The organism is Microbispora sp. CA-102843, from assembly GCF_050936215.1.
In the GTDB taxonomy this organism is placed as follows: Bacteria; Actinomycetota; Actinomycetes; order Streptosporangiales; family Streptosporangiaceae; genus Microbispora.
Genome location: NZ_JBNJNF010000001.1, coordinates 613,345 through 667,515 on the forward strand (window position 1 = coordinate 613,345; position 54,171 = coordinate 667,515).

Sequence of the window (54,171 nt, forward strand, 5' to 3'; positions counted from 1 at the left end):
CGGCCTCGAGCAGGCGGGAGGCCTCCCAGCCCGCTCCCGCGTACTCGGCCATGACGATCTTCTTCTGCTGCGCCACGTCGCGGTGGTCGAACTCCAGCCCCGGGGCCCGGAAGACGCACATCACCCCGGCGGTCGCCCCGTCCCTGGCGCCCGCGGCCGCCACCCCGCGGCCGGGTTCGTTGTAGAGCAGCGTGTCGTGGCCGAGCCCCAGGTGGTCGGGTGTGCTGAAGATCGCGACGTGGTAGCCGGACGGCCGCACGAACCGCGACTCGGGGCCGAAGGCCAGCCGCCGCACGTTCGAGTGCAGGCCGTCCGCGCCGATCACGAGGTCGAACGTCCGGGGCGCCCCGCGCTCGAAGGTCACCTCCACCCCGTCCGGGGTCTCGGTCATGGACGCGATGGAGTCGCCGAAGACGTACTCCACGTCGTCCCTGGTCCGGTCGTACAGCACGCGGGCGAGGTCACCGCGCAGGATCTCCACCTCGCCTCCGGTGAACTCCGCGGGCAGCGCGACGACCTGTTCGCCGCGCCAGTCGACCACCCGCAGCGGCCCGGGATCGGTGCGCAGGCGGCGGATCTCGTCCAGGACGCCCATCCGCCGCAGCACGCTCATGTGCACCGCCCCCCGGAAGTCGACCGCCTGGCCGCCCTCACGCAGGGCGGGGGCCCGCTCGACCACCGTGGGGGCGAAGCCGTGCCTACGCAGCCAGTAGGCGACGGCGGGCCCGGCGATGCTCGCGCCGGAGATCAGAACCGACGGGGTCTTCATGCGCGCTCCTCTGCATCGGAGGCCGCGGTGTCGCGGCCACGGGAAGAGCGTCGCCCCCGGCGCTGACGGCCCGCCCACCGGCGGCTGACCGGCCGCCACCGGCGCCGACCGGCTCACATGTTGATCATGTGTCCCGCCAGGCCGTGGATCGCCTCCTTCACCGCCTCGCCGAGAGTCGGGTGGGCGTGGACGTTGCGCGCCACCTCGTGCACGGTGAGGTCCCACTGCTGGGCCAGGGTCAGCTCGGGCAGCAGCTCGGTCACTTCGGGCCCGATGAGGTGGGCGCCGAGGATCTCGCCGTACTTCGCGTCGCTGAGGACCTTGACGAAGCCGTTGGGGTCGCCCAGGCCGTGCGCCTTGCCGTTGGCCGTGAACGGGAACTTGACCACCTTCACGTCGAAGCCCTGCTCGCGCGCCTGGGCCTCGGTGTAGCCGAAGCTCGCGATCTGCGGCTGGCAGTAGGTGGCCCGCGGGATCATCACGTAGTCGAGCTCCATCGTCTCCGCGCCCGCGATCGTCTCGGCGGCCACGATGCCCATCGACTCGGCGGCGTGGGCCAGCATGAGCTTCGCCGTGACGTCCCCGATGGCGAAGATGTGCGGCACGTTCGTGCGGCAGCGGCCGTCCACGGCGATCGCGCCGCGCTCGGTCAGCCGTACGCCGGTGTGCTCAAGGCCGTATCCCTCGACGCGCGGCTGGAAGCCGATGGCCTGCAGCACCTTGTCGGCCTCCAGCACGGAGGTCTCGCCGTTCCTGGAGACCGTGACCCGCACCTTCTCGCCGCTGTCGTCGATCGACTCGACCCGGGTGGAGGTCAGCACCTCGATGCCGAGCCGCCGGTAGCGCCGCGCCAGCTCCGCGGACACCTCCTGGTCCTCCAGCGGGACCATCCGGTCGAGGAACTCGACGATCGTGACCTTCACGCCGTAGTTGTGCAGCACATAAGCGAACTCGACGCCGATCGCCCCGGCGCCCGCGATGATCACGCTCCCCGGCAGCGTCTCGCTGAGGATCTGCTCCTCGTACGTCACCACGTGCTCGGACAGGGACGTCCCCGGCAGCAGGCGGGTCGTCGCCCCGGCCGCGATGATGCAGTGGTCGAACGTCACCGTGCGCACCGAGCCGTCCGCGCCGCGCACCTCAATGGCGTCCGGGCCGGTGAAGGTGCCCCGGCCGTCATACTCGGTGACGCCGTTCTTCTTCATCAGGTAGTGGACGCCCTTGACCCGCCCGTCCGCGACCTGCCGGCTGCGGCGGAAGGCCGCGCCGTAGTCGAGGGTGATCGGGCCGTCCGTCTGGATGCCGAACGTCTTGGTCTCGTTCGTCAGGATGTGGGCGAGTTCGGCGTTGCGCAGCAGCGCCTTGGAAGGGATACAGCCCACGTTGAGGCAGACTCCGCCCCAGTAGCGCTCCTCGACGACCGCCGTGCTGAGCCCGAGCTGGGCCGAACGGACCGCGGCGGTGTAGCCGCCGGGCCCGGCGCCGAGGACCACGACATCGTAATGATCGGTCATGAACCGGACCCTACGCCGCCGCGTGTCCCCGCCCGGGGAGGGGGTGCCCACCAGGTCTGGCAGGGTGACCGGCCGCCGCACGGCCTCGCCTGGTGAGACGGAGGATGGACCGGACCGCGGCGGGTAGGGGCCCCCTACGTCGACAGTGGGAGGAGTGACGGACCATGACCGAGTTCGAGCGGTCCCGCAGGATGCCCGCGCCGGCCGACCAGGTGTTCCGCCAGGCGTGCGACATCGGCAAACTCGATCTCTGGATGCCCCGGGACCTGCATGTACGCGCGGAGGAGCCGCCCGCGGTCACCGTCCACGAGGACGAGACGGGACAGGACGAACGCGCGCTGCTGCGGTCCGAGCAGGACCAGTTGCGGATGGAGTGGGGCACCCGCGATGTGGACCGGTACGCCGGATGGCTGCAGGTCGCCGGCATCGACGACGACAGCAGCGACGTGACGGTCCACCTGTCCTTCTTCGACGAGCGGCACGCGCCCCCGGCCGAGGCGGTGGAGCAGGCGCTGGACGACAGCCTCGAACGGCTGGCCGAGCAGGTGCGCCAGGCGGCCTGACCCCTGGCGCGGCCGGCCTCCGGGCCAGCCTGACCTTCTGCCCGGCCTGCCCGGGCTAATCCGCCTTCCCGCCGGCCTCCGGGCCGTCCGCGTTCTCCGGGTGGCCCGGGCCGGCGGACGGGGTGGACGGCAGGGGCGGGGTGAACGCGGAGGCCCGGGCGCCGGCCAGGCCGAGGACCTGGCGCATCCACGCCTCCAGACCCGTCTGATCCGGCGGCGTCAGAGGCTCCTGCCCGTCCTGCCTGCCGTGCTCCCCGCGCCCCCGCCCGGGAGTCGCCGCGGTCACGCCGTCACCTCAGGAGGGCGGGGGCCAGCAGCCGCAGGTGCTCGATCTGCGTGCCGGCCGAGTCCGCGAGCGGCTGGACGCACACGTGGTCGGCCCCCGCGTCGTGGTGGGCGCGTACCCGCTCGGCGATCGTCTCCGGCTCGCCCCAGACCACGATCGCGTCGATGAGCCGGTCGCTTCCCCCGCCCGCGAAGTCGTCGTCGGAGAAGCCCAGTTCCCGCAGGTTGTTGGTGTAGTTGGGCAGGGCGAGATACATGGCGGCGTACTCGCGGGCGATCTCCCGTGCGCGGTCCGCGTCCGTCTCGACCACCACGGCCTGCTCCGGGGCGAGGACCGGGCCCGGGCCGAGGATCTCGCGGGCCTTCGCGGTGTGCTCGGGCGGCACGAAGTAGGTGTGCGCGCCCTGCGCGCGCCGCGCCGCCAGTTCGAGCATCCGGCGCCGGAGCGCCGCGAGCACCCGGGGCGGCGTCTCCGCCTGCGGCACCGCGATCGAGGCCCGGTCCATCCCGTCGAGATAGTCCCGCATGTACTCGAGCGGCGCGGAGTAGTCGTGGCCGCGAGGGGCGACCAGCGGCTTGTGGCTGACGCCGAGGCCGAGCACGAACCGCCGGTCCCACGCCTCCGCGAGGGTCGCGGCGCCGTTGGCGGCGGCGACGGGGTCGCGGCCGTAGACGTTGGCGATGCCCGTGGCCACGTGCAGCCGCCCGGTGGCCGACAGCAACAGCGCGGCGTGCGTGAACGCCTCCCGCCCGGCCGGGGTCTCGCCGATCCACAGCGCCGGGTATCCAAGCTCCTCGATCTCCGCCGCGGCCTTCCTGGCCTTTGCCGCCGGGATCGCCGCCAGAGAGGACAGCCACACTCCCGTACGGCCGAGGCGGCGCCTCAGCTCGGCCGGTTCCACGGCGGGCGGTTGCATGCGCTCGGCCATCCGGACGCTCCTTGTCTGTCACGCGAGATCGGGCGAAGGGGGCGGTTCGCCAGGGACGTCACCCCCGCGGGGCCGGACGGCTGCGCCGGCGGGCGTCGCAGCCTCAGCATCGCATCGCACGCGCCGGTGACCTCGGCACCTCCCCGCGATCGGTTCGCGTGTCGGGGCGCAGCGCCGCGCCCGTACGGCTTACTCCGATTTCCCCGAATCTGGCGGTTCATCCGCATAGGTCGCTGATTCGCCCCGAGGGCGGGGAGAGGTCCGTGAGGCGGAACCCACGAAACGGCAAAGGCCTGTCCCGGATCTTCGCGTCCGGGCGGCGGGGGCACTGTCGCCGCGTGTCTCCTGGGAGCCGACTCGCTCACTTCCCAGGAGGCCGAACATGAGGAAACTGCTGTATGCCGGCGCGGTCGCGATCAGCCTGCTGGCCGCCGGATGCGGCGGTGCCGGCGACGACGCCAGCCGCGTCGCCAACGACCAGCTCAACGAGTCGCAGACGTCCGAGCCCTCCGAGTACCCCTCGGGGACGACGCCGTCCGCCACCGGATACTCGGCGTCGCCGACCTCTCCCGTCCAGGCGTCCCCCACGGGGCCCGCGCGCATCGACGCGGCGCCCACCTCGCTCGGCAGCGTGCTGGCCGGTGTGGGCGGCCGCACGGTGTACCTGTTCACCAAGGACAAGGGCGGCGCCTCCGCCTGCACCCAGGCGTGCGCCGCCGCATGGCCGCCCGTGCTCACCGCCGGCGCGCCCCAGGCCGGTACGGGCGTGCACGCGAACCTGCTCGGAACGATCCACCGGGAGGACGGCACCACGCAGGTGACCTACAACAAGCACCCGCTCTACTACTACGCGAAGGACCAGAAGGCCGGGGACGTGCTCGGCCAGGACCTGAAGGACTTCGGCGGCGAGTGGTACGCCGTCACCCCCGAGGGCAAGAAGGCCAAGCGCTAGCTCCGGAGCGCGGTCATGCTGTGCAGCAGCCGGGCGAGCAGGGCCGACAACTGCTCCCGCTCGTCCGGCGACAGCAGCGCCAGGAGCGACTCCAACCCCCGCATGTGGTCCTCGACGCTGCGATCGAGCACCACGATGCGCGACGGCAGGATCGCCGAGTCGTGGCTGCACAGCCGCGACCAATACGAGGTCGACGCGTTCTGGGGCGAATGACCCCGTTCCCCGTCCGTTCCTGATCCGCCTTCCCCTGCGGGAGGGCGGATTCGTCATGTTCTCCCCAGCCCGGTCGGCCAACCCCGGGGATCACCTGGCTACAAGTGCTCGGAGCCCACTAGGCTTAGGGGCACTCCGCCCTGTGTCCGCGGCCGCTTGATCGTTTGAAAGTGGGCTCGCGATGACATCGGACGCGTCCTCCGTTCTCGAGAACGTCCTCACCGGCATGGCCGACCTGTTCGGGGTCGACGGCGCCGCGTTGATGCTGCTCGACGGCCAGGACCGCCTCCGCGCGATCGGGGCGACCGACGACGACGGCGTACTGCTGGAGTCCGCCCAGGAGTCCGTGGGCGACGGTCCCGCCATCGAGAGCGCCGCCAGCGGCGGCCTCGTCGCGATCCACGATCTGCACGCCGCGAGGCCCATGGGGTTCCCGCACGTGGCCGTCCACGCCCCGCCGGTCCGGGCCGTCCTCTCCATACCGCTCATCGAGGATCGCGTACTCATCGGGGTCCTGGACTTCTACGCCCGGGACGGGCGGGTCTGGGACCGCACGGAGGCGGAGGCGGGTTCCCGTCTCGGCGAGCTGATGGTCATCGTTCTTCAGGTCCTGGCAGAGAGCAGGACTGATCGGGCCCCCTCCGGGCAGTTGTGATGGCCGAATCGGCACCTCGCCCCCAGGCCACGGCGGCGCGAGGTGAGGTTCACGAGAGGATACGGAATGACCCATATCGATCCTGAGGCTCTTGTCGCCAGCCTGCGACGTCTGCAGAAGGACAGGGCGGCGACCGGGATCGTGCACCACCTTGAGCGCATCGTCCAAGTGGTCGACCGGCTTTTCGGATACTCCGGCGCCGGCCTGATGTTCGCCGAGGAGGACCGCACACTCCGCTACCTCTTCGCCACCGACGAGCGAGGCCGCAGCCTCGAACGTGCTCAGGCGGTGACGGGCCAGGGCCCGTGTGTGGCGGCGTACGCGGGCGACACCGCGGTGACGACGGTCGACGTGCGGGCCGACCGGCGGTGGCCGGCCCTGCGTGAACTGCTGCACCCCGAGGTGCGCGGGGTGGCGGGAGTGCCGATCCGGCTCGGCGGCGTGCCCGTCGGCACCCTGAACGTCTACCAGGACGCGCCGCACGAGTGGCAGGAGAGCGACACCCAGGCCCTCCACGCGTACGCCCACGTGATCGAGCAGGTCCTCGTGGCGTCGATGGAGGCGGACGAGAAGGCCGTGCTCGCCGACCAGCTCCAGTACGCACTGGACTACCGGGTCGTGATCGAGCGGGCCATCGGCTATCTCATGGGCAAGCACGATCTGACGGCCTCGCAGGCGTTCACCGGACTGCGCAAGCAGGCCAGGGACAGCAGGCGGAAGGTATCCGAGCTCGCGGCCGAGCTGCTGGGCGAGCAGGGCCAGAGGAATGTTGCGAATCCAGACCACGTCGTTTGAGACCGGCATCCGGATGGCCCTGAACGGCGACCTCGACGTGTCGGGGGTGCCGGAGCTCCGTGCCTGCCTGCGGCAGGTGCTGGGGACCTACCGGCCCGGGCACGTCGAGGTCGACCTGGCCGGGGTCGGCTTCCTCGACTGCGCGGGCGCGCGGAGCCTCCTGTGGACCGACGCGAGCGTGCGGGAGTGGGGCGGCGGCGCGACCTTCGTCCGCCCCTCCCGGCAGGTGCTGCGGCTGCTGGGGCTGCTGGGCTTCGACTCCGGGCTGTCCATCCGTACGGCGTCGCACGTGCCGCTGCCCCAGCCCACGGCCGAGGCCCGTCCCCGGCCCAACTGACCGGACGTACGGTTATGAAGCCCGGCGGGCTGAGGCGGGCCGTGACCGGGCGATAGTCTTGCCGTGATGTATCGACTCGTGTTCACGCAGGTCCTGAGCCGCCTCGACGCGGAGGCCGTCCACCACGCCACGATCAGGCTGCTCCGCCTGCTCGGGATGTTCCCGCCCCTCGTGCGGCTGCTGCATCGGCTGCTCGCGCCGAGGGCGGAGTCGCTGCGCGTCCAGGCGTTCGGCGTCCACTTCGCCTCGCCGTTCGGGCTCGCCGCCGGGTTCGACAAGGACGCCGGATGTGCCGAGCCGCTGTCGGCGCTCGGGTTCGGGTACGTCGAGGTCGGCACGATCACCGCGCAGGCGCAGCCCGGCAACCCCCGGCCGCGGCTGTTCCGCCTGCCCGAGAGCCGGGCGATCATCAACCGGATGGGCTTCAACAACGCCGGGGCGGCGGCCGCCGCCAAGCGGCTGCGCAGGGTGCGGCACATCCCGGCCGTGGTCGGCGTCAACATCGGCAAGACCAAGGTCGTGCCCGAGTCCGAGGCCGTGCGCGACTACGTGGACAGCGCCCGCAGGCTCGCGCCGCTCGCCGACTACCTCGTGGTCAACGTGAGCTCGCCCAACACCCCGGGCCTGCGCGACCTGCAGGCCGTCGACCGCCTGCGCCCGCTGCTGTCGGCGGTGAAGGAGGCGGCGGGCCGCACCCCGCTCCTCGTGAAGATCGCGCCGGACCTGGCTGACGAGGACGTGGACGCCGTGGCCGAGCTGGCCGCCGAGCTCGGACTGGCGGGCGTCATCGCGACCAACACCACGATCAGCCGTGAGGGCGTCGCGAGCACCGAGGCGGGTGGCCTGTCCGGACAGCCGCTCAAGGCCCGCTCGCTCGAGGTGCTGCGCCGCCTGCGCCAGAAGGCCGGCGACCGGCTCACGCTCGTGTCCGTCGGCGGAGTGGAGGACGTCGACGACGTCTGGGAGCGGCTGCTGGCCGGCGCCACCCTCGTGCAGGGATACACCGGCCTGATCTACGAGGGCCCCCTGTGGCCGTCGCGGATCAACCGCCAGCTCGCCCGCCGGTTGCGGCGGCACGGCTACGACTCGGTCCGCGAGATCGTCGGCCGCACCGCATGAATCCCCTTCTCCCGGAAATGGAGAGCGCCATGAGCGTCAAGACCTACACCGTGCAGGGCATGACCTGCGGCCACTGCGTGAGCTCGGTCAAGGAGGAGGTCGGCGAGGTCCCCGGCGTCACCGGTGTCGAGGTCGATCTCGACAGCGGCCGCCTCGACGTCTCCGGCGAGGTCGCCGACGACGCCGTGCGCAAGGCCGTCGAGGAGGCCGGCTACACGCTCGTGTGAACCCCCGGCGCCGCGTCCATCGGGCACGCCGAGGCCATCCCCGCAGCGGCCCGGCGCGGTGTCTCCCGCCCGCCTGCAGCCACTCTTCCGCGCTCGGCCGGAGGCTGAACCGCTCGGACGTGCTCACGCCGGCCGCCCGCCGGGGTCCTTGCCCGGAAAAAGGCGGATTACGATCATGCGCTCCGAAAGTACGAGATCATGCATGGGCGGAGTCTCGCAGCCCGCCCCGACGAACCTGCTAAGCGAGCGACCCCCCATGAGCGCCATCTACGATCAGGCCGACGGCGAGCGGATCGCCGTGGCCGACAGCGGTGATTCCGTGAGCATCATCAACCGCTCCGGGAGGATCGTCGTCGCCAAGAAGGACGTCCGCCGGCTCGCCGAGCGGGTCCTCGCCGCGGCGGGCAGGGTGGCCGTCGTCCTGTTCCCGCCGGCCCTCCGGAAGGACACGCTGTCGGTCTCCGGCCCGTCCGGACGGTGGAAGGTCCGCGTCTCGCCGAAGAATGGCGCTCGCGTCCTCGTCGAGGTCGATCCGCAGGGTCTCGGGCCGGCCGAGGCGTACGAACTCGCCGCCGCCGTCGCGGTGGCCGGGCGCCACATCGGCGACGCCGCACAGGCCGACCTGCGCCTGACCGCGAGGATCCGCGAGGTGATCGACACCTACCAGGGCCTCGACGCGGAGAAGATCGCGGCCGCCATCGTCGCCGAGGTCCTCGACGGAGCGTGACACCACAACACCTTCACCGGCATCTGGGGACCCGCGGAGATGCGTGGTGACGCCGGGGAAAAGCCGGTTGCCCCACGCGACGGAGCCCGCCGAGGATGTCGGCTGTGGGAGACGGGCATGTGCGCGGACTGGAGCTGTCACGGCGGTTCTACCTGGAGGCGGTGGCACCGCTGCTGGCGCGGCGATTCGGCGGCCTCACGCACACGGCGGCCCTCGTCGGTCCGGGCTCGGAGGTGCTCGGGTACGACACCGAGCGGTCCACCGACCACGACTGGGGCCCGCGGCTGCAGCTCTTCCTGAGCCCTGAGGACGCCGCCGTCCACGGCGAGGCCGTGGACGCCGCGCTCGCCGGGAGCCTGCCGCCGCGGTTCCTCGGCTATCCCACGAACTTCGGCCCGTCCGGGGCCGACGGCACCCGGCATATGGAGCCGACGGACGGGCCGCTCCGGCACGGAGTGGTGGTGGCCGATCTGGCCACATGGCTCACCGCGCACCTCGGGTTCGACCCGATCGAGGGCGTCGGCCTGTCCGACTGGCTGGCGACGCCCACCCAGACCCTCGCGGAGATCACGGCGGGAGAGGTCTTCCACGACGGCCTGGGCCTGCTCCTGCCGGTCCGCCGGCGCCTCGCCTGGTATCCCGACGACGTCTGGCGCTACGTCCTGGCCTGTCAGTGGCGGCGGATATGCCAGGAGGAGGCGTTCGTGGGCCGCGGCGGCGAGGCCGGCGACGAACTGGGCTCGGCCGTCACCTGCGCCCGCCTGGCGCGGGACCTCATCCGGCTCGCCCTGCTCATGCACCGCCGCTACCCGCCGTACGGCAAGTGGCTGGGCAGCGCCTTCGCCGCCCTGCCGTGCGGCTCCGATCTGGCACGCGTGCTCAGGGCGGCCGTGTCGGCCACCGGCTGGCGGGACCGCGAGCGCCACCTCGCCACCGCCTACGAGGCTCTCGCGGCCCTGCACAACGCCCTCGGCCTCACCGCGCCCGTCGATCCGCGCACTCGCCCGTACCACAACCGGCCCTACCGGGTGCTGCGCGCCGAGCGCTTCGCCGAGGCGCTGCTGGAGACCATCACCGACCCGGAGGTGCGGCGACTGCCTCTCACCGGTGCGGTGGACCAGTACGTCGACAGCGCCGACGTGCTGTGCGACCGCCGGCGCGTGCGGCGCGTCACCGACGCGGTGCGGGGCTAGGTCGTGTCTGAAGGGACACGACCTACATGCTGGGCCGGGTGGAGTCGGCCGACAGGCTGAGCTCGTGGAGGTGGCGCATCACGTCGTGCACGGCGACGGCGCCCGGGCGGTGGCGACGCCATCCGGTGCCGCCCCGCTGCCAGGGCCGGGGCCCGGACAGCGGGCGATACTCCACGCCGAACGCGTCCAGCCGCGCCAGGTGGGCGTCGAGGCGGCGGAGGAAGTCCTCAGACCCGGCCGGGCCGCCGGTCCACGCGACCTCGGCCGCCGCGCAGCCACGGGGCCAGGCGCGGTAGTCGAGCGTCCGGCCGTCCGGGATGCGCTCGCTCCACAGCTGGAACTGGACGCCGATCACCCGGGCGCGCTCCTCCTCCGGCCACTCGGACGGCGCGGGCGCGAAGGCCGCCACGTCGGCCACGGTGGTCGCGTCCCCCAGGCCGGCCGGCTCCTCGGGGGAGGCCGCCTCGGCGTAGTCGAAGTACATCGGGAAGACCGGCGTCGCCACCACGTCGTGCCCCGCCGCCGCGGCCCGGCGCGCGACGTGCTCGCCGCGCCACGGCATCACGATCGTGTCGGGCCTCAGCCTGCCGCTGACGAACGCCTCGTCCCACACCACCGTGCGGCTGCCGCGTTCGGCCAGCGCGTCGGCGAGCCGACGCAGGAACCACGCGTGCAGGTCACCCGTGCTCTCCAGCCCAAGTGAGGCCTGGTACGCCGAGATCTCGGCCGACGCCGCCCAGTCGTCGAGCACGCACTCGTCGCCGCCGATGTGGAAGTACGGCACCTCGCCCAGGGCATCGGCGATCTCGGCGAACACGGTGGTCAGGAAGTCGACGGTCGCCGGAAGCGGGGACAGGATCGCCGACGAGATGCCCCACCGGTCCAGCACCTCGTAGCGCTCCTCCGGCCGGGACGCCAGCTCGGGATAGGCGGCCAGTACGGCGGAGGCGTGCCCCGGTACGTCGATCTCGGGCACGACGGTGACCGCCCGCGCCCGGGCGTATGCCGCGATCTCCGCCAGGTCGGCGAGCGTGTAGTGGCCGCCGTGAGGGACGCCGTCGAAGGCGAGTTCCTCCCCCTTGTGGCTGGTGATCGTCCGCGGGCGGTGCGAGCCCACCTCGTGCAGCAGCGGGAACGCCCTGCTCTCCACCCGCCAGCCCTGGTCGTCGGCCAGGTGGAGGTGCAGCCGGTTCAGCTTGTGCAGCGCCATCAGGTCGATCATCCGCAGCACCTCCCGCTTCGGCAGGAAGCTGCGGGCCACGTCGAGGTGAGCGCCGCGCCAGGAGAACCCCGGCGCGTCCTCCACACGCCCGCAGGGGATCGTCCAGGACGTCCCGGGCGCGAGGGCCGACCGGAACGCCTCGGCCGGCAGGAGCTGCCGCAGCGTCTGCCCGGCGTAGAAGGCGCCTGCCCGGTCTCCGGCCGCGATGCGCACGCCGTCGCCCGCGACCGTCAGCGCGTACGCCTCCGGCCCGAGCCGGGGGTCCTCCTCCACCCGGACGGCCGCCGTGGCGGCGTCGCCGGGCCTCAGGTCGAGCACGGGGAGCGCGAGCCGTACGGCGTCGATGAGCGGGGCCGGGCCCGACACGGCGGAGCCGGGCGCGATCTCGGCCGATCCCGAGCCCGTCTCTACGAGCCTCGGCGGGGGAAGGAGATGGTTCATGCCGCCGATGATGCCAAACCTCACCGACACCCCGGCCACCCCGTCCACAGCCCCCTGAGAGTCACTGAGAGCCCCCGAGAGTCACTGAGAGCCGCCTCACCGCCGGAGGCCCGGTCAGCGGGCGGCGGCGAGATACGCCTCAAGGCCCTTCGCCAGGGAGTCCGCGATGCGCTGGCGGAACGCCGCGTCCTTGAACTTGGCGGCCTCTCCGGCGTTGCGCATGTTGCCGCACTCGATGAAGATCTTCGGCACCGTCGACAGGTTGAGCCCGCCGAGGTCGCTGCGGAAGTTCAGCGCCTTGCTGCCGATGTAGGTCGAGTACGGCAGGCCGGTGCCGCTGTGGAAGGCGTCACGGACCGCGACGCCCAGCTTCCTGGAGTCGCCGACCACCGGGTCGACCGGCCCGCCGATCTTCTTCGGCATGATGATGTGGAACCCGTGGGCGCTCGGCGCGGCCCCGTCGGCGTGGATGGAGATCGCCGCGTCCGCCTGGGCGCTGTTCCCGATGGCGGCCCGCTGGTTGATGCACGGCCCGGTGCCCTTGTTGTCGGGGCGGGTGAGCTTGACCGTCGCCCCCTGGGCCCGCAGCAGCCGTACGAGCCGGGTGGACACGTCCCAGGTGAAGGCCGCCTCGCTGTAGCCGTCGTTCGTCGAGGTGCCGGTGGTGTCGCAGGCCTTCTTCTGGTTGGAGATGTTGACCTGCCTGTTGATGACCTCCGGGTGCTTCCAGTTGCCCCCGTTGTGACCCGGGTCGATCACGATGACCTGCCCGGTCAGCGGTCTGGCCTGCGTCTCGGAGGCGGTCGCCGTACGCGTGGTCGGGGCGGCCGTCTCGGAGGACGCCGTGCCGGCCGCCTGGTCCTGGGTCGCGGCCGACCGCCCGAGCTTGTGCGAGGCGGCGGGGGTGGACGCCCCCGTGTCGGAGACCTCAGCGCCGCCGCAGGCGACGGCTCCGACCCCGCATAGGGCCAGGGCTGCGGCGGCGAGTGGTCGTCTGATCACGGTCGAAGTCCCTTCCCGGAGGTGTGGTCTCCCCAACCTAACCGGAACGGAGTCGTGATCAGACCGTTACGCCGGAAACCTGCCCACCCACGCCGGCTCGGGGACCTCCTGCCGGTGCAGGAGAGCGGCCAGCTCACGGGCGTCCTCGGCGTCGAGGCCCAGCACCACGCGGGGCCGTCCCCAGGGATGGTCGATCGAGTGGGCGACGTAGCTCGCCACCGACTCGGCGACGTCCTCGCTGTCGAGCCCCCGGCTCTCCCTCCAGTGCGCCCAGGCACGCTCCAGTTCGCCGGCGGCTCGCTGGGCGCAGGAGACCAACTCAGGATCACGCATGAATCCCCCCGATTCCCGGTCGCCGGTCCGCGGGCAGCCCTTCCGCGACCCGCCGGGGGCCGGCGCCACGGCTGAAGTCAACACCGGCCGCGAGGGGACACGTCGGTGATTGACCTAGCCTTGGGCACCACTTGGAGCGGGCCCGGTGCTGCGCCGTACGACGAGTTGCGGGCTCACCTGCCGCAGCCGGGCGATTTTGCCCGGTTCGGTGATGCGGTCGCTCAGCAGCGCCGCCGCCGAGCGGCCCATGGCCCGCCGGGGCTGGTCCACGCTGGTCAGCGAGATGTGCGTGACGGAGGCGAGATGCGTGTTGTCGTATCCGACGACCGACAGGTCCTCGGGCACTCGCAGCCCCAGCTCGCTCGCCGCGGTCAGCACGCCCATGGCCACGATGTCGTTCGCCGCGAAGATCGCCGTCGGCCGGGGGTCGCGCTTCAGCAGCGCCAGAGCCGCGCGCCGGCCGCCCTCCTCGCTGAAGTCGCCGTGCTCGACCATGATGTACGGCGCCAGCGCGTGGCGGCGCATGGCCACCAGGTAGCCCTCGCAGCGGCAGCGGGCGGCCGACGACGGGGCGCCCTCGATGTGGGCGATGCGCCGGTGGCCCAGCTCCACGAGGTGGTCCACGGCGAAGCGGGCGCCGAGCTGGTCGTCGTCGACGACGATGTCCACGCCCTCGAGTTCGACGTCGCGCTCGCCGACCACCACGGTCGGCGTGTAGGCCGCGGCCTCGGCCAGCGTGTCGCTGGACGGCGCGACCCCGAGCAGGACCAGGCCGTCCACCCGCAGCTCCAGGAACGCCTCGACGGCCTCGTCCTCGAACGCCGGGTCCCAGCGGCCGCTGCCGATCAGCAGCCGCAGCCCGTCGCCGTGCAGGCTCTCCTGCAGGCCGTCGAGGAACTCGGCGTAGAAGGGATTGTGCAGGTCGGCCACGAGCGCGCCCACCAGGTGGGTGCGCCCCTCGACCAGACTGCGGGCGACCGCGTTGGGGCGGTAGCCGAGCTCCCGGGCGGCCTGGAGGACCGCCTCCCTGCGGTGCTCGCTCACGTGCGGGGAGCCCCGCAGCACGAGAGACACCAGCGACTTGGAGACTCCTGCCCGCTCGGCCACGTTGCGGATCGTCGGGCGTGGCCGCGGGCTGAACCCATCGGACAGTCCGCCGGTGGGGATCGCGACCCCGACGTCTTTCCGGGCAGTGGTCTGCATGGACGGTCCTGACATGGTTCTCCCCACGATGCGTGGACGTGCACCTGACACACCAAACGATCGAGTTGCCCAGAGGGTACGGGTTGATCGCGGTAAGACAGGATCCTTCCTCTAATCGGGCGTTGGGAAGGTTAGCCGCACCATGGGTAGGACCGCGGAGCCGGGAGGGGGTTCGAGGGGAACCCTTGATTCGGCCGGTCCCCCTCACAGGGAGTCGATTCGCTAGGGTGCGGGGTGTGGGTGCCACACGCCAAGCGGAAGACGGCGCACGGCCGGCGCGCCGCAGGCTCAGCGTGGACCGGCGGCGTGAAGAGCTCATCGCCGCCGCGCTCGAGCTGTTCAGCAGGCACGACGCCGAGGACGTCTCGATCGACGACGTGGCGGCTTCCGCGGGCGCGTCGAGGGCGCTCGTCTACCACTACTTCGGCGGCAAGCAGGAGCTCTACGTGGCGGCCCTGCGCAGCGCGGCGGCCGAACTGCAGGCTCGGTTACAGGCGCAGGGCGAGGGCGGGCCGCTGGAGCAGCTCAGCTCGGGCCTGACGCGTTACTTCGACTTCGTCGAGGAGCACGCGGCCGGCTTCGCCGCGTTGCTCAGGGGAGGCCCGGCCAACCGCGCCGGGGAGATCGGCGAGATCGTCGACGGGGTGCGGCAGCGCATGCTGCGGATGATCGTTCATCAGATGGGGGTCGACGCGCCAGGTCCGGCGTTGCGCGTCACGCTGAGGTCGTGGGTCGCCTCGGTGGAGACGGCCGGCCTCGACTGGCTGGAGCACCGCGACATGGAGCGGGCCGAACTGGAGCGCCTCCTGGTGGACCAGATGGTCGCGCTCCTGCGGGCGGCGGGTGGTCACGATCCCGGGGTGCGGGCGCTGCTGGAGACCCTGCTGCCCGTGCACCCGACATCTGCGAACTGTGAGGCCGTTCCCTGAGCCCTCACCGCGTTCGCGAGTCACATCGAGGCGCGAAGACCGGGGCGTACGTATGGGGAGACGGGGGAACCGCCGGGGCGAACGGACCGGGCGTTCACGCGGGGAGGCGCCGGGCGGGCGGCGCCGACCCCAGATCCCTCCCATGACCCGTAGCGGTCACGGGAGCTTGGTGGACGCGCTCACATCCCCGACGCGAGCGCGCCGTCGTTCCCCCCGTGGCGTGACGGCCACGTCCTATTCGGACCGCTGCTGCGGAATCCCCGCGAGCAGTGCCCGGACCTCGGTCTCCCGGTACCGCCGGTGACCGCCGAGGGTGCGGATGGACGTCAACTTGCCCGCCTTCGCCCACCGGGTGACGGTCTTGGGGTCGACCCGGAACATCGTGGCGACCTCCGCCGGGGTGAGCAGTGGCTCGGCCTCGGGTGTACGAGCTGACATTTGTGCGGCCTCTCCTCCGTGTGGACCGCCGGCAGCGATCCTGCGACTTGTCTGGCGCAAGTACCCCTCCCGCCAATCCTTGCCCCGTCGCGTCGGCCAGAGCGGCGCCTCGCGGCGTCGTCGCCTCACCCGCGAGAGCTCCTCGCAGGCTCGGACCTTCCGCGAGGCCCGGAGTCGTCGCCGACAGCGCTGTGTCGGCTCCTCCTCCGTCTTGCGATGCACCACTCTGGACACCGCTTCGTTCGGGCAAATCTTGTCGGTCGCGGCACTGTCACGGATGTCCTTCAATGATCCAAAAACGTGCGGTTTCTAGGACCATTTACGGCATCACCCGATGTGACCATACAGCCACGTAGCGCGATTGGCGAGCCCTCTGGGCACAACGTCTCGACCACGGGTTGATGTCACGCTCGGTGATTCTAGCGACACGTTTCGTGGTATCGCAGTGAAAACGGCAAACTACTCAGTTCGTAGATGTGAGATCGACTATGTCATGACCAGAATCGGCAGGTCAGGGCATGTTCATGACCGTCAGTTTGCCGATTCCAGGGCGCGAATCGACCTCCAGCGGAGGATCACCCGCTGATACATCGCGAAGGCAAGTTCTTCCTGACCGTTGTCCAAACCCGCGAGGGCCGTCGCCACCTCGGCGACGGACTGGTCGCCCTGGAGTGTCCGGTCGTCCATCAGATGGACGAGGCCGCCGTAGTCGAGCTCCACCAGCGAGTGGGGGTGGAACTCCTCCAGCCAGCGGCCCACCTCCTCGACGTCGGTGAGGGCCGCCACCTGCCCGACGTGCCTGCGGATCACCACCAGCGCCCGGGCCACCCGGCGCCGGGCCTGCGCCATCGAGGTGACGTACAGCATGTTCCTGGGCGGCGCGGCGGTGGTCTGCGCGCCCGGCTCGGCCGGCTGCTCCGAGCCCAGTACGAGCCAGCGCTCGGCCGAGTCGAACGGCACGAACCACGCGATCGGCACATGCCAGGTGCCCGTGCGGATGTGGGTGCGCAGGGACTGCTCTCCCCGCTTGAACCGGTCGAAGTCGTCGGCGGTCTGCTCCGCGATGGCCTGGGGCACGAACCGGGAGGCGAGCTTGACCGGGACGCTCCCGCGGAACGACGCGAACGCCAGCCACGACCGCAGCCTGCTCTGCCAGGGGCAGACGTACAGCGTCTCCTCGACCCGGCGCAGGTACGCGTTGGGACTCTCCCGCTCGGGCGCCGGCAGCGGCGGGACCGGCAGCAGACGCCGGACCGCCTCGCCGTGTTCGACCTCGAGCGCGCCCGCCCGGCGCGGCCGGTCGCGCGACTCGGCGTACCGGGCCCACCGAGCCTGATCCTGAGGGGCGAAAGCGGTCAGCGGCTCGTACACACGGAGATAGGCGGCGTAGGGGAGCACACCAGAATCGTGCCACGTCGGCGGACACATGTGCAGCACCGTCCCGGCTTTTCATGATCGTTTTGTGGGTGTATCGGATAAGCTGAGGCTCGATCGCCGCAACGAGGCGGCGTACACGATCAGGAGTCACCACCGTGACCGACGTTTTCGGGCTGTCCCACAAGGATTCCGGCTCCGGCGACGACGCGAACCCCGTCCAGCCGGTGCGGCATGAACAGGTCGTCTTCTGCTCCGACGAGCGCAGTGGCCTGTACGCGATCATCGCGATCTACAGCACCGCCCTCGGACCGGGGCTCGGCGGCACCCGGTTCTATCCCTATGAGAGCGAGCAGGCCGCGCTCGCCGACGTGCTCAACCTCTCCCGGGCCATGGCCTACAAGAACGCGCTGGCCGGGCTCGACCTCGGCGGCGCGAAGGCCGTCATCATCGGCGACCCCGCGATCGACAAGAGCGAGGCTCTCCTGCGGGCCTACGGCAGGTTCGTCCAGTCGCTCGGCGGGCGCTACTACACGGCCTGCGACGTGGGCACCTACAGCGAGGACATGGACGTGGTGGCGCGCGAGTGCTCCTACGTCACCGGCCGCACCCAGGCGCACGGCGGCGCCGGGGACTCCTCCATCCTCACCGCCTTCGGCGTGTTCCAGGGCATGCGGGCCGCCGCCGACCACGTGTACGGCGCCTCCTCCCTGAGCGGCAGGCGGGTCGGGGTCGAGGGGGTCGGCAAGGTCGGCCACCGCCTGGTCGACCACCTGATCGAGGACGGGGCCGAGGTCGTGATCTGCGACGTCGACGAGCAGGCCGTCGAGCGGGTGCGGCAGCGCCACCCCGCCGTCGAGGTCGTGTCCGACGCCGCCACGCTCGCGGGCTCCGACATCGACGTGTACGCGCCCTGCGCCCTCGGCGGCGCGCTGGACGACGAGACCGTCCCCCGGCTCAAGGCGAAGATCGTCTGTGGTGGGGCCAACAACCAGCTCGCCCATCCCGGCGTCGAGAAGCAGCTCGCCGAGCGGGGCGTCCTGTACGCCCCGGACTACGTCGTGAACTCCGGCGGGGTCATCCAGGTGGCCGACGAGATCGAGGGCTTCGACATGGACCGGGCCCGCGCCCGGGCGGCGAAGATCTTCGACACCACCTTGAAGATCTTCCGCTCCGCCGAGGAGGAAGGCGTCCCTCCCGCCGTCGCAGCGGATAGGCTGGCCGAGCGGAGAATGTCGGAAATCGGTCGGCTAAGGGGTATTTGGCTCCGGCGCTGACCGCCGCCGCTCGTACGACGTACCGAGCGGCGCACAAACCAGGTACGGTAATAGGCGAACGAGAGACTGACGCCTGAAGTCAGGTGGCGTCGGTGCGCGGTGCGTTAGTGACGAGGGGTCGGGCACGGCCCCGCATGAGGGGGTCGAGCCAATGGGGCGCGGCCGAGCCAAGGCCAAGCAGGTCAAGGTCGCCCGTCAGCTGAAGTACAACAGCGGCGGTACGGATCTTGAGCGCCTGCGCGCGGAGCTCGGAGTCGTGGACGCCGACGATTCCGGCCACAGTGACGAGCATGACCCTTACGACGAGTTGGCTGATCGCTACGCCGATTACGCGGCCGTCGACGACGACGACGGCGACGATGATCGCCGTGGGCGCCGTTGACCCGGTTCTGATCGCCAGGTGAGAGACCCGGCGGGGACGTTCCCGCCGGGTTCTCTCAATGTCCGGGAGTCGCCCTCCCCCCTACCTCGCCTCCGGTACGGAGACGGGTGCGGGGAGTCGGCCGGTCGCACGGTTGCGGTCGGCCACATATGCAGCCGGACACGGTCACAGCCGGTCGGCGTCATCGACGTGTCTCCTCATCGTCGAGCCGGCCAGGCCGGGACCGCCGGGCCGCGGACTCCGCGAGCCCGATCGGCCCTTGCTGTCACCGGGACCGCCGTCCCCGGGACCGTCGTGTCGCCACGGGCTGTTGCCCGGGTGCTCGCAGCGGCGAACCAGGGAGAGGCCGTCGGCCGCCGCGGCCGTCACGCCACGATCTCCATTCGGCGACCGTTCATCCGGCCGGGCGGCCCGAACCTCACCGATGGAACCGGGCCTGTCCCTCGCCCGCGACGATCTCGCCCAGCACCCAGGCGGGCAGGCCGCGACCGGCCAGCAGGGCGAGTGCCTTGTCGGCCTCCGCCGCCGGGACGATCGCGCACATGCCCACGCCGAGGTTGAACGTCTTGTCCATCTCCTCCTGGGGCACGCCGCCGTGCCCGGCCAGCACCTCGAAGATCGCGGGCGGCGTCCAGGAGCTCCGGTCGAGAAGGGCGTCCACCGTGCCCGGCAGTGACCTGGCCAGGTTGGCCGCCAGCCCGCCGCCGGTGATGTGGGCCAGGGCGTGCACCTCGGTCTCCCGGATGAGCGCCAGGCAGTCGAGCGAATAGATGCGGGTGGGCTCAAGCAGCGCCTCGCCGAGCGTACGGCCCAGCTCGGGCAGCTCCTGCTCCAGGCCCAGCCCGGCGGTCTTGATCACATGCCTGACCAGCGAGTAGCCGTTGGAGTGGACGCCGCTGGAGGCCAGCCCGAGCACCACGTCCCCCGGCACGACCCGGTCGGGACCGAGCATCTCGTCCGCCTCGACGACTCCGGTGCCGGCGCCCGCGAGGTCGTACTCGTCGGGGCCCATCGCCCCCGGGTGCTCGGCGGTCTCCCCGCCCACCAGCGCGCAGCCCGCGAGCCGGCACCCCTCGGCCACGCCGCCCACGATGTCGGCGATCCGCTCGGGCACGACCTTGCCGCACGCGATGTAGTCGGTCATGAACAGCGGCTCGGCCCCGCAGACCACGAGGTCGTCCACGACCATGCCCACGAGGTCGATCCCGATCGTGTCGTGCTTGCCGAGCTGCTGGGCCAGCATGACCTTGGTGCCCACGCCGTCGGTGGACGTGGCCAGCAGCGGCCTGCGGTAGCGCAGGAACGCCGAGGCGTCGAAGAGCCCGGCGAAGCCGCTGGCGTCGTCCACGACCTCAGGCCGCCGGGAGCGCGCCACCCGCGACTTCATCAGCTCGACCGCGCGGTCGCCGGCCTCGATGTCGACGCCTGCGTCGGCGTAGCTGGTCATCGCTGAGCCTCCAGCACGAACTTGCCCACCCTGTCGTCCTCGATCGGAATGGGGTACTCACCGGTGAAGCAGGCGCGGCAGAGCCGGTCGGCCGGCAACGTCGTCGCCCGGGTGAGCCCCTCCAGGGAGATGTACCCGAGGGAGTCGGCGCCGAGCGAGGAGCGGATCTCCTCGACCGACAGCGACCCGGCGATCAGCTCCGCGCGGGTGGCGAAGTCGATGCCGTAGAAGCACGGCCAGGCGACCGGGGGCGAGGAGATCCGGACGTGGACCTCGGCGGCCCCGGCCTCGCGCAGCATCTTCACGATGGCCCGCTGGGTGTTGCCGCGGACGATCGAGTCGTCCACGACCACCAGCCGCTTGCCCTCGATGACCTCGCGCAGCGGGTTGAGCTTGAGGCGGATGCCGAGCTGGCGGATGGTCTGCGACGGCTGGATGAACGTCCGGCCGACGTAGGAGTTCTTCACCAGGCCCTGGCCGTACGGGATGCCGCTCTGCTCGGCGTAGCCGATGGCGGCGGGGGTGCCGGACTCGGGCGTGGGGATCACGAGGTCGGCGTCCACCGGGTGCTCGCGGGCCAGCACGCGGCCGACCTCGACCCGGGTGGACTGCACGCCGCGCCCGGCGATCGTGGTGTCGGGCCGGGCGAGGTAGACGTACTCGAACAGGCAGCCCTTGGGCTCGGCCGGCGCGAAGCGACGCGAGCGGACCCCGCGCTCGTCGATGGCCAGCAGTTCGCCGGGCTCGATCTCGCGGATGAACGACGCGCCGACGATGTCGAGGGCGGCGGTCTCGGACGCGACCACCCAGCCGCGCTCCAGCCGGCCCAGCACGAGCGGGCGGATGCCCTGCGGGTCGCGGGCGGCGAACAGCGTCGTCTCGTTCATCCAGACGAGCGAGTAGGCGCCCTTGACCTCCGGGAGCAGCTCGGCCGCCACGTCCTCGACCGGGCGCGAGGAGTCCTGCGCCAGGAGTGCGGTGAGCACCTCGGTGTCGGTCGTCGCACGGGTGGAGCCCGGCGCGAGCCGCTCGGCGAGGAAGGCGGTGTTGATCAGGTTGCCGTTGTGGGCGAGCGCCAGCCCGCCGCCGGCGGTGGAGTTCAGCGTGGGCTGCGCGTTCTCCCAGACGCTCGATCCGGTGGTGGAGTAACGGCAGTGCCCGATGGACAGGTGCCCCCGCAGGGTGCCGAGAATCGACTCGTCGAAGACCTGGGCCACCAGACCCATGTCCTTGTAGACGAGGATGCGGCTGCCCTCGCTGACCGCGATGCCCGCAGATTCCTGCCCGCGGTGCTGCAGCGCGTAGAGGCCGTAGTAGGTGAGTTTGGAGACGTCCTCCCCGGGCGCCCATACGCCGAAGACGCCACAGGCGTCCTTCGGAGCGCGGTCCTGGGGGTCGAGGTCATGGCCCAGCCGGCCGTCGCCCTTCAACACGTACTTGAGTCTATTTGGGCGTTGGCGCTGCTCAAACCCGGGCATGCCCGTCAGGCGCCGGAAGCATCACCCGCCCTTTGCCGTGTCGCCCCTGCTCACAGGGGGAATTCGGGGGAGCCTGGGCTTTCGGACAGGCCCCAAGAATCGGATATAGCCCGAAATCGGTACAGGAGGGATGATCGTGGCGACACCCGACGACCCCGGGCGCCCGCGGGAGCCGTACGGCCCGGGGACTCCGGAGGAGCGGGAGCCGTCGGCCGGGGTGCCGGAAGGACCCGCAGGCCCGCCCTATGGGGGACCGCACCAGCCCCCCTACGGAGGCCCGCCCTATGGTCAGCCTCCCTACGGCCAGCCGCCGTACGGGGGGCCGCTGCCGCCGCCCCCGGGGCCTGGCGGACCTCCCGGTGGGCCCTGGGGGCCGCAGCCGGGCGGCGGGCTCGGGACGGCCGCGCTGGTGCTCGGGATCTGCTCGATCGTCCTGCTGCTGATCTGCGGCGTCGGCACGCTCGTGGCGGTCGTCGGGCTCATCCTCGGTATCGTGGCGCTCGCCAGGAACTCCAACCGGCGCAGGGCGGCCGGGGGAGTGGTGCTGAGCACGCTGACCCTGCTGCTCGCCCTGATCATGAGCGTGGCGCTCTACAACTGGTTCCATGAGAGGCATGTCGACGAGTGCTTCGACCGCCGGCTCTACCCCACGCAGGAGGACGCGCAGCGCTGCGTGCAGAACAAGCTCTCCGGGTTCCGGTGACCCGGACGGGGGGTCACCAGAGCGGCAGCAGCGCGGACAGGTCGGCCCGTGAGCCGCTGGCCGCGATCTTCCCGGCGTCGGCGGCGTCGGCCCAGGCCAGCCGGCCGGTGGCCATTTCGAGCCAGGTGCGTGGGTCGGTCTCGATGACGTTGGGCGGGGTGCCCCGCGTGTGCCGGGGCCCCTCCACGCACTGCACCGCGGCGTGCGGGGGGACCCGCACCTCCACCGACCGTCCCGGCGCCCGCGCGGCCAGGTCCTCCAGCAGGTGCCGTACGGCGGCGCGGGCGGCGGCCCTCAGCGGCGTGAGCCCGGCCTCGTAGGCGTCGAGCACGGCCAGCACGCACGCGTTGCCGGCCGCGCTCTCGGGGCCGTCGAACGGCGGCCGTCCGAGATCGGCGAGCTGGGCGTCGAGCGCCTCTCTGATCTTCCCTGGGTCGAGTCTGCGTGCCGGCACCGGCCCATTGTCCCGGATTCCGCCCCCTCTCGATGTGGCGGGAAATGATGGGCGGTCTCCGTACATGAGAGGGGTGTCCGTAGTAGCACCCGAACAAGGGAAACGATCATGGGGATCGCCCGTGGATGACGAACCGTCGGCCCGGTTCGAGGCCGTCTACCGGGAGACGTACGGCCGGCTCACGGCGTACGCCGCGCGCCGCTGCGACTCGCCCCAGGACGCGGCCGACGTGGTGGCCGAGGTCTACACCGTCGCCTGGCGGCGGATGGACGACTTACCGGAGGGGGACGAGGCCGTCCTGTGGCTGTACGGCGTCGCCCGCAACGTGGTGGCCAACCACCGCAGGGGCGAGGTCCGCCGCCAGGCCCGCAGCGCCCAGCTCGACGCCGAGCTGGCCGACCTGTACGCGGACTCCCCCGAGAGCGGGGTCGAGCTGGCCGCGATCAGCGAGGCGTTCCTGAGCCTGTCGGACGACGACCGGGAGTTGCTGTCGCTGGTCGCCTGGGAGGGGCTGGGCCGCGAGGAGATCGCCACGGCGCTCGGCCTGTCGCGCAACGCCGTACGCATCCGGCTCCACCGCGCCCGAAGGCGCTTTTCCCGCGCGCTCGCCGAGGCGGGCGTCCATCTCACGTCACAGAGTCGGCTGGCGCCGGCGGGGAGGTCGCTGTGAAGGACATCGAAGAGATGATCGGGCCGCTGGCCCGGGTCGAGCCCGGCACGCCGGGTGGCCGCCCGTCCGGCGCGGGGGCGCGGGCGTTGCTGGCCTCGATCACGGCCGAGCCGCCCGGCGGCGGCGCGACCGCGCCTGCGCGTGCCGGGCGGCGCGGCCCGAAGCGACTGGCTCTGGGCCTGGCGGTCGCCGCCGTGGCCGCCGCGGCCATCGTCGTCGGCCCGAGCCTGCTCGACGATGGAGTCCTCGTCACACCTTCCTACGCCGTGACCAAGGACTCCGACGGGGTCGTGTGGGTCAAGGTCCGCGACTTCCGCGATGTCGCGGGGCTGACGAAGCAGCTGCGTGACCTGGGGGTCCCCGCCATCGTCGACTACGCGCCTCTGGGAAAGATGTGCCGGGAGCCGCGCGCCACCTATGTGAAGGACATCCCCCAGGGCCTCTACTACCCGCCGACGAACATTCCGGGCGAGAAGGAGGGCTGGCAGATGCGCATCGACACCCGGCTGTTCAAGCCCGGCCAGACCTTCGTCTGGACCCTCACGGCCCTGCCCGGCGGCGAAAGCAGCACCAGCACGATCCTCATGAACGACCCGGTGAAGCCGTGCGTGCTCGTGCCCGACGACACCCCCAAGATGAAGACGATCGAGTCGCAGCTCTTCGCCTATCGCACGGCGACGACGAAGGGCCGCTCGCTCGCCGGATACCGGGTGGACGGGAAGACGGTGGGCGAGGTCGTGCCGGAGATCGAGAAGCGCGGGCTGAAGGTCACCTATGCGCTCATCGAGCCGAACCCCCGGAACCTCGGCGGCTATGCCATCGATCCGCACGAACAGGACATCCCCGTCGGGAAGGACTGGACCGTCTGGGAGGCGGAGGAGTCCATCCGGAAGCCCAAACTGATCCGCCTGCTCGTGACCAAGGAGCACCTCGACTGGAACCCGGTCTACGACGGCGGTTCGCGCGACGACGTGATCAAGGAATAGAACCTCCGTACGGCTCCGCGGTGTGCGGAGCCGTACGAGGACTCAGGCAATCGGCTCGGCCTCGTGACCGGCCGGGAGCGGGTCCTGGCCGAGGATTCGGGCGCCGTTGGCGGCGGAGGCGCGGACCGCGGCGAATCCGGAGTCGATCATCTCGCGCTCGTACGAACGCAGTTCCGCGATCAGGGGACGGCCACTGGCGAGAGCGGCGGCCAGGCTCGCGGCGTCCCCGAGGGCGAGGTTGGCCCCGGCTCCTCCCGCCGGGCTCATCGCGTGGGCCGCGTCGCCGAGCAGCGTGACACGGGTGGTGTCCCAGGGGGCGATCGGGACGCTGGTGCGCAGTGCGAGCGGAAAGACCTCGTGCCAGTCGGCGAGCATCTGCCGAACGCGGGGATGCCAGCCGTACGTCATCTCCGTGACCAGGGATTTGAGCTGCCGCTGGGTCATGAGGTGCGGCTCCGGCGGCAGTTCCTCGGCGCGGGTGCCGAAGGAGAAGGTGGCGTAGTCGCGGGTGAGGGCGATGCCCACCACACGGTGGCGGGGCCCGGTGACGGCGCTGAACACGTGGTCCAGGTCCTCGGCCGACTCTCGCGGGATCTTGCCGTAGATCTGGGTGAGGCCGGTGCCGACGACGCGGGCGTGCGGCAGGTACTGCCGGCGGACCGCGGAGCCGACACCGTCGGCGCCCACCAGCACCTCGCCGGTGGCCGTGGTGCCGTCGTCGAAGCGCGCGGTCACATACCCGTCCTCCGACTGGAAGGCGGTGAGGCGCCTGCCATAGCTGATCAGCCCCTTCACGTCGGCCAGCAGGGTGTCACGCAGCTCCTGCCGGTCGACCGACAGGTGCCGGCCGCCGAAATCGTGCTCCTCCAGCACGCGCAGTGCCGGGTCGAAACGGACGAACCGCGGCTTGGGCGTGTGGGCGGCGGACAGGAACGCGGCCCAGCGTTCGGGCGCGAGCACGGATGCCAGCGCGTCGATGCCCACGTCGCCGAGATGGAGACGGTATCCCTGCCCGCGAACCACGGGCGAGACGTCGCGTTCGTGGACGGCCACGTCGATGCCGGTCCCGCGCAGTCCGTTGGCCAGGGCCAGGCCGCCGAGACCGGCTCCGATGACGATCACTCTCATCGCGGCTCACCGCCGAAGTCGGCCGCGCGCTCGGTGGCCCACGCCGACAGCGGCGTGGCCGGAGTGCCGGTGATGCCGGGCACGGTGGCGGTGACGGCGGGCGACGGGGAGGCGATCATCGTGGCGTATCCGTCGAGCAGCTCGTCCACGAAGCCGTCGGGGAAGCCGGGATCGGCCAGCAGCCTGGCGCGTTCCTCCTCCCGCGTCAGCTCGTGCCAGCGCAGCGGCCGGGCGACCGCGGTGGGCTGCAACTCGGGGACCACGCCCGGGCGTGCGCCGCCGCCCGTCATGAAGACGACCCGGCGGGTGTGGCGCTTGAGCGCGTCGACGAGGGGCCGGGCGGGTTCGGCCGAATGGAACGGCCACATCAGGAACGCCGCCTCGACACCGTCAAGGGCGCCGGGCGCGTCCAGGTCCGGAGTGACGACCTCGACGCCCGTGGGGAGGCCGGCGGTTCGCGGGCGGCGGCTGGTCGCCCGTACGGCGGCGCCCGCCCTGGCGAGCCGCTCCACGACTCGCCGGCCGACGTTTCCCGTGCCGCCGAAAACCAGGTAAGTGCTCATGCGCCCACGATCGCTTCGAACCGGCAGCGTCCGCAGGCCAGCGGCATTTCGGCGGCGGAAAATCGCATGAGACCATGAAATATGGCAAAAAGCGGCGAGCTGGATGGCGTCGACCGTGCTCTCGTGCACGCGCTCCAGATCGACGGCCGGGCTTCCTTCCGTCGGATCGCCGAGATCGTCGGCACCTCCGAGCACACCATCGCGCGCCGCTACCGCGGGCTGCGCGCTCAGGGGCTCCTGCGGGTGGTCGGCATGCTCGACGGCACCCGCTTCGGGCAGACCTCCTGGGCGGTGCGCCTGGTCTGCACGCCGGACGCCGCCGGGCCGGTGGCCGAGGCGCTGGCCCGGCGCGAGGACACCGTCTGGGTGCGCCTGCTGTCCGGCGGCACCGAGATCGCCTGCGGGGTCCAGGCCGGCGGGGAGGGCGACGACCTGTTGCTGAAGAAGCTGCCCAGGACTCCGCGTGTCGTGTCGATGTCGGCGCACGCCACGCTGCACATGTTCGCCGGATGGCGCAGCCGGACAGCCGTGCTCTCGGACGAGCAGGCCGCGCGCCTGCGCCCGGATCGTGCGGACGAGCACGAGATCAGCCTGGGCGGCGAGGACCGTGCCCTGCTGCGGGTGCTGGCCCGGGACGGCCGGGCCGGCTTCGGCGAACTGGCGGCGGCGGCCGGGTGCTCGCAGACCACGGCGCGCCGCCGGCTGGAGCAGCTGCGCGCCGGCGGCGCGCTGCGCTTCGACGTCGAGATCCCCGCCCGGGCGCTCGGCTACCACGCCGAGGCATGGTTGTGGATGAAGGTCGAGCCACGGGCGCTGACCGCGGTCGGCGCGGCCATGGCCGGGCACGCCGAGGCCGACGTGGTGGCCGCCACCACCGGCCCGACCAATCTGATGGCAGGGGTGACCTGCCGTAACACCCAGGCCCTCTACCGCTACCTGACAGAGCGGGTGGCGACGCTGGACGGAGTGCGCGAGGTGGAGACCGCCCCGGTGATCCGCACCGTCAAGCGGGTCGGCACCCTGCTGCCCTGAACTCCTCGGTGATCCGGCGGAGTCAGGCGACCGGCTCGGCCACCGCGGGCTCGGTGGGCTCGGCGGAGGCGACGGCGGCCCGGTTGCGGCGCAGGGAGTAGACGCTGACCGGGACGCCGACCAGCACGATCGCCGCCGCGATCACCAGCGTGAACCGGTACGCCTCAAGGAAGGCGTGCAGCGGAGGGCCGGCGACCGCGCTCTGCCTGGCGCTGAGGATCGCGCCCAGGATCGTGATGCCGAGCAGGCCGAAGACCTCACGGGAGACGTTGAGCACGCCCGAGGCCACGCCGGCCCTCGCGGGGGGCATCGCGTTCAGCACCACGTTGGTCAGCGGGACGAGCAGGCCGGCGCCCGCGCCGTACAGCAGGAACCAGGGGAGCAGGTCGCCGTAGTGGGAGCCCTCGCCCGCACTCGACAGCCCGCCGATGGCCACCGCCATCAGGCCGAGGCCGACGGCGACCGTGCCCGCGCTGCCGAAACGCTCGGCGATCCGCGGTGAGACGCTCGCGATCACCGCCATGAGCAGCGCCATGGGCACGAAGCCCGCGCCCGCCGCCGTGGGGGAGAACCCGAGCGCGCTCTGGAGGTAGAGCGCGGTGAAGAAGTAGATGCCGAAGACGCCGAACGACCACAGGCCCATCGACAGCAGGCCGCCGCTGAAGACCCGATCCCGGAACAGCGTGAGGTCGATCATCGGCTGCGCCGCACGGGACTCGACGACCAGGAACGAGACGGCGGCCACCGCGAAGACCGCGAACGCGCCGAGGATCGGTGCGGAGGTCCACCCACGCGACTCGCCCTCGATGAGCGCGTAGGTGAGAGCGAACAGCGCCACGGCCGAGGTGGCCAGGCCCGGCAGGTCGAGAGCCGCCCGCCCGGCCGCGGCCCGCTCGACCCTGATCGAACGCAGGCCGATCACGGCCGCGATCACGCCGATCGGCAGGTTGATCAGGAAGATCCAGCCCCAGTCGGCGTTCTCGCTGAGGAATCCGCCGGTGAGCGGGCCGATCGCGAGGGCCAGGGCGCCGACCGCGCTCCAGATGCCGACGGCCGTCGCCCGCTCGCGCGGGTCCGGGAAGATCCGCGGCAGCAGGGCCAGCGCCGACGGCGTCACCAGCGCCGCGCCGAGTCCCTGCACCGCCCGCGCCGCGATCAGCGTTTCCTGGCTCCCGGCGAGGCCCGCCGCCACCGACGCGAGCGTGAAGACCGCCAGGCCGCCGAAGAACGCCGTCCGGGGGCCGAAGACGTCCGCCAGGCGTCCGCCGGCGAGCAGCAGACCCGCGAACGCCAGGATGTACGCGCTCACGATCCACTCCAGGCCGGAGATCGTCAGCGCCAGGTCCCGCTGGATCGTCGGCAGTGCCACGTTGACCACGTTGTTGTCCAAATAGGTCATGAAAGTCGCGAGCGCCACCGCGACGAGCGCCCACCATCGTCCGGACATCTGTCCCCCTCTTGTACGTGGTACATGTACGGCGTACATGTACGGTGCATAGGAGACCTTGTACGGCGTATAGTTGTCAAGTGCCGATGAGGTAGGGAGGCTGCGGACCATGGCGAACGCGGAGCGGCTGAGCCGCCGGAGTCTGGTCGAGAAGGCCGTGGAGCTGGCCGACGCCGAGAGCCTGGAGGCGGTCACGGTGCGGCGGCTCGCCCAGGAGCTCGGCGTCACGCCGATGGCCCTCTACTGGCACGTCAAGAACAAGGACCAGTTGCTCATCTGCCTCGCCGACCACCTGCTCGCCGAGGTCACGCCCGAGTTCGACCCCGCCGCGCCGTGGCAGGACCGGCTGCGGGCCATGGTCGAGGCGCTGATCCGGGTGATGCGCCGGCACCGGTACATGCCCGGTCTGTTCGGGATGGTCCTGAAAGAGGACGTGCCGAGCTTCACGCGGGCGACCAACACCGCGCTGGAACTGCTGGCTCAGGCCGGGTTCCCGCTGGACGAGGGTTACTTCGTCTCCTCGTACCTGCTGCACGGCGCGATGGCCCTGGTGGACGACGAGCCGGGGTGCCCACGCGTCATGACGCCGGAGGAGGCGGCCGAGTGGCGCCGGCAGAAGCGGCTGACCCTGGAACGGCTCCCGGCCGACGAGTTCCCCCGCATCCTGGAGTACGCCAAGACCATGGAGCAGGAGCCCGACGTGGAGGCGTACTACGCCTTCGGGCTCGATCTCCTGATGTCCGGGGTCGAGGCCATGGCCGCGAAGAAGACGCCGAGCAGCGCGACGCAGAACAGCACGAGGTAGGTGCTGCGGAACCCGGCCATGAGCGGCCGCAGCGCGACCGGGGACACCTGTGACAGCGTCCCCGCGTAGACCTGGTCGCGCAGCGCCGGCGCTACCGAGGCGGTCAGAATGCTCAGCGTCGTCGCCACGCTGAGCACGACGCCGACGTTCATGACCATCAGGCGGAAGCCGTTCACCACTCCGCGGCTCTCCTCCGGCAGCGCGCTCATGACCTGCGTCGTGTTGCCGGTGAGGAAGGCGCCGCTGCCGCACCCGCAGACGAAGAGCCCGATCCCGATCACCCAGTAGGGCGTGGCCGGGCCGGCCGAGAGCGTGAGCACGAGCAGCCCCGACGCCGTGAGCACGCACCCGCCCACCGACAGCGCGTACGGGCTCACCCTGCGGCCCAGTGCGCCCGGCAGGGGAGAGGCGACGGTCATGCCCACGGGGACCGGCAGCACGCCCAGGCCGGCGGCCAGCGCGTCGGCCCCACGCGCGGCCTGGAAGTAGAGCCCGGCGAGCAGGATCAGCGACGAGCGCGCCAGCGCGTTGGCGAACGACGCCAGATTGGCGCACAGCAGCATGCGGCCGCCGAAGAGCGTGAGGTTCAGCACCGGGTTGCGCGCCCTGCGCTCCAGCGCGAACAGCGCGGGGCCGCCCGCAGGGCGATGAGCACCCCGACGTCCGGCGCGATCCCGGCGAGCAGCGACGCGCCCGTGAACAGGGCGAACCCGACGAGGTAGACCTCCCGTCTGCCGAGCAGGTCCGCGACGCGACCGAACAACACCAGAGTCGATGTGCTGATCAGCAGGTGCGCGAGCAGGATCCAGCTCGACGCCAGCGGCCCGGCGTCGAAGTGCCGTACGACCGCGGGGAGGGCGACGTTCAGCGTGCTGGAGCTGAGCCCGATGAGCACGAGACCGAGCCCGGTGACGGAGCAGACCCTCCAGGCGTACCGGAGGGCCTCCGCATGGTCGGAAGAGCCGGGCTCTCCGGGGGCGTCGGCCACGCCGTCGATTCTGACGTACGCCGTACGTCTGAATTGTCCCGGAACCACTCAGCGGACGGGAAAGAGCGGCCGGTGCCCCTGACGTCGCCTTCCTCATGGAACAGGGCTTTTTGACCGTAGGTGCTTACTCGTAGCGGAGATGCACATACGTGATGTTTGGGATGGCAACCCGAGCATCTGCTGGCACGTGAATCACGTGGGCTCTGTTTCACGCACTTCGTGTGCCTCGGCAAGGGAAGTCCCGTGGCTATCAAGTTGCCGGGCGGACGCACCATCGGCCTGATGACGGCTGGTGCTCCGGCTGGGTCGGTCCTTGTCCTGGGTGGCGCGGCCACTGCCTCGTCGGCGAGCGACGCGCCAAGGGCGAGCCCGGCAAGGACGGCGCCCCCGGCAAGGACGGCGCTCCGGGCCGCGACGGCATCGCGAGCATCTCCGCCAAGCAGAAGGAGTTCAACTTCGGCATCGGTGGCGGATCGGTCCAGCTGACCTGCGACAACGGTTACGCCACGGGTGGTGGGTTCACCGGCACGAAGATCATCGGCGAGAGCACCGCCAACGGCCCGATCCTCGCCGGTGGCAAGCCCACCGGCTGGCAGGTCGGCGGCACCTCGACCGGGGGTACCGCGTACGTGATCTGCGCCGGTGTCGGCGGCGGCGGCAGCGGTCTCGCCAGAGAAGACGAGCCTGCCGGCGGCAAGGGCCGGGACAAGTAGCTCGGCGAGGGACGGCGGGCCGACCCGGCGAGGGTTCCCGTCTGCGGCGCCGCCGGAGAGGGGTGAGGTGGTGGGGTCCCTGAGGGCTCCACCACGCTCGCGTCCCCGGCCGGTTTCTTGACTGCTCGGACTCACCGGTAGCGGAGATACACATACGTGATGTTTGGCATGACAACCCGCATATCTCCCAGCGCGTGATTCACATGTACAACTTCTGCGTTTCACGCACTTCGTGTGCCTCAGAAAGGGAAGTCCCGTGGCTATCAAGTTGCCGGGCGGACGCACCATCGGCCTGATGACGGCTGGTGCTCTGGCTGGATCGGTCCTTGTCCTGGGTGGCGCGGCCACTGCCTCGTCGGCGAGTGACGCCGCCTTCTACGCGTGTGTGAACAAGAGCACGCGGTATATGCGCCTGGTCAATGCCACGACGACGTGCAAGCCGACCGAGACGAAGGTGTCGTGGAACAAGACCGGTCCGCAGGGTCCGCAGGGTGCGGTGGGCATCGGCGGCACCGGCGCGAAGGGCGACACCGGTGAGCAGGGCCCGCGCGGTCCCCAGGGCCTGCGCGGTCCCCAGGGCTTGCGCGGTCCCGCCGGTCCGCAGGGCGTCAAGGGCGACACCGGTGCCGCAGGCGCCAAGGGTGAGCCCGGCAAGGACGGCGCCCCCGGTAAGGACGGCAAGGAAGGCGACCGTGGTCCCGCCGGTCCCGCAGGCGCCAAGGGCGACACCGGTCCGCGCGGCCTGCAGGGCGAGAAGGGCGACCGTGGTCCCGCCGGTCCGCAGGGTGAGAAGGGCGAGCGCGGCCTGCCGGGCAAGGAGGGCGACCGGGGTCCCGCCGGTGCGCAGGGCCCCAAGGGCGCCGACGGCAAGGACGGCACCCCCGGCAAGGACGGCACCCCCGGCAAGGACGGCAAGAGCGCCTGCGACATTTGGAAGGAGCGCACCTGCACCTCCAAGGACGAGGCCGACTTCCTCAAGTGGGTCAAGGGCCAGGGCGGCAGCGGCGGCGACGCGCCCGCCCTTAGCTCGCGGATGGCGAGCCAGATCATCTCCGGAAGCAGCGGGACCGTCTCCTGTGGGGCGGACGAGAGGGTTACCGGCGGCGGCTTCAAGATCAACTCAAGTAAGACCGTCACGGGCAGCTATATGAGCGGCAACGGCTGGACCGTCGAGCTGACGGGCAACGGCAACGGGAACGGCCTCGTCTACGCCGTCTGCACGAAGATCTCGTAAGGCTCTCGCGGAGCGTGCTGGTGGAGTCCGTGGGGGCTCCACCGGACGCGCCACCCATGCTTGCCGTACGCGATGAGGCGTTGGCGTACGGCACTGCGAAGGCCCTTCCGGAGGGGTTACCGGAAGGGCCTTCGTCGCTTACGGGGGCTGTCGCCGGCTCCGGAGCCCAAGGTTTCCGATCATGACCGAGCCCCCCTACCTGTAGGCCGCCCGGGCGCCTACGACACCGCCGCCATGGACTACGCCGATCACCTCCGGCACCAGTTGAACGAGAAGCCGTTCGAGCGCGCGATGCTCGCCGCGTACGCCGAACTGGTGCGGGCGTCGGGCGTTCCCGGGCCGGTGGCCGACGTCGGCTGCGGGCCCCGGGCGGGCACCTGCTGCTCGCCTTCCAGGTCGGTGACGAGCCCTTCCGCGCGGCGGAGGCGTTCGGCCGGCGGGTCGCGCTCGACTTCCACCGCCTCATCGCCCGCAAACCAGCGCCTCCCCAGCCACGAGCGGTCAGCTGAAGCGGTGGGGAACGAGCGGAGCGGCTGGGAGTGAGGACCGGAGCGAAGCCCAGCGAAGCGGGCTTCGCGAGGACCGGAGCTTCCAGGCGGCGCAGTGAGGTCTCCTATGCCGCGAACGCGCGAATCCGCCAACCGATAGCCGTGGACCCAGCCCTCGGCGACGAACTCGGGCAATCAGTGGTGGCCGGTGTTTTCGGGCTCCACGGGGAGGGGGGATGGGCGGTAGCGGCCGGAGAGGCGGGCGAGTTTGAGGCTGAGATGCAGGCTCAGCCGCTCCTCGCCGTCCCTGAGGTCGGTCTCCGCCAGTTCCTCGACCCGGCGAAGCCGGTAGTAGAGCGAGGTACGGTGCAGGCGGAGTCGGCGGGAGACGGCCTGGGCGTTGCCGGCGAGGTCGAGGTAGATCTCCAGGGTCTCCAGCAGCGGCCGGTGCTGGGCCTCGTTCAGCAGCCGTGCCAGCCCCGGATGGAGGTTGCCGTGCGGCATCCCGGACAGCATGCGGTAGACGCCGAGGCGGTCCCACTCCGCCGAGCGCCCGAAGTCCGGCACCTTCGCGACGACCTCGGCGGCGTGCAACGCCTCCTCGTACGACTCGGCGGCGAGGGAGAGCGAGGGGCGCGGCGAGCCGATCCCGACCAGCACCGGCGTCCCGAGGGCCGCGTGCATCTCCTCGGGGAAGGCGCGGGTGCCCGCGGTGAGCAGTACGGCGTGCTCGTAGCGCACCAGATGCAGGGGATGGTGCCTGGCCAGGCGCCGCCGCAGGGCCAACAGCCCGCGCTCCAGCGTCAGCCGCAGGGTCTCGTCGGCCCCGCCGAGGACGGGCTTGGCGACCGCCACGGTCACGGGCATGCCGTGAGGAAACGCACCGGCCTCGATCAGGGACCTGCCGGCGTCGGGCTCGCGGAGCAGCAGTCCGGTGACGGCCTCCAGTTCGCGGCGCGAGGCGAGCTGGGAGGCCAGGCTCTCGTGGAACAGGGTCAGGGCCAGCGTGGGCGCGGCCTCCGCCGCGACCGCGATCTCCGGCTCGGTCATGGCCGGGGCCGCGTCGATGAACCAGAGGAAGCCGAGCGGCAGGCCGTCGTGCCGTACGGGGACGCAGACCCGCGGCAGCAGCCCCAGCTCCGGGACTCCGGGCGTGCGCAGCGGCTCGGTCGCCTCGTGGATGCCCGCGGCGCGTAGGTAGGCGCGCACGTCGGGGGTAGTGTGGCGGCGCAGGATCGACTGGCGGCGGACGTCGTCCATCGGCCCGTCCTGCTCGCTGTACGCGACGACGTGCTGGCGGCCGTCCTCGAGTAGCAGAGGTCTTTCCAGACGAAGGGCGAGATCGTCCACGATTTGCTGCAGATCCACTACTCGGCCTCCACCTGGACGCTTCGACATCTGTAGGAGAAGGGTCCGCTGGTCTTCCCTACAAGTGACCGATGATCTGCCTCAATAGTCTCTATAGCGTCATAATTCGTGAAAGTCTCAAAAACGGTGTTCCCGGGCATGCTGGCGGCCATCGCGCTCGCCCCGCTCGCGCTGACGGCGGCTCCCGCCTCCGCGGCCCCCGGGGGAGACCCCGATCTCCCCTGGCGGCGTGACCACTGGCCCCAGACCCAGCCCTGGCAGCGCGACGAGCCGGACCAGGCTCAGGCACTGCACGGCCGCGCGTCTCGGGTCGTCGCGCCGATCGATCCGCAGAACTGGAAGAACCCCGACCACATGACGTGGGCGGACTACAAGAAGATCCCGGGCACCGACTGGGCGAACCCCGCCACCAAGGGCTCGGCGCGCACCTTCAAGGGCGCGCTGGTGCTGGTGGACTACCCCAACCAGTCGTTCGTGGTCACTCAGCCGCAGAACTCGACGGTCTTCGGCAACCCCAGCGCCGAGGCCCACGACGTCCCCCGTGACCGAGTCGCCAAGTTCTACCAGGACTTTCTCAACACCCCCAACCAGCTCAACAAGGGCCACACCCTGCACGAGTACTGGATGGAGGACTCCGGCGGCCGGTACGGCGTCGACCTCACCGCGTTCGGCCCATACCGCATGCCGGGCAAGTCGCACGAGTACGCGATGGAGTACCAGCGGGACGCCTGCCCGGCGGGGGACAACTGCAACAAGAACCTGCGCGCCGACGGCAACGCCGCCTGGCTCGCCGACGTCGGCAAGGACGTCGCCTCCCAGTTCGACTTCGTCTTCTATCTGAGCGCCGGCCAGGACGAGTCGTCGACCTGGCAGGAGTTCGGCATGATGAAGTTCCCCACCAAGGAGGACGTCACCGACGACTTCGGGCCGCCGGACCCGAACCTGCCCAACTGGTCCAAGACCCGCTACGTGGACTGGACGTCCTGGGCCGCCGGCTCGACGTTCTGGCCCAACGCGAACATCGGCGTCGACTCTGTTCAGGCCGAGAGCTCCGGCCAGGGGGTCTTCGCCCACGAGTTCAGCCACATCCTGGGCGTCCTGGACAACTACAACAACCCGTACGGCAACCCGCCGGTCCGGGCCTACACCGGCATCTGGGAGATGCTCAGCCGCGGCAGCTTCAACGGCCCCGGCGGCCCGCACAGCCGCTGGCTGATCCCGCCGACGGCGGGCGCGTCGATGGGCGCCCAGCACATGCTGCGCAACAAGATCAAGCTGGGCATGGTCGACGAGCAGAACGTCCTGCGCCTGTCGCGCGAGGCGCTCAGCGACTCCGGCCTGGTGGTCGCCAAGGTGACCGCACGCGAGGTCCAGCCGGGCAAGGGCCGGCTGACCGGCGTCAACATCTCCTTCGACACCGGTGACAAGTCCACGGGGTCGTGCAGTCAGCGGACCGACCCGCTCTGCGACGGCGGCGGCTACGACAACTACACCGTCGAGGTCGTCGACCGGATCGGCAGCGACTCCTTCACCCCCGACTCCGGCGTGCTCCTGGCCAAGACCAAGAACCAGGACCGGGCGCCGTTCGAGTGGGTGATCGACGCCAACCCGCAGGACATCCAGATGACGGACTACGTCCTGCCCGACGGCACCAAGGTCCCGATCACGATCGGTGACTACCGCCAGCTCGCCGACGCCCTCTTCCACGCGGGCACCGACTCGGGCAGCCAGTACGAGTACGTCGACCAGGCCAACCGCCTGCACTTCTACGTCACAGACGTGCAGCGCGACGCCAAGGGGACCTTGTTGTACACGGTGGCGATCAAGTCCCTCGACGGCGCGGGCCCGCAGAAGCGGGGCGTGAAGCTGCTGCCGGGCGCCGGCGTCCCCGCCGCCCAGAAGGGCGTGTCGATGTGCAGCTTCCCGCTGTTCAACACCGGCAAGGCCGCCTCCGCTCAGGGGCAGCACCCCGAGGACGTCAGCGCGTACCTGAACAGTGACGTCTACCGGCTGAAGGCCGAGGTCGAAGGGAACGGCTGGACCACGATCACGCCCAACGCCCTCGCGGCCGTCGACTTCGGCGGCAAGGAGACCGTCACCGTCTTCGCCCAGCAGTCCGCGGGCGGCAGCCGTCACGCCACGGTGAAGCTCACGGCTGCCTCCGAGAGCGACCCGTCCAAGACGATGACCGCCACCTGCCACGTCAACGCCGTCTGACGGCACGCGAAAGGCAAGCAGGCCCTTCCGGACGATCTGTCCGGAAGGGCCTGCCCAGTTGCGATCAGCCGAAGACGCGCGGGAGCGCGGACGCGTGGACCTCCCGGAGTTCCTCGACCGGGACGTCGAGGACGCCCTCGACCGTGAGCGCGGAACCGCCGGTGAGGCCGAGCCCGGAGCAGGGGACCTCGTAGCGGGCGCACAGGTCGGCCACGGCGTCGAACGCCTCGGGCCGCACGCACACCAGCGCCCGTGCGGCCGACTCGCTGAACAGCTCGGCGAAGGCGTCATCGCCCGGCAGGGTCACCGTGCAGCCGACGCCCTGGGCCAGGCACGACTCCGCCAAGGCGATCGCGAGACCGCCGTCGGACAGGTCGTGCGAGCCCTCCAGCAGCCCGCGGGCCGCCGCCTCGGTCAGCACCGCGGCCAGGGCGCGCTCGGCCTCCAGGTCCGCCTGCGGCGGCAGGCCGCCCAGGTGGCCGTGGACGACGTGCGCCCACTCCGAGCCGCCGAACTCCTCGCGGGTCTCGCCCAGCAGGAGGACACGCAGGCCGGGGGCCGTGAAGCCGGACCTGACCCGCTGCGCCACGTCGTCGATCACGCCGAGCACGCCGACCACCGGCGTCGGGTTGATCGCGGTCGAGCCCGTCTGGTTGTAGAACGACACGTTGCCGCCGGTCACCGGCACGCCCAGGGTCCGGCAGGCGTCGGCGAGCCCGCGTACGGCCTCGGAGAACTGCCACATGACCTCGGGGTCCTCGGGCGAGCCGAAGTTGAGGCAGTTGGTGACGGCGAGCGGCTTCGCGCCGGTCACCGCCACGTTGCGGTACGCCTCCGCCAGTGCGAGCTGGGCCCCCGTGTACGGATCGAGCTTCGCGTAGCGGCCGTTGCCGTCGGTGGCGAGCGCGATGCCGCCGGTGGTCTCCTGAGCGCCCGGCATGACCTCGGAGATGCGCAGCATGCCGGAGTCGGCGGGCTGGGCCAGCACCGTGTTGCCCCGGACGTACCGGTCGTACTGGGAGGTCACCCACTCCTTCGACCCGAGGTTGGGCGAGCCGAGCAGGGTGAGCAGCGTCTCCCGCAGGTCCTCGGGCCTCGGCAGGCGCTCGGGGCCGTCGGCGTTGAGCGCCGCCTGCCCGGCGGGCTCGTGGAACGGGCGCTCGTAGACCGGGCCCTCGTCGGCGGCGGTGCCCGGCGGGATGTCGACGATGACCTCGCCGTCCCACGTCATGACGAGCCTGCCGGTGTCGGTGACCTCGCCGATCACGGTCGCCGGGACGTCCCACTTGTCGCAGATCGCCATGAAGGCCGGGATGTCGTCGGGCGTGACGACCGCCATCATGCGCTCCTGCGACTCGCTCATCAGGATCTCCTCGGGCCGCAGTGTGGGATCGCGCAGCGGGACGAGGTTGAGGTTCACCTCCATGCCGCCGGTGCCCTTGGCGGCCAGCTCGGTCGTGGCGCAGGACACCCCGGCCGCGCCGAGGTCCTGGATGCCGACGACCACGTCCGCCTGGTAGAGCTCCAGGCAGCACTCGATCAGCAGCTTCTCCATGAACGGGTCGCCGACCTGCACGGCGGGCCGCTTGGCCTGCGACTCGTCCTCGAAGGTGGCCGATGCCAGCACCGACGCGCCGCCGATGCCGTCCGCGCCGGTCCTGGCGCCGAACAGCACGACCTTGTTGCCGGGGCCGGGCGCGGTGGCCAGCTTGATCTGGTCCTTGCGCAGCAGGCCGACGCACAGGGCGTTGACCAGCGGGTTGCCGATGTAGCAGGGGTCGAAGACGACCTCGCCGCCGATGTTGGGCAGGCCGAGGCAGTTGCCGTAGTGGCTGATGCCCTCGACGACTCCGGGCAGCACGCGGCGCGTGTCGGGCTGGTCGGCCCCGCCGAAGCGCAGCGAGTCCATGACCGCGACCGGCCGGGCGCCCATCGACATGATGTCGCGCACGATGCCGCCGACGCCGGTCGCGGCGCCCTGGTGCGGCTCGACGTACGACGGGTGGTTGTGCGACTCGATCTTGAAGGTGGCGGCCCAGCCGTCGCCGATGTCGACCACGCCGGCGTTCTCGCCCATGCCGACGAGCAGGGCCTCCGACTTGGGCGCCTTGGTCCCGAACTGCCGCAGGTGCACCTTGGACGACTTGTAGGAGCAGTGCTCGCTCCACATCACCGAGTAGATCGCCAGCTCTGAGCTGGTCGGGCGGCGCCCGAGGATCTCGCGTACGCGCTGGTACTCGTCGTCCTTCATGCCCAGCTCGGCGTACGGCTGGCGCTCGTCCGGCGTCTCCTGCGCGCGCCTCACACTGTCGGTGCTCATTGGTCCTCGTTCGCTCCCGGTGCTCACGCGTTCACCAGCCTCTTCAGGATGGAGGTGAAGAAGTGGCGGCCGTCCACGCTCGGCGCGCCGGTCAGGTCCTCGACCGCGTGCTCGGGGTGGGGCATGAGACCGACGATGTTCCCGGCCTCGTTGGTGATCCCGGCGATGTCGTTGAGCGAGCCGTTCGGGTTGCCGCCCGCGTAGCGGAAGACCACCCGGCCCTCGCCCTCCAGCGCCGCCAGCGTGGCGGCGTCGGCCACGTAACGGCCCTCGCCGTGCTTGATCGGCAGCACGATCTCCTGGCCGTCCGCGAAGTCGGCCGTCCACGCCGTACGCGTGCTCTCCACGCGGATGCGCTGGTCGCGGCAGATGTAGTGGAGACCCTCGTTGCGAGTCAGCGCGCCCGGCAGCAGGTGCGCCTCGCAGAGGATCTGGAAGCCGTTGCAGGTGCCGAGCACGGGCAGCCCGGCCTGGGCGGCCGGTATCAGCTCGGTCATGAGAGGGGAGAACCGGGAGATCGCTCCGCAGCGAAGATAGTCGCCGTAGGAGAACCCGCCGGGCAGGAAGACGGCGTCGACTCCCTTGAGGTCGTGATCGGCGTGCCACAGGGGCACCGCCTCCGCTCCGGCCAGCCGTACGGCTCGCGCGGCGTCCTGGTCGTCGAGTGTTCCGGGGAAGGTGACGACGCCCACCCGGGCAGCGCTCATGACAGTATTCCCTCCAAGGGTCCCCGCCAGGCCGGACGCCACCGTCTCATGTGCCGGACGGCGGTCAGTGGCGGTACACCTCAGGGTATCGGAGCCGCCAAACCGGCTCCCCCTGCGGAGGCCCACTCCCGATCACGCGTCGCGCCGGGGGTTTCCCGAGCCCGGCGCGGTGCGGAACCGGGGCCCTCAGACCACGGCGAGGTGGCGATCGAGGGTGAGGTGGTGGGCGATGGCGTCCTCGTCCCAGTCGAGTTCCTTGCACAGACGCACGGTCGTGCCGCGCCCGGGCGTGATGTCGAACGAGAGATCGTCCACGACGGCGCGCATGATCAGGATGCCCCGGCCGTTCTCGGTCTCTGCCGGCGGATACTGCCGGGGGATCATGTGCAGCCCCTCGCCTTCGTCGGTGACGCGCAACTCACAGCGGCCGTTGCCTATGGTGGCCATGACCTCGTAGCGGTTGGCGGGACCACCGTGCCGCACCGCGTTGGCGCACGCCTCGGACGTGGCCAGGAGTATGTCGGACACGCACTCCTCGGTCACCCCGAGAGACCGGAGCGCGTCTCCCACCACTCGGCGGACCATCGGGATGCCGATCGCGTCCCGTGGCATCGCCAGTGAGAACTCAATATCCACCGGACCCCTCCCCGGTGTCGAAGGTCACCAAGGTAGGTTTCCCCGATGAATCAGGGCTAACCGCAAAATCACGTCCCCGTTATTCAGGACGCTCCGCATAGGTGGGTTCGAGACGGACCGATGCCGGATTAGGGGTGGAAAAGCTGCGGAAGTAGTGGTGTGAAATGCGCCACGTCTACCCCTCGACGCGGATCGAGAAGTCCTCGATGACCGTGTTGGCGAGCAGGGTTTCGGCCATCTTTCGGACATCCGAAAGCGCGGCCTCGTCGGCCGGGCCGTCCAGCTCCAGCTCGAACCGCTTGCCCTGCCGCACCCCGGAGACCCCGGAGAAGCCGAGTCGCGGCAGCGCCCGGGCGATCGCCTGGCCCTGCGGGTCGAGGATCTCCGGCTTGAGCATGACGTCGACGATGACGCGCGCCACGATGTTCCTCCAATTCGAATGAGGGCCCGCCGGTTTGGGAAAGGTCCCCGTTCGCGGGTCCGCTTGGGTCAAGCCTAGTGCCGCCCCGCCGGCACGCCCCCGACGGGCCGGGATGCCGCGCCGGGGTGTGGCGTCTCACAGTCCGGGAATCGGAGAAGTGTGGACGGGGGGGTGGGGTCTTGCGCTAAGGGGTGTGACTTCTGCCACGATGTCCACATATGCGCCCGGTCGCCCACCCCAGCGACCGTACGCCAGACGACCCGGCCTTCCTGCGGGGGTGACCCCACCCGCGGGGGCCCGAGACGCACAGGAGTGGCACGTGACAGCCGACGCCCCTCGTGGTGTAGACGCACCCCCGGAGCTCGTCCAACTGCTCACCCCGGAAGGGGAGCGGGTCGAGCATCCCGACTACGACATCGAGCTGACCGCGGAGGAGGTCCGCTCCCTCTACCGTGACCTGGTCCTCGTCCGCCGCATCGACCTGGAGGCCGTCGCGCTCCAGCGGCAGGGCGAGCTCGGCATCTGGGCGTCCCTGCTCGGGCAGGAGGCGGCCCAGATCGGCTCCGGCCGGGCGCTCACGGACGCCGACATGGCCTTCCCCACCTATCGAGAGCACGGCGTGGCCTGGTGCCGCGATGTCGACCCGGTCAAGCTGCTCGGCCTCTTCCGCGGCGTGAGCAACGGCGGATGGGACCCGGCCGAGCACAACTTCCACCTCTACACGATCGTCATCGGCTCCCAGGCCCTGCACGCGGTCGGCTACGCCATGGGCATCCAGCGCGACGGCGCCGAGGCGGCCACGATCGTCTACTTCGGCGACGGCGCGACCTCCCAGGGCGACGTGAACGAGTCCTTCATCTGGGCCTCGGTGTTCAACGCCCCCGTCGTGTTCTTCTGCCAGAACAACCAGTGGGCCATCTCCGAGCCGCTGGAGAAGCAGTCGAAGATCCCGCTCTACAAGAGGGCGTCCGGCTTCGGCTTCCCCGGGATCCGCGTGGACGGCAACGACGTGTTCGCCTGCCTCGCCGTGACCCGCCGGGCGTTGCAGAACGCCCGCGAGGGGCAGGGGCCGACGCTGATCGAGGCGTTCACCTACCGCATGGGCGCGCACACCACCTCCGACGACCCCACCCGCTACCGCCTCGCCGACGAGCTTGAGGCGTGGAAGCTGAAGGACCCCATCGAGCGGGTCAAGGCGTACCTGTTCAAGAACCAGCTCGCCGACCAGGAGTTCTTCGAGAAGATCGACGCCGAGGCCGACGCGCTCGGCAAGGACGTGCGAAGCCGGTGCCTGGCGCTGCCCGACCCGCCCCCCGGGGCTATCTTTGATCACGTGTACGCCGGCGCCCATGCACTCCTCGACGAGGAACGCGAGCAGTACCTGACCTACCTGGCGGGGTTCGAACGATGACCACACTCACTCTTGCCAAGGCGCTGAACGAGGGACTCCGCCGCTCGATGGAGGACGACCCCAAGGTGCTCGTGATGGGAGAGGACGTCGGCAAGCTCGGCGGCGTCTTCCGCGTCACCGACGGCCTGCAGAAGGACTTCGGCGAGGACCGCGTGATCGACACGCCGCTCGCCGAGTCGGGCATCGTCGGGACGGCGATCGGCCTGGCCCTGCGCGGCTACCGGCCGGTCTGCGAGATCCAGTTCGACGGGTTCGTGTTCCCGGCCGCCGACCAGATCATCACCCAGCTCGCCAAGATGCCGCTGCGGTCGCTCGGCGCGCTCAAGCTGCCGGTCGTCGTGCGCATCCCCTGCGGCGGCGGCATCGGTGCGGTCGAGCACCACTCGGAGTCGCCCGAGGCGTACTTCACTCACACCGCGGGCCTGCGGGTGGTCGCGTGCTCGAACGCGGCGGACGCGTACACGATGATCCAGGACGCCGTCCGCTGCGACGACCCGATCATCTTCTTCGAGCCCAAGCGCCGCTATTGGGACAAGGCCGACGTCGACCTCGCCGCCCCCGGGCTGCCGCTCGACCGCGCCCGCACCGTACGGCAGGGCCGCGACGTCACGCTGGTCGCGTACGGGCCGATGGTGAAGACCTGCCTGGAGGCCGCGGCGGCGGCGGAGGAGGACGGGCGGGACATCGAGGTCATCGACCTGCGCTCGCTCAACCCCCTCGACGTGGACGTCCTGACCGAGTCCGTGACGCGGACCGGGCGGTGCGTCGTCGCACACGAGGCCCCCGTCTTCACCGGCTTCGGGGCCGAACTGGCGGCGCGCATCACCGAGCGCTGCTTCTACAGCCTGGAGGCGCCGGTGCTGCGGGTGGGCGGGTTCTCCACGCCGTACCCGCCGTCCCGGCTGGAGGACCACTACCTGCCCGACCTGGACCGCGTGCTCGACGCCGTGGACCGCTCGTTCGCGTACTGAGGAGGAGGGACTTCTCATGCTCCGTGAGTTCAAACTCCCCGACGTGGGCGAGGGGCTGACCGAGGCCGAGATCGTCAAGTGGCACGTCGCCCCGGGCGACTCGGTGAAGATCAACCAGACGATCGTGGAGATCGAGACGGCCAAGGCCGTCGTCGAGCTGCCGTGCCCCTATGAGGGCACCGTCTCCGCCCTGATGGTCAGCGAGGGCCAGACCGTGGACGTCGGCGCCCCGATCATCTCGGTCGAGGACGGCGAGGGCGGTGACGGCGCCGGTGCGGGCCGGGAGGCGCTGGCGGACGACATGGTGCCGGACGTGCGGAACGACGCTCCGGCGAAGGAGAAGCGTCAGCCGGTGCTGGTCGGGTACGGCGTCAAGACGGCGGCCACCCGCCGCCGCCCCCGCAAGCCGGCCGCGTCCGCTCCGCCGGTCTCGCCTGTCCAGACCGCCGGGCCGGTCCCCGCGGCGCGGACCGCCGCGCCCCCGCCGACCGCTCCGGTCGTCGCCGCTCCGGTCGTCGCCGCTCCGGCCGGTGCCGCACGGGGTATTGGTGCAGCACAGGGCAACGGATCCGAGGCGTCCGCGCGGGCGCGCGTCCTGGCCAAGCCGCCGGTCCGCAAGCTCGCCAAGGACCTCGGTGTCGACCTGGCGACCCTCACGGGCACCGGCCCCCAGGGGTCGATCACCCGGGCGGACGTGGAGGCCGCGATGGCGGCGCCCACCGCCGTTCCGGCCGCCGCGCGGCGGGAGGCCGGGGCCCGGGAGGAGCGCATCCCGGTCAGGGGGGTCAGGAAGGCGACCGCGCAGGCGATGGTGGCCAGCGCGTTCTCGGCCCCGCACGTGACCGAGTGGCTGCAGGTCGACGTCACCGAGACGATGGAGGCGGTCAGGCGGCTGCGTACGCTGCCCGAGTTCGCCGAGGTCAAGGTCTCCCCGCTGCTCCTCGTGGCGAAGGCCCTGATCACCGCGGTGAAGCGGCACCCGATGGCCAACGCCACGTGGACCGGCGAGGAGATCGTGGTCAAGCACTACGTGAACCTCGGCATCGCCGCCGCCACCGATCGCGGGCTGATCGTGCCGAACGTCAAGGACGCCGACGCGATGTCGCTGCCCGAGCTCGCCCGGGCGCTCGGCGAGCTCACCGAGCGGGCGCGGGCCGGGAAGTGCCAGCCCGCCGAGCTGAGCGGCGGCACGATCACGATCACCAACGTGGGCGTCTTCGGCGTCGACGCCGGCACGCCGATCCTCAATCCGGGAGAGGTGGCGATCCTCGCCGTGGGCCAGATCAGGGACATGCCCTGGGTGGTCGACGGGCAGCTCGCGGTCCGCAAGGTCACCACGCTGGCGCTGTCGTTCGACCACCGCGTGGTCGACGGCGAGCTCGGCTCGTACGTCCTGCGCGACGTCGGCGCCATGCTTGAGGACCCCCTCCGCATGCTCGCCTGGAGCTGAGCGGGGACCACTCAAGTCGGATGCAAGATCCGAACCAGTGAGGTCCAAGCTCGGATTCCTACCGTTCGCTTGTGATCCTCATACCGAGCGACCGGCAGGACACCACCGTGCGCCGTGTCCTCCCGAAGATCGAGCGCCTGGGCGTCCCCGTGACCTGGCGGGACAGCGGTGAGTTTCCCGTCAGGTCGCGGGTGACCGCGGCATGACCGCCGTGTCGGTGACCGCGTTCGCCGCGGTCCTCGCCGAAGCCGTCGAACTGCTCCGCGGCCTGCGCCGCCGCCGTACGGCCCTTCCCGAGGCCAGGGTCCTGGCCGCGGCGTGGGGCGCCACCCACCCGGAGGCGCGGGCCCAGCTCGTCGTCGGCCTGCGTCCGGACAGCCCACTGGTCGACTACGACCTGCTCGTCGAACATCCGCAGGGTGGCACCGTGGCCCTTTCCGCCTCTCCGGACGACGGCGTGCCCTGGCCTGCCGAGCACTCGGCCCACTGGGCCGCCGGATATCTGGTCACCGTCGACCGCGTGCGCCTGCGCGTCGCCGAGGCGCTCATGCTGCTGCCCCGGCGGCCGTACGGCGACCGCGACGTCCACGACGAGATCGTCGAGCAGTGCCTGCTGATGAACGAGACGCTGGAGGACGGCGAGCCGCTCGACGACGCCGACATCCGGGCCGCCGCTGAGGAGTTCCGCGCCGGCCACGGCCTGCGCGACCGCGCCTCCACGCTGGCCTGGCTGGTGGAGATGTCGCTGTCCGGCGAGCAGTTCGAGGCGTTCATCGCCGGGATCGCGCGGCGGCGGCGCTTCCGGCGGCGCAAGGAGACCGAGCTCGCACCGGGCCACTTCGCGGCCCACCGCTGCGACTTCGACCGCGTACGCGCGCTGTGGGTGACCGGCTCGCAGCCGGTGAACGGGGAGTTGCTGCGCGGCGTGGGCGGCCTGGTGGGCTGTGGCGACGCCGTGGTGACCGTGGGCGAGCGGTGGGCCAGGGACCTGCCCGCGCCCCTGCGCCACGCCGCGCACGACACGCTGATCGGGCCGGTGGCGCACGGCGACGGCTATCTGACCGGGATCGTGCTGGAGCGCCGCGTGGCGCGGGACGACCCGGGGACGCTGGCCGCGGCGGGCGAGACCGCCTTCGGCGAGTGGCTCGCCGGACGGCGCAGGCAGGCCTCCATCGAGTGGCACTGGCTGTGAGGACGCAGATGTGATCGGCCTGGTCGCCGGCGTCCGCCGGACGGTGGTGCGCCCCGCGGACGCGGGAGATGAGAGGATGCCGTGAAGGGTGCGGCCGCCGGGCCGTGTGGGTCTCGTCCCAGGGGGAGTGCATGTTCCGCCACGTCGTGCTGCTGAAGTGGACCGAGGACGCCACCGAGGAGCAGCGTGCCGAGGTGGCCAGGCGGCTGGGCGGGCTGCCGGACGTCATCCCCGAGTTGCGTGTCTACCGGATCGGCCCGGACGCGGGCGTCAACCAGGGCAACTTCTCCTTCGCCGTGGTCGCCGACTTCGACTCCCCGGAGGACTACGTCGTCTACCGCGACCACCCGGCTCACCGGGCGGTGATCGACGAGTGCATCACGCCGATCCTCGCCGACCGTGCGGCCGTGCAGTACGCCCTCTAGGTTCACGCCTGCGGATGCAGTGATTCGACCGCTTCGACCAGCGGAGCGAGCCTGGGGTTCTGGGCCGCCTGGTCGAGGGCTTCCCGCAGGGCGGTGTCGTTCGTGGGCCGGGCCTCGGCGAGCAGCGCCAGGCCCGCGGGGCTGACGTCGGTGTAGATCCCGCGGCGGTCGGTGGGGCACAGGTAGCGGGTGAGCAGTCCCCGCTCTTCCAGCCGGGTCACCAGGCGGGTCGTCGCGCTCTGGCTGAGCACCACGGCGTCGGCGACCTGCTTCATCTGCAGATGGCCGCCGGGGCCGTCGTGCTGCCGGCTGAGCGTCTCCAGCAGGGAGTATTCCCGCACGCTCAGGCTGTGCTTGGTCTGCAGGGCGCGCTCGATGTGCGCCTCGATCTTCTCGTGCAACAGGGAGAGCGCGCACCAGCCCTGCGCGAGCGCGGTGAGGGCGGGATCGGTGGCCGTCATCGGCTCTCCCTCCGTACGCGTGTGACTGAGACGAGGATACTCCAACCGTGCAATAGCCCGCGCTTGCAAGTATCAAGCGTCTGCAACTATTGTCTGCGCCTGTTACTTGCTCCTGCAATCGTTGGGGACGTTCATGCCTCTCGCACTCGTAGCCCTCGCCATCGGGGCGTTCGGGATCGGGACCACCGAGTTCGTGATCACGGGGTTGCTCCCGCAGGTGGCGTCCGATCTCGGGGTCTCCATCCCGACCGTCGGCCTGCTCGTCACGGGCTATGCCCTGGGCGTGGTCGTCGGCGCCCCGCCGATGACCGTGCTGGGGACGACCATGTCCCGCAAGCGCGTGCTGATGCTGCTGATGGCGCTGTTCATCGCCGGCAATCTGCTCTCGGCTCTCGCGCCCGGCTTCGGGGTGATGCTGGCCGGTCGTGTGGTCGCCTCGCTGGCGCACGGCGCGTTCTTCGGCATCGGCTCCGTGGTCGCGGCCGAACTGGTCGCCCCGCACCGGAGGGCCGGGGCGATCGCCCTGATGTTCACCGGTCTGACCGTGGCCAACGTCGTCGGCGTACCCCTGGGCACCCTGATCGGCCAGGTGGCCGGCTGGCGGACCACCTTCGCCGTCGTCGCCGCGCTCGGCGTCGTCGGCCTGATCGGCATCGCCGTGCTCGTGCCCGAGATGCCGCGGCCCGAGGGCGTACGCCTGCGCCACGAAGTGGCCGCCCTTCGCGACGTGCAGGTGTTGCTGGCGATGGGCATGACCGTGCTCGGGTTCGGCGGCGTCTTCGCGGCCATCACGTACATCGCGCCGATGATGGTCCGGGTCGCGGGCTACCCCGAAGGGGCGGTCACCTGGCTGCTGGTCCTCTTCGGCCTCGGCATGGTCGCCGGCAACCTCGTCGGCGGAAGGTTCGCCGACCGCGCGCTGATGCCGATGCTGTACGTCTCGCTGGGCGCCCTCGCGGTCGTCCTCGCCGCCTTCACGCTGACCGCGCACAGCAAGGTCCTCGCCGCGGTCACCGTCGTCCTGGTCGGGGCGCTCGGCTTCGCCACCGTGCCGCCGCTGCAGAAGCGCGTGCTGGACCTGGCCCACGGCGCGCCGACGCTGGCCTCGGCCGTCAACATCGGCGCCTTCAACCTCGGGAACGCCCTGAGCTCCTGGCTCGGCGGCCTCGTCATCGCGGCGGGCCTGGGCTACACCGCGCCCAACTGGGTGGGCGCCCTCCTCACCGCCTCCGCGCTCGTGCTCGCGGTCCTCTCGGCCGCGCTCGAACGCCGCTCCGCCACCGTGGTCGCGGCCGTCTGAAACGCTCCCGGGCATGCTCACGTGGAGGGCGGGCGGCGGCGCCCCTCGTCCTCCCGGTCGCGCACGGGCCTTGCCGGACGATCACCGGTGCCAGGCGGTGAAGGGTCCGTTGTGTGCCGCTTGCTGGAATCTCATTTCGCCGCACACTTTCACCCTCCGCCCTGTGTGAGATCAAGGCCGTTCCTGATAACGATTCAGATACGCGGAGCTGGTTCACAATTATGAACAGTCTGTGACCTGCGTCACGGCCTGGATCCGCCTCTCCCGTGCGCCCGTGACCTGCGAACCCGCCATTGACGGGGGCGGAGGGCGGGCGCATCGTAACGAGGCCAGGCGGTTGTCGGTCCGGGTGCCGCCGTTCACCCGGAGGTACGACGCGCGTGAACCCATTGGACTGGTACGTTCTCGGCGCCTATTTCATCGTCATGGTGGCGATTGGCGTCTATTCGCACCGGCGTATCGGCAACATCAGTGACTTCTTCACCGCCGGGGGCAAGATGCCCTGGTGGCTGGCCGGCATCTCGCACCACATGTCCGGCTACAGCGCCGTCATGTTCACCGGGTACGCCGGCCTCGCCTACCTCTACGGCGCCACTTCGTACGTCACCTGGGCGTTCCCGATCGCGATCGGCGTCGCGATCGGTTCGGTGCTGTTCGCGCCACGGCTGAACCGGATCCGCGCGAAGCTCAGGGTCAGCTCACCGCTGGAGTTCCTCGCCAAGCGGTACAACGTGCCGACCCAGCAGGCGCTCGCCTGGTCCGGCGGCCTGCTGAAGATCGTGGATGTCGGCGCCAAGTGGGCCGCGATCGCCACCCTGCTTTCGACGTTCACCGGGCTGTCGCTCAACCAGGGCATCCTGATCACCGGCGTCGTCACCGCCGTCTACTGCACGGTCGGCGGCCTGTGGGCCGACGCGCTCACCGACTTCGGGCAGTTCGTCATCCAGCTCCTCGCCGGCGTCGTCATGCTGTTCGCCGTCCTCGCCAAGCTCGGCGGCGTCAGCGCGTTGAGCGGCATGTGGGACCGGCTCCCGCCGGAGCACGCGCAGCCGCTGAACGGCCCGTTCACCGTGACGTTCCTGCTCGCGTTCCTGTTCATCAAGACGTTCGAGTACAACGGCGGCATGTGGAACCAGGCCCAGCGCTACATGGCCGCGCCCACCCCCCGGCAGGCGGCCCGCGGCGCCCGGCTGTCGGCCGTGCTGTGGGCGATCTGGCCGCTGCTGCTGTTCTTCCCGATGTGGGCCGCGCCGCTGCTGGTCCACGCGACCAAGCCGGACGCGAGCGACTCCTACGCGCTGCTGACCACCCAGCTCATCCCGCACGGCCTGCTCGGGCTGGTGATCGCCGGCTTCTTCTCGCACACGATGGCGATGGCCTCTTCCGATGCCAATGCGATCGCCTCGGTCTTCACCCGCGACGTCATCCCGGTGCTGTCACGCGCGGCGCGGGCCTGGGACACCAGGGCCGGTCTGGTCGCGGCCCGGGTCACCACGGTGGCGTTCATCGCACTGTCGATGGCCGTGGCCACCCAGGTCAACAGCCCGGTGCTGAAGGACATCATCACGGTCGTCATCAAGTGGGTGGCCGGGCTCATGGGCCCGATCTCGATCCCGCTGCTGCTCGGCATGCTGCCGCTGTTCCGCAGGTCCGGTCCGACGGCCGCCCTGATCTCGTGGGCGGCGGGCCTGTTCGTCTTCTGGCTCACCAACTACGGCATGAGCGACGTCTCGACCGCCGTGGCGACGGCCGCGCCGGTGGCCACCTCACTGGTGCTGTTCACGATCATCGGCTTCATCCGCCCGGAGAACACCCCCGAGCGCGAGGAACTGCTTCGCACCGTCAACACCGACGAGGACAGCGCCGCCCGGCCGCTTCCCGCGTCCGCGTGACGGCCCGCCTTCGCTTGAGGGTGTGCCTCCCCTGATCCGCCGCACCGCTTCCCGCGTTCACCTGACCGGCCCGGGAGCGGTGCGGCCCCGGACGCGGTACGGCCGCCGCACCGGATCGTGGGCGGCGGCCGTGCCGAACCAGGTCAGAACGACTCTTCCGGCAGTTCCATGAGGTCCTGGCCGGTGGCGGCGAGCACGCGACGCTCGGCGGCCAGGCGGGGCAGGACGGTCTGCGCGAAGAACGAGGCCGCCGCGACCTTGCCCGTGTAGAACGCCTTGTCCTCCTCCGAGGCGGACAGGGCGTTCAGCGCGATCTCGGCCTGGCGCAGCAGCAGCCAGCCCAGCACCAGGTCGCCGAGCGCCATGAGGAACCGGGTGGTGTTGAGGCCGACCTTGTAGACCTCCTGTGGCGTCTCCATGGAGGCGATCGCCCAGCCGGCCAACGTGTCGGCCATGGCCTTGACCTCGTCGGCCGCCTCGTCGAGCAGGCCGCGCTCGACCTTCAGCCGTCCGTTGCCGGCCTCGGAGGCGGCGAACGTCTTGATCTCGCCGAGCAGCGACCCCAGTGCCGCGCCCTGATTCTTCAGGACCTTGCGGAAGAACAGGTCCTGGCCCTGGATCGCGGTCGTGCCCTCGTACAGGGAGTCGATCTTCGAGTCGCGGATGTACTGCTCGATCGGGTAGTCCTGCAGGAAGCCCGAGCCGCCGAGCGTCTGCAGCGAGCGGGCCAGCAGCTCGTACGACCGCTCGGAGCCGACACCCTTGACCAGCGGGAGCAGCAGGTCGTTGAGCGCCTCGGCGGCCTCGTCGCGGCGGCCCTCGAACTCCGCGATCTGGATCTGGTCCTGGATCGTCGCCGTGTAGATGACCAGCGCCCGCATCGCCTCGGCGTACGACTTCTGCAGCATGAGCTCGCGGCGTACGTCGGGGTGGTGGGTGATCGTGACGCGCGGGGCGGTCTTGTCGCCCGAGCGGGTGAGGTCGGCGCCCTGGACGCGGTTCTTCGCGAAGTCCAGCGCGGTGAGGTAGCCGGTGGACAGCGTGGCGATGGCCTTGGCGCCCACCATCATGCGGGCGTGCTCGATGACCATGAACATCTGCCGGATGCCGTCGTGCGCGTCGCCGACAAGGTAGCCGACGGCGGGGTGCTTCTCGCCGAGCGTGAGCTCGCAGGTCGTGGAGACCTTCAGGCCCATCTTCTTCTCGACGTTGGTGACGTACACGCCGTTGCGCTCGCCCAGCTCGCCGGTCTCGAGGTCCACCAGGTACTTCGGCACGAGGAACATCGACAGGCCCTTGGTGCCGGGCTTGGCGCCCTCGGGCCGGGCCAGCACGAGGTGGAAGATGTTCTCGGCCATGTCGTGCTCGGCGCTGGTGATGAAGCGCTTGACGCCTTCGATGTGCCAGGTCCCATCGGACTGCTGGATCGCCTTCGTACGGCCGGCGCCCACGTCGGAGCCGGCGTCGGGCTCGGTCAGCACCATGGTCGCGCCCCAGCGCCGCTCGACGGCCATCTCGGCGAACCGCTTCTGCTCGGGGGTGCCGAGCTCGAACAGCAGGCGGGCGAAAGCCGGGCCGCAGGCGAACATCCACACGGCGGGGTTGGCGCCGAGCACCATCTCGGCCATGGCCCAGACGAGGCTGCGCGGGGCGGGCGTGCCGCCGAGCTCCGGCTGCAGCTCCAGGCGCCACCACTCGGCGTCCACCCAGGCCTGGTAGGAGCGCTTGAAGCTCTCCGGCATGGTCACGCTGTGGGTGGCGGGGTCGAAGACGGGCGGGTGGCGGTCGGCGTCCTCGAACGAGTCGGCGATGGGACCGGCGGCGAGCCGGTTCACCTCGTCCAGCACGCTGCGCGCGGTGTCCTCGTCCACCTCGGCGAACGGTCCGGTGCCGAGGATCTCCCTGCGCCCGAACACCTCGAAGAGGTTGAACTCCAGGTCGCGGAGGTTGCTCTTGTAGTGACCCATCTGTGTGCGCTCCTAGAACCGAACCCGGGGGTAACGTACTGGTCGGTAACTCTAAACGAATGCTACCCGCGAGTAACCGGCGATATCCATGGTCTGTGCCACACATCGCACGGAATGGTTAGGCGCAACCGGTATGGTCACGTAGTGAGAAGGCCGTGATCCGCGGTCTTCCCGGACGAGGTGCCCGCCGTACCCGGACCAGCGAAGACGGTGGGCGAAGGGACATGGACCAAGTTCTGCAGATCGCCGGCGCCATCCTCATCCTCGGCGCGTTCCTGCTCTCCCAGATGAACGTCCTCGACAACAGCTCGAAGATCTACCTCACGCTCAACCTCGTCGGCTCCGCGGTGCTCGCGTGGCTCGCGTACGCGGGTGACGACTGGGGATTCCTGCTACTTGAGGGCGTCTGGGCCCTGGTGTCCGCGGTGAGCCTCATCCGGGCGCTGCGACCACGCCAGGCGGCCCCATAACCTGCTTGACACTTTTGGTGGTGTCGCGATTGGCTGGGCGCGTGATTGAGATCCACACGATGACGATCGACTGCCCCCAGCCGTACGAGCTGGCCCAGTGGTGGAGCGAAGCCCTGGGCTGGCCGCTGGTCGACTCCGAGCCGGAGGACGACGAGGTCATGCTGGACCGTCCTGACGGCCCTCCGCACCTGCTCTTCATCCGGGTGCCCGAGGGCAAGACGGTCAAGAACCGCCTGCACCTCGACGTGACTCCGGCCGGGGACGGCACCCGTGACCAGGAGGTGGAGCGGCTGCTCGCGCTCGGGGCCAAGCCGTTCGAGGACCACCGCACCCCGGAGGGCGCGGGCTGGGTCACTCTCCTCGACCCCGAGGGCAACGAGTTCTGCGTCTGCCGGAGCGAGGCCGAGCGCGCGGCCTCCGCCTGAGACGATCTACTGGGCCTTGGCCCGGCCGCGCATCGAGAGCGTGAGGACAGCGGTGATCAGCAGCACGAGCGCGCCGCCCCACAGCGCGTCCCAGGCCGAGCCGAAGACGCCCTCGCGGTCGATCACGAGCTGGACCGGATACATGAGGGCCGCCGCGCCGAGGCCCGGGTAGAGCGAGAAGCGCCAGGGGTGGCGCAGCGCCCAGAGGCGGGCCTGCCGGGTCACCCGGTCGCCGACGTCCGGCTTGGAGATCGCGCCGATCGCCGCGACGAGGGCGAACACCGTGATCCCCGCGCACAGGGCCCAGGTCAGGTCGGCCGGGCCGGGCAGGATGACGCCCAGGAGGAAGCTCGTGGCCGCGACCGCCCCACCGGACGTCGCCGCGGCCCGCCAGGGCGCGCCGCGCAGGGCCGCGCCGGCCAAGGACATCTCGTCCATGCGGGTCAGTTCGTTCATGACTACAGAGTGCCTTTTCGGGCGCTTCTCCGGCATCGGGGAAGTCCCTGAGCCGCCCCTGACACCCCCCGGTTAGGCTCCCCGGCATGTCGCTGCACTTCCGTACGGCCCGGCGTGAGGACGTCCCCGCCATCGTGGCCATGATCAACGAGGATCCGATCACCGCCGCCCGCCCGTCTCCCGGAGAGCCGGACTACCACGCCGCCTTCGAAGAGGTGGACGCCGACCCGCGCAACGAGTTGATCGTCGTGGAGTCGGACGGCGAGGTGGTCGGGACCATGCAGATCACCTACATCCCCGGGCTGTCGCGGCGGGGCGGCGAGCGCGCGCTGATCGAGGCGGTCAGGGTCGCCGTGCCCTACCGCAACCGGGGAATCGGCCGGGAGATGATGCGGTGGGCGATCGAGCGGGCCCGGGAGCGCGGCTGCGCGCTGGTGCAGCTCACCTCCGACAAGGCCCGCACCGAGGCCCACCGCTTCTACGGCTCGCTGGGCTTCGCCGCCTCACACGAGGGGTTCAAGCTCCTCCTCGGGTGACAACGGGGCGACGTCGACGAAGTTGTCGTGGTAGACCGCGCCCCTGCCCATGTCGGCGTCCCGCTCGTCCACCAGCGCGTTGGGGTTGGCGCCGGCCGACAGCTTCGGCCAGTTGCCCTTCTCCGCAGCCACCACCCCCGCCGCCACTCTGTCGCTGACCTCCACGTACGCCCTGAACTCGCCGTTGCCGTTGAAGACCCGGGCGGCCTGCCCGTCCACGAGCCCCCGGGAGGCGGCGTCGGCCGGGTTGACCAGCACCCGCGGGCCCTTCGACCGCTTGCGCAGCTCCGGGTTGTTGGCGAACTGCGTGTTCAGGAACGTGTGCGCGGCCGGAGTGATCATGACGAGCGGGTGCGGCCGGTCGGCGGGAGCCGTACGGGCGGTGAACGAGGGAACGTAGCCCGCCACGCGCGGCAGCCCGGCGGCCTCGGCCTTCTCGGAGGCGAACTCCAGCCGCCCGCTCGGCGTCGGGAAGCCCTCCGTGAACGGCACGAACGGGTGGGCCACCGGAAGCCGGGCCCACCCCTGCTT

60 protein-coding genes and 1 riboswitch (2 of these 61 cut by a window edge) are annotated in these 54,171 nt (G+C 71.1%); of the genes, 32 read left to right on the top strand and 28 right to left on the bottom strand.

The window, feature by feature from the left end; translation table 11 throughout:
- Both ACQEVJ_RS02950 and lpdA read right to left on the bottom strand, forming a co-directional pair.
- Positions 1-769, bottom strand: partial view of an FAD-dependent monooxygenase gene (locus ACQEVJ_RS02950; RefSeq protein WP_433096886.1) — the 5' portion only. The gene continues 413 nt to the left of window position 1, outside the view; the window shows 769 of its 1,182 coding nt (coding positions 1-769); the start codon lies at positions 767-769; its stop codon lies off the left edge, out of view.
- A 113-nt stretch (positions 770-882) separates the two neighbouring features.
- On the bottom strand, positions 883-2,283 hold the full coding sequence (lpdA, locus tag ACQEVJ_RS02955) for a dihydrolipoyl dehydrogenase (RefSeq protein WP_433096888.1): 1,401 nt from the start codon (positions 2,281-2,283) through the stop codon (positions 883-885).
- Between the two features lie 164 nt (positions 2,284-2,447).
- Here lpdA and ACQEVJ_RS02960 point away from each other — a divergent pair, with 164 nt between their 5' ends.
- Entirely contained in the window at positions 2,448-2,846 is a 399-nt protein-coding gene (locus ACQEVJ_RS02960) for an SRPBCC family protein (protein WP_433096890.1), read from the top strand.
- A 55-nt stretch (positions 2,847-2,901) separates the two neighbouring features.
- Here ACQEVJ_RS02960 and ACQEVJ_RS02965 read toward each other — a convergent pair whose 3' ends face one another.
- Positions 2,902-3,132: a hypothetical protein gene (locus tag ACQEVJ_RS02965; RefSeq protein WP_433096892.1), complete on the bottom strand. Its 231-nt coding sequence runs from the start codon at positions 3,130-3,132 to the stop codon at positions 2,902-2,904.
- A 4-nt stretch (positions 3,133-3,136) separates the two neighbouring features.
- The gene (locus ACQEVJ_RS02970) at positions 3,137-4,060 is read right to left on the bottom strand and encodes a TIGR03620 family F420-dependent LLM class oxidoreductase (RefSeq protein ID WP_433096894.1); all 924 of its coding nucleotides are present in this window, start codon (positions 4,058-4,060) and stop codon (positions 3,137-3,139) included.
- Between the two features lie 382 nt (positions 4,061-4,442).
- Between ACQEVJ_RS02970 and ACQEVJ_RS02975 the strand changes: the two genes are divergently transcribed.
- From ACQEVJ_RS02975 to ACQEVJ_RS03015, 9 genes are all read left to right on the top strand, one after another.
- A complete protein-coding gene (locus tag ACQEVJ_RS02975) occupies positions 4,443-5,012 on the top strand; it encodes a COG4315 family predicted lipoprotein (protein WP_433096896.1) in 570 nt (189 codons plus the stop codon).
- Between the two features lie 15 nt (positions 5,013-5,027).
- Positions 5,028-5,225, top strand: coding sequence for a hypothetical protein (locus tag ACQEVJ_RS02980; protein WP_433096898.1), 198 nt, complete (start codon positions 5,028-5,030; stop codon positions 5,223-5,225).
- Positions 5,226-5,406: 181 nt separating this feature from the next.
- Positions 5,407-5,880, top strand: coding sequence for a GAF domain-containing protein (locus ACQEVJ_RS02985; RefSeq protein ID WP_433096900.1), 474 nt, complete (start codon positions 5,407-5,409; stop codon positions 5,878-5,880).
- Positions 5,881-5,946: 66 nt separating this feature from the next.
- Positions 5,947-6,675, top strand: a complete 729-nt coding sequence (locus tag ACQEVJ_RS02990; protein ID WP_433096902.1) for an ANTAR domain-containing protein — start codon at positions 5,947-5,949, stop codon at positions 6,673-6,675.
- On the top strand, positions 6,647-7,012 hold the full coding sequence (locus tag ACQEVJ_RS02995) for an STAS domain-containing protein (RefSeq protein ID WP_433096904.1): 366 nt from the start codon (positions 6,647-6,649) through the stop codon (positions 7,010-7,012). Before ACQEVJ_RS02990 ends, ACQEVJ_RS02995 begins: the two co-directional genes overlap by 29 nt.
- 66 nt (positions 7,013-7,078) lie before the next feature.
- The gene (locus ACQEVJ_RS03000; RefSeq protein WP_433096906.1) at positions 7,079-8,131 is read left to right on the top strand and encodes a quinone-dependent dihydroorotate dehydrogenase; all 1,053 of its coding nucleotides are present in this window, start codon (positions 7,079-7,081) and stop codon (positions 8,129-8,131) included.
- Positions 8,132-8,160: 29 nt separating this feature from the next.
- Positions 8,161-8,358 carry a heavy-metal-associated domain-containing protein gene (locus ACQEVJ_RS03005; RefSeq protein WP_433096908.1) on the top strand — a complete coding sequence of 66 codons (198 nt, stop codon included), beginning with the start codon at positions 8,161-8,163 and terminating at the stop codon, positions 8,356-8,358.
- A gap of 256 nt (positions 8,359-8,614) precedes the next feature.
- The gene (locus ACQEVJ_RS03010; RefSeq protein ID WP_142561074.1) at positions 8,615-9,085 is read left to right on the top strand and encodes a hypothetical protein; all 471 of its coding nucleotides are present in this window, start codon (positions 8,615-8,617) and stop codon (positions 9,083-9,085) included.
- 104 nt (positions 9,086-9,189) lie between these two features.
- Positions 9,190-10,278, top strand: a complete 1,089-nt coding sequence (locus ACQEVJ_RS03015; protein ID WP_433096910.1) for a DUF4037 domain-containing protein — start codon at positions 9,190-9,192, stop codon at positions 10,276-10,278.
- Between the two features lie 22 nt (positions 10,279-10,300).
- Here ACQEVJ_RS03015 and ACQEVJ_RS03020 read toward each other — a convergent pair whose 3' ends face one another.
- From ACQEVJ_RS03020 to ACQEVJ_RS03035, 4 genes are all read right to left on the bottom strand, one after another.
- Positions 10,301-11,941 carry a beta-N-acetylhexosaminidase gene (locus ACQEVJ_RS03020; RefSeq protein WP_433096912.1) on the bottom strand — a complete coding sequence of 547 codons (1,641 nt, stop codon included), beginning with the start codon at positions 11,939-11,941 and terminating at the stop codon, positions 10,301-10,303.
- Between the two features lie 114 nt (positions 11,942-12,055).
- On the bottom strand, positions 12,056-12,943 hold the full coding sequence (locus ACQEVJ_RS03025; protein ID WP_433096914.1) for an N-acetylmuramoyl-L-alanine amidase: 888 nt from the start codon (positions 12,941-12,943) through the stop codon (positions 12,056-12,058).
- Between the two features lie 66 nt (positions 12,944-13,009).
- Complete coding sequence (locus ACQEVJ_RS03030; protein ID WP_433096916.1) at positions 13,010-13,276, bottom strand: hypothetical protein; 267 nt, start codon at positions 13,274-13,276, stop codon at positions 13,010-13,012.
- A gap of 114 nt (positions 13,277-13,390) precedes the next feature.
- Complete coding sequence (locus ACQEVJ_RS03035) at positions 13,391-14,494, bottom strand: LacI family DNA-binding transcriptional regulator (protein ID WP_433096918.1); 1,104 nt, start codon at positions 14,492-14,494, stop codon at positions 13,391-13,393.
- A 221-nt stretch (positions 14,495-14,715) separates the two neighbouring features.
- Between ACQEVJ_RS03035 and ACQEVJ_RS03040 the strand changes: the two genes are divergently transcribed.
- A complete protein-coding gene (locus ACQEVJ_RS03040) occupies positions 14,716-15,408 on the top strand; it encodes a TetR/AcrR family transcriptional regulator (protein ID WP_433096920.1) in 693 nt (230 codons plus the stop codon).
- 234 nt (positions 15,409-15,642) lie between these two features.
- On the opposite strand, the gene bldC is transcribed toward ACQEVJ_RS03040, so the two are convergent.
- Both bldC and ACQEVJ_RS03050 read right to left on the bottom strand, forming a co-directional pair.
- Positions 15,643-15,846: a developmental transcriptional regulator BldC gene (gene bldC / locus ACQEVJ_RS03045; RefSeq protein ID WP_013133571.1), complete on the bottom strand. Its 204-nt coding sequence runs from the start codon at positions 15,844-15,846 to the stop codon at positions 15,643-15,645.
- A 531-nt stretch (positions 15,847-16,377) separates the two neighbouring features.
- Positions 16,378-17,244, bottom strand: coding sequence for a hypothetical protein (locus tag ACQEVJ_RS03050; protein ID WP_433096922.1), 867 nt, complete (start codon positions 17,242-17,244; stop codon positions 16,378-16,380).
- Positions 17,245-17,378: 134 nt separating this feature from the next.
- Between ACQEVJ_RS03050 and ACQEVJ_RS03055 the strand changes: the two genes are divergently transcribed.
- Together ACQEVJ_RS03055 and ACQEVJ_RS03060 are read left to right on the top strand one after the other, a co-directional pair.
- Positions 17,379-18,497, top strand: a complete 1,119-nt coding sequence (locus ACQEVJ_RS03055; protein WP_433096924.1) for a Leu/Phe/Val dehydrogenase — start codon at positions 17,379-17,381, stop codon at positions 18,495-18,497.
- A 151-nt stretch (positions 18,498-18,648) separates the two neighbouring features.
- Positions 18,649-18,879 (top strand): DUF3073 domain-containing protein, encoded by a 231-nt coding sequence (locus ACQEVJ_RS03060; protein WP_079315184.1) that lies wholly within the window; start codon positions 18,649-18,651, stop codon positions 18,877-18,879.
- 418 nt (positions 18,880-19,297) lie between these two features.
- On the opposite strand, the gene purM is transcribed toward ACQEVJ_RS03060, so the two are convergent.
- Together purM and purF are read right to left on the bottom strand one after the other, a co-directional pair.
- Positions 19,298-20,326, bottom strand: a complete 1,029-nt coding sequence (gene purM / locus ACQEVJ_RS03065; RefSeq protein WP_433096926.1) for a phosphoribosylformylglycinamidine cyclo-ligase — start codon at positions 20,324-20,326, stop codon at positions 19,298-19,300.
- Complete coding sequence (gene purF / locus ACQEVJ_RS03070; RefSeq protein ID WP_433096928.1) at positions 20,323-21,759, bottom strand: amidophosphoribosyltransferase; 1,437 nt, start codon at positions 21,757-21,759, stop codon at positions 20,323-20,325. The genes purM and purF overlap by 4 nt, the downstream gene beginning before the upstream one ends.
- Positions 21,760-21,940: 181 nt before the next feature.
- Here purF and ACQEVJ_RS03075 point away from each other — a divergent pair, with 181 nt between their 5' ends.
- Positions 21,941-22,507 (top strand): hypothetical protein, encoded by a 567-nt coding sequence (locus ACQEVJ_RS03075; protein ID WP_433096930.1) that lies wholly within the window; start codon positions 21,941-21,943, stop codon positions 22,505-22,507.
- Positions 22,508-22,520: 13 nt separating this feature from the next.
- On the opposite strand, the gene ACQEVJ_RS03080 is transcribed toward ACQEVJ_RS03075, so the two are convergent.
- Positions 22,521-22,961 (bottom strand): sterol carrier family protein, encoded by a 441-nt coding sequence (locus ACQEVJ_RS03080; RefSeq protein ID WP_433096932.1) that lies wholly within the window; start codon positions 22,959-22,961, stop codon positions 22,521-22,523.
- A gap of 121 nt (positions 22,962-23,082) precedes the next feature.
- On the opposite strand from ACQEVJ_RS03080, the gene ACQEVJ_RS03085 reads away from it, so the two are divergent.
- Both ACQEVJ_RS03085 and ACQEVJ_RS03090 read left to right on the top strand, forming a co-directional pair.
- Positions 23,083-23,631, top strand: coding sequence for an RNA polymerase sigma factor (locus ACQEVJ_RS03085; RefSeq protein WP_433096934.1), 549 nt, complete (start codon positions 23,083-23,085; stop codon positions 23,629-23,631).
- Positions 23,628-24,617: a hypothetical protein gene (locus ACQEVJ_RS03090; protein WP_433096936.1), complete on the top strand. Its 990-nt coding sequence runs from the start codon at positions 23,628-23,630 to the stop codon at positions 24,615-24,617. The genes ACQEVJ_RS03085 and ACQEVJ_RS03090 overlap by 4 nt, the downstream gene beginning before the upstream one ends.
- 42 nt (positions 24,618-24,659) lie before the next feature.
- On the opposite strand, the gene ACQEVJ_RS03095 is transcribed toward ACQEVJ_RS03090, so the two are convergent.
- Positions 24,660-25,745: an FAD-dependent oxidoreductase gene (locus tag ACQEVJ_RS03095; protein WP_433096938.1), complete on the bottom strand. Its 1,086-nt coding sequence runs from the start codon at positions 25,743-25,745 to the stop codon at positions 24,660-24,662.
- Positions 25,742-26,308: an SDR family oxidoreductase gene (locus ACQEVJ_RS03100; protein WP_433096940.1), complete on the bottom strand. Its 567-nt coding sequence runs from the start codon at positions 26,306-26,308 to the stop codon at positions 25,742-25,744. Before ACQEVJ_RS03100 ends, ACQEVJ_RS03095 begins: the two co-directional genes overlap by 4 nt.
- A gap of 81 nt (positions 26,309-26,389) precedes the next feature.
- Between ACQEVJ_RS03100 and ACQEVJ_RS03105 the strand changes: the two genes are divergently transcribed.
- On the top strand, positions 26,390-27,340 hold the full coding sequence (locus tag ACQEVJ_RS03105) for an Lrp/AsnC family transcriptional regulator (protein WP_433096942.1): 951 nt from the start codon (positions 26,390-26,392) through the stop codon (positions 27,338-27,340).
- A gap of 22 nt (positions 27,341-27,362) precedes the next feature.
- On the opposite strand, the gene ACQEVJ_RS03110 is transcribed toward ACQEVJ_RS03105, so the two are convergent.
- The gene (locus tag ACQEVJ_RS03110; RefSeq protein WP_433096944.1) at positions 27,363-28,787 is read right to left on the bottom strand and encodes an MFS transporter; all 1,425 of its coding nucleotides are present in this window, start codon (positions 28,785-28,787) and stop codon (positions 27,363-27,365) included.
- A 109-nt stretch (positions 28,788-28,896) separates the two neighbouring features.
- Between ACQEVJ_RS03110 and ACQEVJ_RS03115 the strand changes: the two genes are divergently transcribed.
- Positions 28,897-29,592, top strand: coding sequence for a TetR family transcriptional regulator (locus ACQEVJ_RS03115; RefSeq protein WP_433096946.1), 696 nt, complete (start codon positions 28,897-28,899; stop codon positions 29,590-29,592).
- Here the strand turns inward: ACQEVJ_RS03115 and ACQEVJ_RS03120 are convergent.
- A complete protein-coding gene (locus ACQEVJ_RS03120; protein ID WP_433096948.1) occupies positions 29,499-30,185 on the bottom strand; it encodes a hypothetical protein in 687 nt (228 codons plus the stop codon). The two genes, ACQEVJ_RS03115 and ACQEVJ_RS03120, sit on opposite strands and share 94 nt — an antisense overlap.
- Entirely contained in the window at positions 30,179-30,580 is a 402-nt protein-coding gene (locus ACQEVJ_RS03125; protein ID WP_433096950.1) for an MFS transporter, read from the bottom strand. Before ACQEVJ_RS03125 ends, ACQEVJ_RS03120 begins: the two co-directional genes overlap by 7 nt.
- A gap of 221 nt (positions 30,581-30,801) precedes the next feature.
- Between ACQEVJ_RS03125 and ACQEVJ_RS03130 the strand changes: the two genes are divergently transcribed.
- Positions 30,802-31,293, top strand: a complete 492-nt coding sequence (locus ACQEVJ_RS03130; protein ID WP_433096952.1) for a hypothetical protein — start codon at positions 30,802-30,804, stop codon at positions 31,291-31,293.
- Positions 31,294-31,588: 295 nt separating this feature from the next.
- The gene (locus tag ACQEVJ_RS03135) at positions 31,589-32,527 is read left to right on the top strand and encodes a hypothetical protein (RefSeq protein WP_433096954.1); all 939 of its coding nucleotides are present in this window, start codon (positions 31,589-31,591) and stop codon (positions 32,525-32,527) included.
- A gap of 248 nt (positions 32,528-32,775) precedes the next feature.
- On the opposite strand, the gene ACQEVJ_RS03140 is transcribed toward ACQEVJ_RS03135, so the two are convergent.
- Both ACQEVJ_RS03140 and ACQEVJ_RS03145 read right to left on the bottom strand, forming a co-directional pair.
- The gene (locus tag ACQEVJ_RS03140; RefSeq protein WP_433096956.1) at positions 32,776-32,985 is read right to left on the bottom strand and encodes a hypothetical protein; all 210 of its coding nucleotides are present in this window, start codon (positions 32,983-32,985) and stop codon (positions 32,776-32,778) included.
- A 225-nt stretch (positions 32,986-33,210) separates the two neighbouring features.
- Positions 33,211-34,383, bottom strand: coding sequence for a PucR family transcriptional regulator (locus tag ACQEVJ_RS03145; RefSeq protein ID WP_433096958.1), 1,173 nt, complete (start codon positions 34,381-34,383; stop codon positions 33,211-33,213).
- Positions 34,384-34,491: 108 nt separating this feature from the next.
- Between ACQEVJ_RS03145 and ACQEVJ_RS03150 the strand changes: the two genes are divergently transcribed.
- The gene (locus tag ACQEVJ_RS03150) at positions 34,492-36,600 is read left to right on the top strand and encodes a M6 family metalloprotease domain-containing protein (RefSeq protein WP_433096960.1); all 2,109 of its coding nucleotides are present in this window, start codon (positions 34,492-34,494) and stop codon (positions 36,598-36,600) included.
- 64 nt (positions 36,601-36,664) lie between these two features.
- Here the strand turns inward: ACQEVJ_RS03150 and purL are convergent, their stop codons facing one another.
- The 4 genes from purL to purS all read right to left on the bottom strand — a co-directional run bounded on the left by purL (position 36,665) and on the right by purS (position 40,684).
- Entirely contained in the window at positions 36,665-38,920 is a 2,256-nt protein-coding gene (gene purL / locus ACQEVJ_RS03155) for a phosphoribosylformylglycinamidine synthase subunit PurL (protein WP_433096962.1), read from the bottom strand.
- Between the two features lie 23 nt (positions 38,921-38,943).
- The gene (gene purQ, locus ACQEVJ_RS03160) at positions 38,944-39,627 is read right to left on the bottom strand and encodes a phosphoribosylformylglycinamidine synthase subunit PurQ (protein WP_139579754.1); all 684 of its coding nucleotides are present in this window, start codon (positions 39,625-39,627) and stop codon (positions 38,944-38,946) included.
- Between the two features lie 186 nt (positions 39,628-39,813).
- Positions 39,814-40,263, bottom strand: coding sequence for an ATP-binding protein (locus tag ACQEVJ_RS03165; protein WP_433096964.1), 450 nt, complete (start codon positions 40,261-40,263; stop codon positions 39,814-39,816).
- Positions 40,264-40,438: 175 nt separating this feature from the next.
- The gene (gene purS / locus ACQEVJ_RS03170; RefSeq protein WP_036324087.1) at positions 40,439-40,684 is read right to left on the bottom strand and encodes a phosphoribosylformylglycinamidine synthase subunit PurS; all 246 of its coding nucleotides are present in this window, start codon (positions 40,682-40,684) and stop codon (positions 40,439-40,441) included.
- A gap of 319 nt (positions 40,685-41,003) precedes the next feature.
- Between purS and pdhA the strand changes: the two genes are divergently transcribed.
- The 6 genes from pdhA (at position 41,004) to ACQEVJ_RS03200 (ending at position 46,133) form a co-directional block, all read left to right on the top strand.
- A complete protein-coding gene (gene pdhA, locus ACQEVJ_RS03175; protein ID WP_433096966.1) occupies positions 41,004-42,095 on the top strand; it encodes a pyruvate dehydrogenase (acetyl-transferring) E1 component subunit alpha in 1,092 nt (363 codons plus the stop codon).
- Positions 42,092-43,066: an alpha-ketoacid dehydrogenase subunit beta gene (locus ACQEVJ_RS03180; RefSeq protein ID WP_433096968.1), complete on the top strand. Its 975-nt coding sequence runs from the start codon at positions 42,092-42,094 to the stop codon at positions 43,064-43,066. The genes pdhA and ACQEVJ_RS03180 overlap by 4 nt, the downstream gene beginning before the upstream one ends.
- Positions 43,067-43,082: 16 nt before the next feature.
- Entirely contained in the window at positions 43,083-44,516 is a 1,434-nt protein-coding gene (locus ACQEVJ_RS03185) for a dihydrolipoamide acetyltransferase family protein (protein WP_433096970.1), read from the top strand.
- A gap of 71 nt (positions 44,517-44,587) precedes the next feature.
- A complete protein-coding gene (locus tag ACQEVJ_RS03190; protein ID WP_433096972.1) occupies positions 44,588-44,722 on the top strand; it encodes a hypothetical protein in 135 nt (44 codons plus the stop codon).
- Positions 44,719-45,708 (top strand): TIGR04500 family putative peptide maturation system protein, encoded by a 990-nt coding sequence (locus ACQEVJ_RS03195; protein WP_433096974.1) that lies wholly within the window; start codon positions 44,719-44,721, stop codon positions 45,706-45,708. The genes ACQEVJ_RS03190 and ACQEVJ_RS03195 overlap by 4 nt, the downstream gene beginning before the upstream one ends.
- Before the next feature lie 131 nt (positions 45,709-45,839).
- Positions 45,840-46,133 (top strand): Dabb family protein, encoded by a 294-nt coding sequence (locus ACQEVJ_RS03200; protein ID WP_433096976.1) that lies wholly within the window; start codon positions 45,840-45,842, stop codon positions 46,131-46,133.
- Positions 46,134-46,135: 2 nt separating this feature from the next.
- On the opposite strand, the gene ACQEVJ_RS03205 is transcribed toward ACQEVJ_RS03200, so the two are convergent.
- Positions 46,136-46,594, bottom strand: a complete 459-nt coding sequence (locus tag ACQEVJ_RS03205; RefSeq protein WP_433096978.1) for a MarR family winged helix-turn-helix transcriptional regulator — start codon at positions 46,592-46,594, stop codon at positions 46,136-46,138.
- 133 nt (positions 46,595-46,727) lie between these two features.
- On the opposite strand from ACQEVJ_RS03205, the gene ACQEVJ_RS03210 reads away from it, so the two are divergent.
- Positions 46,728-47,894 carry an MFS transporter gene (locus ACQEVJ_RS03210; protein WP_433096980.1) on the top strand — a complete coding sequence of 389 codons (1,167 nt, stop codon included), beginning with the start codon at positions 46,728-46,730 and terminating at the stop codon, positions 47,892-47,894.
- Between the two features lie 380 nt (positions 47,895-48,274).
- Positions 48,275-49,786, top strand: coding sequence for a sodium:solute symporter family protein (locus ACQEVJ_RS03215; protein ID WP_433096982.1), 1,512 nt, complete (start codon positions 48,275-48,277; stop codon positions 49,784-49,786).
- Positions 49,787-49,929: 143 nt separating this feature from the next.
- On the opposite strand, the gene ACQEVJ_RS03220 is transcribed toward ACQEVJ_RS03215, so the two are convergent.
- The gene (locus tag ACQEVJ_RS03220; RefSeq protein WP_433096984.1) at positions 49,930-51,753 is read right to left on the bottom strand and encodes an acyl-CoA dehydrogenase; all 1,824 of its coding nucleotides are present in this window, start codon (positions 51,751-51,753) and stop codon (positions 49,930-49,932) included.
- Between the two features lie 146 nt (positions 51,754-51,899).
- Positions 51,900-51,972: riboswitch (guanidine-III (ykkC-III) riboswitch) on the top strand.
- Positions 51,973-51,977: 5 nt separating this feature from the next.
- On the opposite strand from ACQEVJ_RS03220, the gene ACQEVJ_RS03225 reads away from it, so the two are divergent.
- Complete coding sequence (locus ACQEVJ_RS03225) at positions 51,978-52,223, top strand: CBU_0592 family membrane protein (RefSeq protein WP_433096986.1); 246 nt, start codon at positions 51,978-51,980, stop codon at positions 52,221-52,223.
- A gap of 41 nt (positions 52,224-52,264) precedes the next feature.
- Positions 52,265-52,648, top strand: coding sequence for a VOC family protein (locus ACQEVJ_RS03230; RefSeq protein ID WP_433096988.1), 384 nt, complete (start codon positions 52,265-52,267; stop codon positions 52,646-52,648).
- Positions 52,649-52,654: 6 nt separating this feature from the next.
- Here ACQEVJ_RS03230 and ACQEVJ_RS03235 read toward each other — a convergent pair whose 3' ends face one another.
- Positions 52,655-53,104, bottom strand: coding sequence for a hypothetical protein (locus ACQEVJ_RS03235; protein ID WP_433096990.1), 450 nt, complete (start codon positions 53,102-53,104; stop codon positions 52,655-52,657).
- A gap of 86 nt (positions 53,105-53,190) precedes the next feature.
- Here ACQEVJ_RS03235 and ACQEVJ_RS03240 point away from each other — a divergent pair, with 86 nt between their 5' ends.
- Positions 53,191-53,640 (top strand): N-acetyltransferase family protein, encoded by a 450-nt coding sequence (locus ACQEVJ_RS03240; protein ID WP_433096992.1) that lies wholly within the window; start codon positions 53,191-53,193, stop codon positions 53,638-53,640.
- Here ACQEVJ_RS03240 and ACQEVJ_RS03245 read toward each other — a convergent pair.
- Positions 53,608-54,171 carry the 3' end of a molybdopterin-containing oxidoreductase family protein gene (locus ACQEVJ_RS03245; RefSeq protein WP_433096994.1) on the bottom strand. It continues 1,488 nt past the right edge of the window, so 564 of the gene's 2,052 nt are visible here — the last part of the coding sequence; its start codon lies off the right edge, out of view; the stop codon is at positions 53,608-53,610. The two genes, ACQEVJ_RS03240 and ACQEVJ_RS03245, sit on opposite strands and share 33 nt — an antisense overlap.

Excerpts from the sequence above, each read along its gene's own strand:
- lpdA (WP_433096888.1), bottom strand. The coding sequence starts at position 2,283 with ATGACCGATCATTACGATGTCGTGGTCCTCGGCGCCGGGCCCGGCGGC.
- ACQEVJ_RS02960 (WP_433096890.1), top strand. The coding sequence starts at position 2,448 with ATGACCGAGTTCGAGCGGTCCCGCAGGATGCCCGCGCCGGCCGACCAG.
- ACQEVJ_RS02970 (WP_433096894.1), bottom strand. The coding sequence starts at position 4,060 with ATGGCCGAGCGCATGCAACCGCCCGCCGTGGAACCGGCCGAGCTGAGG.
- ACQEVJ_RS02975 (WP_433096896.1), top strand. The coding sequence starts at position 4,443 with ATGAGGAAACTGCTGTATGCCGGCGCGGTCGCGATCAGCCTGCTGGCC.
- ACQEVJ_RS02980 (WP_433096898.1), top strand. The coding sequence starts at position 5,028 with ATGCTGTGCAGCAGCCGGGCGAGCAGGGCCGACAACTGCTCCCGCTCG.
- ACQEVJ_RS02985 (WP_433096900.1), top strand. The coding sequence starts at position 5,407 with ATGACATCGGACGCGTCCTCCGTTCTCGAGAACGTCCTCACCGGCATG.
- ACQEVJ_RS02990 (WP_433096902.1), top strand. The coding sequence starts at position 5,947 with ATGACCCATATCGATCCTGAGGCTCTTGTCGCCAGCCTGCGACGTCTG.
- ACQEVJ_RS02995 (WP_433096904.1), top strand. The coding sequence starts at position 6,647 with ATGTTGCGAATCCAGACCACGTCGTTTGAGACCGGCATCCGGATGGCC.
- ACQEVJ_RS03000 (WP_433096906.1), top strand. The coding sequence starts at position 7,079 with ATGTATCGACTCGTGTTCACGCAGGTCCTGAGCCGCCTCGACGCGGAG.
- ACQEVJ_RS03005 (WP_433096908.1), top strand. The coding sequence starts at position 8,161 with ATGAGCGTCAAGACCTACACCGTGCAGGGCATGACCTGCGGCCACTGC.
- ACQEVJ_RS03010 (WP_142561074.1), top strand. The coding sequence starts at position 8,615 with ATGAGCGCCATCTACGATCAGGCCGACGGCGAGCGGATCGCCGTGGCC.
- ACQEVJ_RS03020 (WP_433096912.1), bottom strand. The coding sequence starts at position 11,941 with ATGAACCATCTCCTTCCCCCGCCGAGGCTCGTAGAGACGGGCTCGGGA.
- ACQEVJ_RS03030 (WP_433096916.1), bottom strand. The coding sequence starts at position 13,276 with ATGCGTGATCCTGAGTTGGTCTCCTGCGCCCAGCGAGCCGCCGGCGAA.
- ACQEVJ_RS03035 (WP_433096918.1), bottom strand. The coding sequence starts at position 14,494 with ATGTCAGGACCGTCCATGCAGACCACTGCCCGGAAAGACGTCGGGGTC.
- bldC (WP_013133571.1), bottom strand. The coding sequence starts at position 15,846 with ATGTCAGCTCGTACACCCGAGGCCGAGCCACTGCTCACCCCGGCGGAG.
- ACQEVJ_RS03060 (WP_079315184.1), top strand. The coding sequence starts at position 18,649 with ATGGGGCGCGGCCGAGCCAAGGCCAAGCAGGTCAAGGTCGCCCGTCAG.
- purM (WP_433096926.1), bottom strand. The coding sequence starts at position 20,326 with ATGACCAGCTACGCCGACGCAGGCGTCGACATCGAGGCCGGCGACCGC.
- ACQEVJ_RS03095 (WP_433096938.1), bottom strand. The coding sequence starts at position 25,745 with ATGAGAGTGATCGTCATCGGAGCCGGTCTCGGCGGCCTGGCCCTGGCC.
- ACQEVJ_RS03100 (WP_433096940.1), bottom strand. The coding sequence starts at position 26,308 with ATGAGCACTTACCTGGTTTTCGGCGGCACGGGAAACGTCGGCCGGCGA.
- ACQEVJ_RS03105 (WP_433096942.1), top strand. The coding sequence starts at position 26,390 with ATGGCAAAAAGCGGCGAGCTGGATGGCGTCGACCGTGCTCTCGTGCAC.
- ACQEVJ_RS03110 (WP_433096944.1), bottom strand. The coding sequence starts at position 28,787 with ATGTCCGGACGATGGTGGGCGCTCGTCGCGGTGGCGCTCGCGACTTTC.
- ACQEVJ_RS03115 (WP_433096946.1), top strand. The coding sequence starts at position 28,897 with ATGGCGAACGCGGAGCGGCTGAGCCGCCGGAGTCTGGTCGAGAAGGCC.
- ACQEVJ_RS03135 (WP_433096954.1), top strand. The coding sequence starts at position 31,589 with ATGACGGCTGGTGCTCTGGCTGGATCGGTCCTTGTCCTGGGTGGCGCG.
- purL (WP_433096962.1), bottom strand. The coding sequence starts at position 38,920 with ATGAGCACCGACAGTGTGAGGCGCGCGCAGGAGACGCCGGACGAGCGC.
- purQ (WP_139579754.1), bottom strand. The coding sequence starts at position 39,627 with ATGAGCGCTGCCCGGGTGGGCGTCGTCACCTTCCCCGGAACACTCGAC.
- ACQEVJ_RS03180 (WP_433096968.1), top strand. The coding sequence starts at position 42,092 with ATGACCACACTCACTCTTGCCAAGGCGCTGAACGAGGGACTCCGCCGC.
- ACQEVJ_RS03185 (WP_433096970.1), top strand. The coding sequence starts at position 43,083 with ATGCTCCGTGAGTTCAAACTCCCCGACGTGGGCGAGGGGCTGACCGAG.
- ACQEVJ_RS03195 (WP_433096974.1), top strand. The coding sequence starts at position 44,719 with ATGACCGCCGTGTCGGTGACCGCGTTCGCCGCGGTCCTCGCCGAAGCC.
- ACQEVJ_RS03200 (WP_433096976.1), top strand. The coding sequence starts at position 45,840 with ATGTTCCGCCACGTCGTGCTGCTGAAGTGGACCGAGGACGCCACCGAG.
- ACQEVJ_RS03205 (WP_433096978.1), bottom strand. The coding sequence starts at position 46,594 with ATGACGGCCACCGATCCCGCCCTCACCGCGCTCGCGCAGGGCTGGTGC.
- ACQEVJ_RS03210 (WP_433096980.1), top strand. The coding sequence starts at position 46,728 with ATGCCTCTCGCACTCGTAGCCCTCGCCATCGGGGCGTTCGGGATCGGG.
- ACQEVJ_RS03220 (WP_433096984.1), bottom strand. The coding sequence starts at position 51,753 with ATGGGTCACTACAAGAGCAACCTCCGCGACCTGGAGTTCAACCTCTTC.
- ACQEVJ_RS03225 (WP_433096986.1), top strand. The coding sequence starts at position 51,978 with ATGGACCAAGTTCTGCAGATCGCCGGCGCCATCCTCATCCTCGGCGCG.
- ACQEVJ_RS03235 (WP_433096990.1), bottom strand. The coding sequence starts at position 53,104 with ATGAACGAACTGACCCGCATGGACGAGATGTCCTTGGCCGGCGCGGCC.
- ACQEVJ_RS03240 (WP_433096992.1), top strand. The coding sequence starts at position 53,191 with ATGTCGCTGCACTTCCGTACGGCCCGGCGTGAGGACGTCCCCGCCATC.